Source organism: Micromonospora sp. NPDC085948 (assembly GCF_040686315.1).
In the GTDB taxonomy this organism is placed as follows: Bacteria; Actinomycetota; Actinomycetes; order Mycobacteriales; family Micromonosporaceae; genus Micromonospora.
In genome coordinates, this window is the sequence record NZ_JBFBJW010000002.1 from 494,610 (window position 1) to 550,122 (window position 55,513).

The window sequence follows — 55,513 nt, forward strand, 5'->3', positions numbered from 1 at the left end:
AGCCCCGCAGTCGCGATCGAAGGCGGTCCAGTGAGCTTTGGGCAGGTGTTGCTGGTTGCCGTGCTGGCGGTGCCGGCGCTGGGCGCGGTCGCGGTGGCGGCGACGCCCCGGGACCGGGCGGCCCGGCTGGTCGGGACTGTCGCGGCGGCGTTGACCCTGCTGGCCGCGGTGCCGCTGGTGTTCGATCGGCGGGGCTGGTTCGCCTGGTCGGCCGACGCCCCGGCGGTGCGTCCGTGGCACCACCTGGACCTGCCCTGGGTGCCCGGTCTGGAGTTGCGCTTCCACCTCGGCGTCGACGGCATCTCCTGGCCGCTCGTGGTGTTGACCGCGCTGCTCACGCTGCTCTGCTGCGCGTACACGATGTGGCGGGTGCCGGACGGCGGCAGCGGTCGGGCGCTCGTCGCGCTGCTGTTGGTGGTCGAGGTGGGCATCCTGGGCACCTTCCTCGCCCTGGATCTGGTGCTGTTCTTCCTCTTCTTCGAGGTCGTCCTGCTGCCGATGTACGCGATCATCGCCGGCTGGGGCGGCGCGGACCGGCGTCGGGCGGCCCGGAAGTTCGCGCTCTACACGCTCTTCGGCTCGGTGTTGCTGCTGGTCGGCGTCTACGTCGTGGTCGCGGCCACCGGCACCGCCGACCTGCTGGCGTTGACCGGCGGGGCGGGGATGTCCAGGGGCACCCAGTTGGCCGCGTTCACCCTGTTCGCGGTGGCGTTCGCGGTGAAGAGTCCGCTGTGGCCGCTGCACTCCTGGCTGCCCGACGCGCACACCCAGGCCCCCACGGTGGGCAGTGTCGTGTTGGCCGGGGTGCTGCTGAAGATGGGCACCTACGGTCTGATCCGGGTCGCGGTGGGCGTGGCGCCGGAGGGCGCGCGCTGGGCGGCGCCGGTGCTCGGCGTGTTGGCCGTCGCCGCGATCCTGGTCGGTTCGCTCGTCTGTCTGGCCCAGACCGACGTGAAACGGCTGATCGCGTACTCCAGCGTGGGGCACATGGGCTTCGTGCTGCTGGGCGTCGCCACGCTGACCACCGTCGGCATCCAGGCGGCGTTGATCGGCAACGTCGCGCACGGGGTGATCACCGGACTGCTGTTCTTCCTGGCCGGTGCGGTGAAGGACCGTACCGGCACGGGCACCCTCGCCGAGCTGTCCGGGCTGCGGGAGACCGCGCCCCGGCTGGCGGGCCTGCTGGCGTTCGCGGCGATCGCGTCGCTGGGCCTGCCCGGGCTGGCCGGCTTCTGGGGCGAGGCGTTCGCGGTGATCGCCGCCGTCCAGGTGGGCGGCCCGCTCTGGACCACCCTCGGGGTGCTGGCGGCGGTCGGTGCGGCACTCACCGCCGCGTACTTCCTGCGCCTTTTGCGCCAGGTCACCCACAATCGGCCGAGTGTCGCCGTCGGTCGGGTCGGCCCTGGCCTGGCCGGTGCGGAGCTGACCGCGTGGGTGCCGCTGGTGCTGCTCGCGTTGGCGATCGGCCTGGCCCCGACGCTGGTCCTCGGCGTCGCCGAGGCTCCCGTCGACGCCCTGATCGAGGTGGTCAAACCATGACCGGCGTGCAGAGCGTGGACAGCGTCGCGCTGTTGCCGGCCTACCTGGCCGCCGGCACCGCCGTACTCGTGCTCGTCACCGACCTGCTCCTGGCCCGGCCTCGGGCCACCATCGCGGTGGCGGCGCTCGGCGCGCTCGGCACCGCCGTCGGCGCCGCACTGGTCGGCGCGGGCGGGGAGCGACGGACGTTCTGTGTCGGCGCCGACTGCTCCTGGATCTTCGGCGGGCGGGCCGCGCTGGTCGGCGTGGTGGTGGCGCTGCTCACCCTGGGTGTGCTGGGACTGTCCGTGCCGGCGCTGCGGGCCGGGCGGTCGCCGGTGGGGGAGTACTGCTTCCTGCTGGCCTGCTCGATGACCGGTGGCGTGGTGCTCGGCGCGGCGGGCGACCTGATCACGTTGATCGTGGCCCTGGAGACGCTGACCCTGCCGCTGTACGTGCTTGTCGGCCTACGTCGGGGCAGCCTCGCCAGCGCCGAGGCGGCACTGACCTTCTTCGTGGTCAGCGTGGTCGCGACCACCATCACGCTGCTCGGTGCGGCGCTGCTGTACGCGGTGACCGGCGGGCTGCACCTGGATCGGCTCGGCGCGCTGCTCGCCGAGCGGTCGGAGCTGCGGGACCTGCCGCTGACCACCGCGGCGGTGGCGTTGCTGCTCGTCGGGTTGGCGTTCAAGGTGGCGGCGGTGCCGTTCCACGCCTGGGCGCCGGCCACCTACGACGGGGCGCCGCTGCCGGTGGCCGCGTACCTGTCCACGGCGTCGAAGCTGGGTGGCCTCGTCGCGCTGCTCGCCGTGGTGCAGCGGGCACTCCCACCGGAGCAGACCGGCCCGGTGCTCGCCCTGCTCGCGGTGCTCACCATGACCGTCGGCAACCTGGTCGCGCTGCGCCAGCGGCGTACCGTCCGGCTGCTCGCCTGGTCATCCGTCGCGCAGGCCGGCTACATCCTCGCCCCGCTGGGGGCGTTGGCGCTGGCCGCGGGCCGCACCGACGAGGCACGGTCCGCCGCGTACGCCGCCGCGGTGGCGTACGCCGTCTTCTTCGTGGTGTTGGAGCTGGCCGCGTTCGCCGGGGTGACCGCGTTGCGGCCGGCCGGTGCGGACGGCGGCACGCTTGACGACCTGCGCGGAGCGGCGCGCCGGCACCCGTGGCGGGCTGCGGCGCTCGGTCTCGCGCTGGTGGGCCTGGCCGGCCTGCCGCCGGGGCTGGCCGGCCTGTTCGCGAAGGTGACAGTGGTGCGGGCGCTGCTCGACGGTGGGGCGGCGTGGTTGGCGCTGGTGGTGGCGCTGAACGCGGTGATCGGGCTGGCTTATTACCTGCGGGTGACCGCCGCCCTCTGGACGCCCACGCTCCGCTCCGCCCCGAATGGCGGCGGCACTGCCGCCGTACCCCTGGTGGGTGTGGTGGCCGTGGTGCTGGCGGTGACGACGGTGGCCGCCGTGGTGCTGGGCTTCGCCCCGCAGTTGGTGCTCGACGTCGCGCGCCGCTGACCTGCGAAGGTCGGTCTCAGTGAACTCTCAGCGTTGAGACGGATGGTTGGCGGGTACCGGGTTGTTGCACCGGTCAGCGGATCCCGGCGATCCGTGCACCGAAGGAGAGATCGTGCACCACAACCGTCTGAAGACCGCCGCACTGCTCGGCCTGCTCTCCGCGCTGATCCTCGCGGTGGGCTACGGGTTCGGTGGCAGTGGCGGCCTGGTCATCGCCGTCCTCATCTCACTTGTCATGAACGGCGTCACCTACTTCTACTCCGACAAGCTCGCACTGCGCTCGATGGGCGCGCAACCGGTCACCGAGGCACAGTTCCCCGAGTTGTACCGGATGGTGCGGGAGTTGGCGACCGACGCCCGGCAGCCGATGCCGCGCCTGTACGTCAGTCCGACCGCGCAGCCCAACGCGTTCGCCACGGGTCGTAACCCGCAGCACGCGGCCGTCTGCGTGACCCAGGGCATCACCGAGATCCTCGACTACCGCGAGCTGCGTGGTGTGATCGGGCACGAACTGTCCCACGTCTACAACCGGGACATCCTGATCTCCAGCGTTGCGGCCGGTCTGGCCAGCATCATCACCCTGCTGGCGAACCTCGCCTTCTTCATCCCGCTGGGCGGCGGGGACGACGAGGACCGTCCGAACCCGGCCGTGCTGCTGCTCACCCTGATCCTCGGCCCGATCGCGGCGACCGTGATCCAGTTGGCGATCAGCCGGAGTCGCGAGTTCCAGGCGGACGCCTCGGGCGCCGAGTTGAGCCGTGACCCGCTGGCCCTGGCCAGCGCGCTCCGCAAGATCGACGCGGTGGCCCGACGTCGGCCGCTGCCGGCCCAGGGCCAGCTCACCAGCACCGCGCACCTGATGATCGCCAACCCGTTCCGGGGTGGCGGCATGGCCGCGCTCTTCTCCACCCACCCGAAGATGGAGGACCGCGTCGCACGGCTGGAGCAGATGGCCGCCAACGCGGGACCGGTGCAGTTCCAACGCTGACCCGCTGATTCACCGCCTCCGCCCGTACCCGCCAACAGCGGACACGGGCGGAGTGCTGTATTTCGGTTGTCTGCCGGCACGGCGGTCGCGTTAGGGTCGTAACGGCTCACGCTCATTACATCTCTGGAGGTTTCCGGTGGCCGCGCTGCGTCAGTACCTGGGTGTCTGGCGGATCCCCGGCGCCCCGATGCTGCTGATCCTCGGCATCGTCGGGCGGCTCGGGATCGGCATGACCCCGCTGGCGCTGCTGCTGGTGGTCGAACAGGTGACCGGGCGGTACGCGCTGGCTGCCATCGCCGGCGGGATCTACGCAGTCGCCGGCGCCGCCCTCAGCCCGGTGGCCGGGCGGATCGCCGACCGGGTCGGCCCCAGCCCCGTCCTGCTGGTCACCGCCGTGGCTCACCCGCTGGCGCTCATCGGGCTGCTGCTGGCCAGCCGCTCGGGCGACGACGCGCTCCCCGCCATCTACCTCGCCGCAGGCGTGGCCGGCGCCACCTACCCGCCGCTCACCGCCGCCATCCGTGGCGCCTGGAACGACCTCACCGGCCCCGGATCCGGCCGCTACCCCCTGCGCAACACCGCGCTCGCCGCCGAGACCTCACTGTTCGAAATCGTCTTCGTGCTCGGCCCGCTGCTCGTCGCCGGCTTCGTGCTCGTCGCCGACGCGGCGGCCGCGCTGATCGGAGCGGCAGTGGTCACCCTGGTCGGCACCACCGCCGTGGCCCTCGGCCGAGTGATGCGCGGTTGGCGTCCGCACCCGCGCGAACACCACGCCCGAGGGCTCGGCCCGCTGCGGGTCGCCGGCTTCCCCGCCCTGCTGGTCTGCGTGGCCGGCCTGGGCATCGCCTTCGGCGCCGCCGGGGTGATCGTCCCGGCGTACGCGAGCGGCCACACCACCGGCGACCCGGAGAGCCTGGCCGGGCTTCTCCTGGCCGTGTGGGGAATCGGCAGCGCCATCGGCGGATTCTGGTTCGGCGTCCGCAAGCCGGCGAAGAACATGACCCGGCAGTTCGCCCTGCTGCTCGCCGCGCTGGCCGCCACCTTCGCCGTGTTCGCGGTCATGCCCACCCCGCTGGCGCTGGGCGTCGCCCTGATCGTCGGCGGAGCGACAATCGCACCCGCGCTGACCCTGGAGAACACCCTGGTCGGCCGGATCGCCCCGGCCGGCATGCTGAACGAGGCGTACACCTGGGTGGTCACCGTCGCGGTCGCGGCGAGCGCGGCCGGCGGCTCGGTGGCCGGCCTGATCGTGGATCACGCCGGTGGCGTCCGGTGGGCGTTCCTGTTCGCCGGGGCGGCCGTCGCCGTCGGGGCCGCGGTCGCCGCCCTGCCCGCCGGACCCATCGCCCGCGCCGAAACCACAGCGGTACGCGCCGAAGAACTCGTCCCGGTCTGACGGCTCGACGTTCGGTAGTCAGGCTCCGGTGGCCCTCCGGCGGTGTTTCCGCGCGTAGATCAGGGCAGCCAGACCAAGAACCGCCAGAGCGCCAGCGACCCATGATGCGGTCTGAAACCTCTGCTCGAACGCGAGGGCTTCCGCGTTCTCCTGCTGGATGACCTCGGGCGTCGGGTCCTGATCAGGCAGGGTGATCCCGTAATTCCAGAACGTAAGGCAGGGAAGCAGACACGAAGCCAGTAACAGGAGGACTCCGACGACCGTCAGCAAACGCGCACGGGACACCTCGAGAGGCTCTCACAGCCCTGATCGTCACGCCGTTCCGGCGGCCTCGGAAACCGCATCGGTCGACACCCCGCTTGGGTCGGAGCCGGCGGGTCGACGAGGACCAGGTCCAGGCCGTCGCAGGTCGATCGTGCGTGACCAACGACGACCACGTGTGACGACGTCTGCCCAGGTGGCAAGGCGTGGTCGGCCCCAATGACCAGGCCGGCCGAGCCTTCCTTACCGGTAGTTGTCGAACTGGAGGGCGACGCCGAAATCCTCACCCTTGAGCAGCGCGATGACGGCCTGGAGGTCGTCCCTCTTCTTGCCGGTGACGCGCAGCTGGTCGCCCTGGATCTGCGCCTGCACGCCCTTGGGGCCCTCATCGCGGATCTTCTTGCTGATGGCCTTGGCCTTGTCCTGCTCGATGCCCTCGACAACCTTGCAGTCGATCTTGAAGATCTTGCCGGACTGGCGCGGCTCGCCGGCGTCCAGCGCCTTCAGCGAGATGTTCCGCTTGATGAGCTTCTCCTTGAAAACGTCCAGTACGGCACGAACACGCTCCTCGGTCTCCGCCTGAAGGCCGATCGCCTCCTTGCTGGACCAGGAGATCTCCGCCCCGGTGCCGCGGAAGTCGAACCGAGTCGTGAGCTCCTTCGCCGCCTGCCGGACGGCGTTGTCGACCTCCTGGTGGTCAACCTTGCTCACAATGTCAAACGACGGGTTCGCTGCCATGTTTCTGCTCCTGCTGTCCGGCGGTCTGGGCCTGCAGTCGGCCACCGACCAGCGGCACGACCCCCTGACCGTACCCGGTTGCGTCGGCACCGGGGGGAGCCGCTATCCTTGCTTCCGCCGCCGCGTTACGACGCGGTGGGGTGCCCTGGCGGGTTGCCCGAGCGGCCAATGGGAGCGGACTGTAAATCCGTCGCGAAAGCTTCAGAGGTTCGAATCCTCTACCCGCCACCAGGGAGCGGCAAGGCCCCTGACCTGCGAAAACGCAAGTCAGGGGCCTTTGCTGTCTCCTGCTGTTGTTGACTCGCCCGCCTGCCTATCTGACTGACGCTGCGGTGTCGGGCCAGAATGTCCGAGTGATCGTCAGAGGGGCGTTGCCCTACGCGACGCCGTCGGCGCTGGGCCTGGTCTCAGTCCTCCTGGCGGTTCTCAAGTGACGGAGTTGGTGGCGCAGGGCAGACGCTCGGCGCAGCGTGAGGTGATTCCCCCGGTTCTGGCTGGGATCGCAATGGGGATGGTGGCCTTCATCGCCGACCTCGTGCCGGAAACCGTGGGTAGGTTTCTCGTGCCAGCCTTCAGCTCGGGATTCGCCTGGGGCATCGTGGCCCTCGTCGTGAGCTACTACGCCCCGACCTTGAGGTCCGCCCTCGTCGCTGGGGTGGGCACCCTCGCCCTGGCAACCCTGACCTACTACGGCCTCATCGCCTCACTGGGCCGGCAGTGGCTCAGCGGTTCAGCGCCACCACCGGACGGGCTCGGCTCCGTCGTGCGCGCGTCGGCCTTCTGGGTGGCTGGTTCATTGTTTGGCGGATTGGTGCTTGGCTACCTCGCCCACGTCTTCAGGGCGGGCACCACCCGCAACGCCGGCATCGCTCTCGGCGTAGCGCTCGGGCTGCTTGCCGGGGAAGCGGCCTACACCGTCCTGCGCATCGCGTTCGTCTGGGTCGGTCCCATGGATTCTTTCGTCTGGACGAGGCTGGGGACGGCAGCGGTGCAACTTCTTCTTGCGGCTGTAGCCGCGCTCGTTGCGATACGGCTCCGCCGGCCACCGGTCTCACGGCGGGTCTTCTTGATGGCCGTCGCGGTGTCGACGGTGGCGAGCATCGCGAATTGGCATCTCATCGAGTCGGTTCGGATGACGCTGTAGCCGCGAGCGGCGTCCTGAGAGCAACGTGTTATCCGCGGGCAGATGGTGGGCGGCTCTCCCTCGGCGCAGCTCGCCCGTCCGGCTTTCGTACCGCCTGCCGCGATCGCGCCTTGCGGACTGCGTCTGTCTCGAAACTGGTCGTCGGGGCGTCGGCCGATCGGGCCAGGCCTGGCCGCTGCGGCGTCCTCAGCGACCCGTTTCTACCTCGTCAGTAGCATCGCCTGATGCCGACTGAGATCGTCTTCGAGACTCATTCCTGGAGCGAGGACAACGACCGAGGTCTTGCTACCGGGTGGCTGCCGGGCCGGTTGTCGTCCCGGGGAAGGGCGCTGGCAGCCGACCTCGGCCAGCGTAGGAGAGGCGACGGCATCGAGGCGGTATTCACCTCGGACCTGCGTAGGGCTGTGGAGACGGCCGACATAGCCCTCGCGGGAACCACCATCCCCCTGCTGCACGATTGGCGCCTGCGGGAGTGTGACTACGGGGAACTTAACGGTCTCCCGGCCGCCGACCTGCATGCGCGGCGCAGCCGGTATCTCGACCATCCCTACCCCGGGGGTGAGAGCTGGCGACAGGCCGTGCACCGGGTCGGTCGGTTTCTCGACGATCTGTCGCTGCGATGGGCGGGCCGGCGAGTTTTGGTGATCGGGCACGTTGCCACTCGGTGGGGCCTCGACCATTGGATCAATGGGGTCCGGCTGGAGGACCTGGTCGACGCTGACTTCGCCTGGTGTGAGGGCTGGGAGTACCGGATGGAAGAACATCAAGGTCCGCGAAACAGGCGTTAGCGGGCCGAGGGCGCCCGGCCTCCAAGGCCAAGACCAAAAACCTCAACCTCTGGTACGCACACAGCCGCGCGTACGTCGGGATGAAGTGGCCCTGGGCGGCGGCACAGACGCGCTGCGCCGTTGGCTAGGACGGGTGACACGCCGGCCGGGTCCCTGGCGCATTCCACGAGCGGTGATGCTCCGTGTGCCGAGCGATGAGTTCCACCTTGACCGATACGTTGATGATCTGCTTATGTTGATGACATGACTAAGCCGCCCGCACCGATGCGTGAACCCACATATTTCATCCTCGCCGCGTTGCAGGACGAGCCGCTACACGGCTACGCCATCGTCAAGCGCGCACTGGAGTTGTCCGACGGGCGAGTGCGGTTGACGACCGGCACGCTGTACGCCGCGCTGGACCGGCTCACCGGTGAGGAGATGGTGCGGGTGGCCGAGGAGACGGTGGTCAACGGTCGTGCCCGTCGCACGTATGAGCTGACCGAACGCGGGTTGTCCGCACTGCACGGGGAGGCTGCGCGGCTGATCGCGGCGGCTCGGGTCGTTCGAGACCGTTCCGTACGGTCGACGGTCGCGACGGTCCGGACGGCGCCGGCATGACCGGCCTGGAGCGCCGCTACCGGTGGCTGCTGCGCGCGTACCCTCGGGCCTACCGGCAGTACCGCGCCGACGAGATGCTGGAAACGCTGCTGGTCGCGGGTGAGACGGACCGGAGGCACCCGAGGCTCCGGGAGTCCCTCGCACTCGTGCTGGGTGGTCTGCGGGTCCGCTCCGGTGTGGACCGGCTCGGCTCCCGGGAGACCCTGCGACACTCGGCGCTGCGATTGACCGCGCTGTCCCTGCTCGTGTGCGGCGTTGCGCTCGCGGCTCTGCCTCTTCTCTGGCGCTTGTGGATGCTGGTGCAGGGTGGTTCCGCCAGCAACGAGCATGAGGGGAGCCTGGTCACGCCCTCATTGTTGCTTCTCGCCCTGGCCGCAGCGGCCTGGGCTCGTTACGGTCTCGCGCTCGCCATGACGATCGGCGCCTTCGGCGCGGAGATCTGGTACGCCGTGGCGAATGAGCCGTGGTATCTGCAGCCGTGGGCGGGACTCGACACGCTGCTGGGGGTCCGGACGGGTCTCTACCTGCCCATGCAACCCTCGATGTGGGCGTGCGCGCTGGCCGCACTGACGATGGTGCCGCTGCTTCGGGCGCGCCAGTCACGGGCGGCGCGGCCATGGATCTGGCTTGTCGTCGTGGCAATGACCATCACTGTCGTGACGCCCAATCCGCTCAATGGCTGGGTCGACCAGTTGACCCTGCCGGTCATCGTGGCCGCGGGGCTGGTGGCGGCTCTGGTGGGCGCGGCGCTCGATGTGCGGATATCGATCGCTGCCAGCGCAGTCCTCCTGGCGCTACTCCTGCCCATGGTTGCCGACAAGCAAAACCATTGGGTGCTTTACGGTCTGGAGGAGTTCGGACCGCGAGACTTCCTTCTCGGAGCCGTGCTCGGAGTCTTGGCAATCAACATCGCGGTCAGCCGATTGGCCGCCCGCCGGCAAGTCGCCCTGTGAGCAGCGTGGCATCCGATCGCGGAACGCAGGAGGGGCGGGCCGACGGGAGAGTGAGCCATAAGCTGGCGCGATGGTGGCGGAGCGTGGAGTGATCGACCTGGACGACCACGATCGCCAGCCGGCGGCGTACGACCCGGACCGCCTCATGCCCAGGTCGAAGGTGGTTGTCTGGCTGGCCGCTGTCTTCCTGGTCGGCGCTCTGCTTGGTGGTGTCGGTGTGAACGAGCTGCGAGCCTCGCAGGCAGAGCGGGAACGTGCCGCTTCGGTCTCACTCGTGGCCCTCCCTGCGTCTGCCGGAGGCGGAGGCTTGGACGTCGAGGGCGTCCTGCGGTTGGAGGGGCAGCTCGCGGTGATCAACACTGGTCCGGCGCCGATCACGGTCGTTGCGGTCACCGGGCAACGACCCGGCGCTGAGGTGCATGGCACCGGCGGGTCTGTGGTGTTACGTCCCGGTGGCACCGGCTGGGTCGAGGTCAAGCTCCGCTTCGAATGCGCGACCGCGTTCGGCAGCGAGCCGTTGTCGGTGCGATTGTCGGTCGAGGCCGCCGACCGGCAGGCGAGAGAGGTCACCTATTCCGTCGCTCTGGCCGGAAGCGTCTGGCACCTCAATGCGGAACGGCCGTGCGAGTACCTCGCGCGCGAGGGTTCAGCGCGCCAGCAGGAGGACAGCCCCGGCAGCTAGGCCACGGGAGTCCGTCCGACGGCGCCTGAATTGTCGTTTCGGTCCGCTCGCGGTTGGCCCGCTGCGAGACTGGCTGCTGCCCGCTCCGCCGGAGCGCCGGCACCGGTCGTCCCAACCCGGCAGGTGGAGAGCATGTCCGACAACGAGATCCGTCCCTTCCGGCTCGACACGCCGGAGGAAGCAATCGCGGACCTGCGCCGCCGGATCGCGGCCACCCGCTGGCCGACCCGGGAGTTGGCCACCGATCGCTCCCAGGGCGTGCAGTTGGCGACGGTCCAGGAGTTGGCCCGCTACTGGACGACGGAGTACGACTGGCGCGCGTTCGAGACGAAGCTGAACGCCTTACCGCAGTACACCACCCACATCGACGGCGTTGAGATCCACTTCATTCACGTGCGGTCGCAGCACGAGGATGCTCTGCCGATGATCATTACGCACGGCTGGCCGGGCTCGGTCGTGGAGCTGCTCGGGGTCATCGGTCCGCTCACCGATCCGACCGCACACGGCGGTCAGGCCGAGGACGCCTTCCACCTCGTCCTGCCGTCGCTGCCGGGTTACGGCTTCTCGGGCGAGCCAGCCGAGCTGGGCTGGGAGAACGGACGCATCGCGCGGGCGTGGGCGGAGCTGATGAACCGCCTCGGTTACGCGCGCTACGTCGCGCAGGGTGGCGATGTGGGTGCCGCCGTCACGGACGCCATGGGCCGCCAGGCGCCTGCGGGGCTGCTCGGCATCCACGTCAACCTGCTGGCCGGTGCCATTGGCATCCAGGACCAACTGCCGGCGGAGTCCGCGCAGGAACGTGCCGCGCACGACGCGCTCAACCTGTTCACGATGGATGGATTCGGTTACTTCCTGGAGCAGACCACCCGGCCGCAGACGATCGGCTACTCCCTGCTGGACTCACCCATCGGGCTGGCGGCCTGGATGTTCGACCACGACACCGACAGCTACTACAAGATCTCCCGAGCGCTCGTCGATGGCGAACCCGTAGGCGGTCTTACCCGGGACACGATCGTCGACAACGTCACGCTGTACTGGCTGACCGGCACCGGTGCCTCGTCCGCGCGGTGGTACTGGGAGTTCGGACGGTTCTTGGCGGCGACCGCCGCGGCCGGCCAGGCTCCGCCGCCGGTCACGGTTCCGGTCGGCTTCACCACCTTCCCCGGCGAGATCTGGCCTGCCCCGCGCAGCTGGGCGGAGACGGTCTACCCCGGCCTCGCGTACTTCAACGAGGCCGATCGTGGCGGCCACTTCGCCGCGTGGGAGGAGCCGGAGACGTTCGCCGTGGAGCTGCGGGCCGCGTTCCGGCCGCTGCGCGAGTCCTGAGCCCCAACCGGCACGCTCATTAGATAGATGACAGTGACCTGTTGCCGCGACGTAGCGACGAGTAGTGTGCGTACGGATGGAGGGGCGACAGTTCAATTCAACTGTTACGTCTAGTAGGTGCGCTTTCTCTACTAGGTCGTTTCTTGGGCATTCCCACCTGGGTTGATCAGCAGATGGTCTGGCCGGACGTTGTGCCGACCCGGCCGAGCGGGTCGGCTCGCGGGTCGGTTGGCCCGATCGCGGGTGGGGAGCTTTCCTGGCGGACGTCGCTGTGGCACCATCGTGGAATCTCCATCCCCGCACAGCCCCCTTGCCGACAGGAGTTCCAAATGTCTGGTCGAAAGTTTGGCCGGCTGCGCACGGCGTCGATCGTCCTCGCCGCGCTGGCCGTTGGTGTCCTTGGCGCTCAACTCGGCAGTGGCTTCCAGTCCCAGCTGATCGAGTGGGGTGCCCCCGCCGGCCACAGCGTTTCGGTTTCGAGTGGAGCGTCAAGCGTCGCTCGGTGACCCCGGTGCGGCGGCGACGTGCCCGATGACAGGGCGGTGCGGTGTCACCTAAGGCTGTCCGACGTCGTACGACAGAGCACGCCTGGCTGATCACGGCTCCCCTCGCCGCGATCGCCCTGGTGGGATCGTTGGTTCTCGCGCTGACGGTGCCGATCCACCTGGAGGATTGGCCGAAGGCTCTTGCGTTGCTGGTGGTGATGGTTGCCGCCGGGATACCAACGCTCAGCTTCGTCGTCCGCCGTCAGGCGGTGGTCGTGACCCTTCTCGAGATTCCACTCATTCTCGCCCTCTTCTGGCTGTCGCCGCTGCTCATGGTCGTCGTCGCCACGGCGGCCGAGCTCTTCACCCAGATTCATCGCGGCTACGCGCCGCCGAAGTTCTGGTTCAACGTCGCCCGGGCGGCGGCTGGATTCTCCGTCGCCGGGCTGGTGTTGGCCGCCATGCCGCCGCACGAGGGGGTGGGCCCGTCCACGTGGGGCGCGGTCTTCGCCGCTGTCGCCGCCAACGCGTTGATCAGCCTGGTCGCCGTGGTCGGCGTTATCACCCTCCTGCAAGGCTGGCAGGGCACCAGGGAGACGGCGAGTACGGCCGTCCAGGTCCTGCTGACCACGGCGTTGAACGTCGCGGTCGGGATGATCATCCTGATCGCCCTGGCGACGACGTTCTGGTCGATCCTGCTGCTGCTGGCCCTGGCGGTGGCCGGCGTCCTGCTCTACCGCTCGTACTCGCAGTTCATTCGGCAGCACCGCACCCTGGGCGACATGTACGAGTTGACCCGGGCAATGAGCGAGGCGGGTCAGGAGGGCAACCTGACGGACGCGCTGCTCGGCCGGCTCCGATCTCTCATGCAGGCGGAGTACGCCACGCTGTGGCTTCCGGCGCAGGGCCGGCACCCGGAGGTCCTGCTCACCGCACGCCTCGACGACCGGGGTCTGCTCGACGTCGCCCCGACCCCGCCGGTGATCCGGGAGAAGACGCGTAAGTCGGGTCGGACGGTCGCTCTCGGTCGGGCCTTCGGCGGTGACCCGACGCTGCGGTCCGCGCTCGCCGACTCCAAGGTCAAGGACGTCATCGCGGTGCCCCTGCGTTCCGGGCAGGCGGTGATCGGCACGCTGGAGGTGGCCAACCGGCTCAGCGACGTGGGCCACTTCGCTCCGGCTGACATCCCCATCTTCGAGACCGTGGCGGCGCATGCCGCCGTCGCCCTGGAGAATTCGCGGCTGGTCGACAGGCTCCGGCACGACGCGTACCACGACGCGCTGACCCGGCTGCCCAACCGCCGGCGGATCACCGGCGCGCTCGCGGAGTCGTTCACGATCGCCGCCCCCGGCGAGGTGGTGGCACTGCTGCTCTTCGACGTGGACGGGCTGCGCCAGGTCAACGAGTCCCTGGGGCACGCGGCGGGGGACAAGGTCCTCGCCGAGGTCGCCAGCCGGTTGCGGGCCAGCGCACCGTCGTCGGCCCTGGTCGGCCGCGCGGGTGGGGACGAGTTCCTGGTGACGCTGCGGTTGGAGAGCGCGGAGGCGGCGCTCGAGTTGGCGGCGCAACTACGCGACCAGATTCGTGACGAGATGGTCTTCGACGCGCTCACCCTCGACGTCAACACCGCCGTCGGGGTGGCCGTGCACCCCGATCACGGCAGCGACGCGGCGACTCTGCTGCTCCGGGTCGACCTCGCGGCCACGGCGGCCAAGTCGGTGCCGGGCAGCGTGCAACTGTTCAACCCGGCGCTGGAGTCCCGATCGTTGCGCCGGCTGGGTCTGGCGGGCGATCTGCGCCGCGCACTGGATCAGGACGAGCTGGAGGTCTACTTCCAGCCCAAGGTGACGCTGCGGGATCGGCGTCTGGTGGGTGTCGAGTGCCTGGCGCGCTGGGAGGACCCGACGCACGGCACGGTCGCTCCCGAGGACTTCGTGGCGGTGGCCGAGCACACCGGCCAGTTGAGCAGGCTCACCGAGGTGGTCCTCCGCGAGGGGCTGCGCCGCAGCCGGGACTGGGCGTTGGCCGATCAGCCGCTGCCGATCGCGGTCAACATCGCCGCTCGTACGCTCACCGACCAGCACTTCCCGGACCGGGTCCAGGAGTTGCTGACCGAGTACGGGGTGCCGGCGCAGCGGCTGACCCTGGAGATCACCGAGGCGGGAGTGTTGGACGGCACCGATCGGCCCATTCCGACCCTGCAACGGCTGCGCGACCTGGGTGTCCGGCTGTCGGTCGACGACTTCGGCACGGGCGACTCCTCGCTGGCACACCTGCGCCGGCTGCCGGTGCACGAGGTGAAGGTGGACCGCTCCTTCGTCCAGGGCATGGCGACCGACCCGGGGGACCTGGCCATCGTCAACGCCGTGGTGACCCTCTCCCAACAGTTCGGCCTGGCGGTGGTCGCCGAGGGCGTGGAGAGTGAGCTGACCCTGGAGCTTCTCCAGGACATCGGCTGTGAGATCGGGCAGGGCTTCCTGTTCAGCCGGCCGCTGCCGTACGAGCGGCTGGCCGCCTGGTTCGGCGCTCAGGTCGAGCCGGAATCGATCTCCAACGGGGAGCTGCCGCGCCTTCGCGTGGTGCCCTGAGCAGGGCGAAGACGATCACCGGGGATCCGATTTCACCTGTCGAGCCGGGCCGTGTACTCTTACTTCTGCGCGCCCCACGGGGAGTTCGCGCAGGCCCCCTTAGCTCAGTCGGCAGAGCGTCTCCATGGTAAGGAGAAGGTCTACGGTTCGATTCCGTAAGGGGGCTCGAGGGTTCAGCTGGACCCATCGCAGCGGTGTAGCTCAGATGGTAGAGCAAGCGGCTCATAATCGCTGTGTCGCCGGTTCAAGTCCGGCCACCGCTACTCTCGTCTTCCGGGCTCGTTGCCGGTGGTCGTAAGAAATGGGCGCTTCCGGCGCCCACTTTGCATGTCCGCGCTGTCAGCGTCTAGGCTGGCGCGTCGTAGTTGTTTCCGTTAGCGAGGAAGGCACTCCGCCGTGGCGAAGGCTACCGATGTCCGGCCGAAGATCACTTTGGCGTGTGTGGAGTGCAAGGAGCGCAACTACATCACGCGCAAGAACCGGCGCAACGACCCCGACCGCATCGAGCTGAAGAAGTTCTGCCCGCGCGACGGTCGGCACACGGTCCACCGCGAGACCCGCTGACCGCTGGCCGGCCTCAGCCGGCCGCTGTCGAAGCTTTCCAATCGCCGATCTGACCGGTTTGGCGCGGCTCCGCCGCCGCCTACCGATCAGGTCGGCGATTGGGCTTTCCGTGTAGGTTCGCGGCATGTCCCTGGACCCTTCCTTCGTCGGCCGGACCTATCCGCCGACCGCCCCCTATCAGGTGGGCCGAGAAAAGATCCGCGAATTCGCCAGCGCCATCGGCGCCACCGACCCGGCCCACCACGACCCGGCTGCCGCGCGGGCGCTGGGCCACCCCGACGTGGTGGCCCCGCCGACCTTTCCGGTGATCGTGACGATGGCCGCGAGCAGCCAGATCATCGAGGACCCGGCCCTGGGTGTCGACTACAGCCGCCTGGTACACGGCGACCAGCGGTTCGCGTACACCCGGCCGGTGGTCGCCGGCGACGAGCTGGTCTGCGTCAACACCATCGAGGACGTCAGCACCAGGGGTGGGCACGGCTTCCTGACCACGCGCACCGACGTGAGCACCGTCGGCGGGGACCCCGTGGTCGCGGTCTGGGCCAGGTATGTCATTCGCGGGGAGGAGTGAGATGGAGTTGCCAGCACAGACGTTTCAGGTGACCCGTGCGGACCTGGTCCGCTACGCCGGCGCCTCGGGCGACTTCAACCCGATCCACTGGAGCGACCGGGTGGCCACCAAGGTGGGTCTGCCCGGGGTGATCGCCCACGGCATGTTCACCATGGCGCTGGTCGGTCGGGCGGTCACCGAGTGGGCCGGGTCTCCGGACGCGGTGGCCGAGTACGGCGTGCGTTTCACCCGGCCGGTGGTGGTCCCCGACGACGACCAGGGGACCGAGATCGAGGTCACCGCGCGGGTCCGTGAGGTGACCGAGGACGGTCTCACCCGACTCGAGGTGACCGCCACCTGCCTGGGCGAGAAGGTGCTGGCACAGGCGCGGGCAACCATCCGGACGGCGCGCTGAACCGAGCCCGCCACGCGTGGCAGAGAGACCGGTTGGGAAAGTCGGGCGGGTACCCGTACACTGGTCCGCCGTGGGGCAAGTGACCCCTGCTCGGTCGTCTGTGGCCGCGTGGGGCGAGTGTTGCCACATAGGGGTGTAGCTCAATTGGCAGAGCAGCGGTCTCCAAAACCGCAGGCTGCAGGTTCAAGTCCTGTCACCCCTGCGCCTCAGGCCTGACCGTTCCCGTGGGTCGCGCCGCCAGCCTGGCGGCGTCCGGCCCGTGGTGGTGGAATCGGCGGGGTGGTTCCGAGGCAATCGGGCCCTCCGGATGATCCACCGGCCGCGGCCCGTCGCGGGACGGTTGGGTCCGGCCGGCGTGACCAGCGCCGCGTACGCCACTCGGCGTGCGACCCCAGATTCCGCGACGGAGGGCGAAGTGGCCGACAACAAGCGGCGCGGCGAGGACGCCGGCGACGATCGTCTGGACGACGATGTCGTCGACGAGGTTGCCGACGACGACGCCTCCAGCGCGGACGAGCCGGTTTCCCGGGGAGGCACCGCCACGCGGTCCCGTGCCCGGGCGGAGTCGGCGGACAGCCGGCCGACCACGCGGTCGGAAACGGGTCGGGTGGGCGTGTTCGGTCGCATCGCCCGGTTCTTCCGCGAGGTCGTAGCCGAACTGCGTAAGGTCATCTGGCCGACCCGCAAGGAGTTGCTGACCTACACCGCCGTGGTGGTGGCGTTCGTCGCGGTGATGCTGACGATCGTGGGTGTGCTGGACTTCGGCTTCGCCAAGGTCGTGTTGTTTGTCTTTGGCAACTCGGACTGACCGGCTGCCTCCAGCCGATAGTGATGGAAGTGAGCGAGCGTGCCTGAGTACGACGAGACCGCCGGACCCGTGGACGAGCAGTCCGCGGTCGCGACGGCGGCTGGTGACGAGTCGGTTGAGGCCGCCAGCGAGCCGGAGTTCCCCACGACCGAGCCCGCGCCGGACGAGGATTTCGACCCCGTCGCCGAGTTGAGGCAGAAGCTGCGCTACGCGCCGGGTGACTGGTACGTCGTGCACTCGTACGCCGGGTACGAGAACAAGGTCAAGACCAACCTCGAGACCCGGATCACGAGCCTCGACATGGAGGACTTCATCTACCAGGTCGAGGTGCCGACTCGGGAAGAGGTCGAGGTCAAGAACGGCAAGCGTTCGCAGATCCAGGCCAAGGTCTTCCCGGGCTACATCCTGGTCCGGATGGAGTTGACCGCCGAGTCGTACTCGTGTGTCCGGAACACCCCGGGTGTGACCGGCTTCGTCGGTGCGACCGACCGGGCCGACCGGCCGGCTCCGCTCTCGCTCGACGAGGTGCTGAAGTGGCTGGCGCCGGCCGTCGAGACCGAGCAGAAGAAGTCGAAGCCGGAGATCAAGGTCCTCGACTTCGAGGTGGGCGACTCCGTCACCGTCACCGACGGCGCGTTCGCGTCGCTGCCGGCCACGATCAGCGAGATCAACGCCGACCAGCAGAAGCTCAAGGTGCTGGTGTCGATCTTCGGTCGCGAGACGCCGGTGGAGCTCAACTTCAACCAGGTCGCCAAGATCTGATTGGTCGTCGGCGGCGGGTCCGACCCGCCGCCGACGGCGGCGTACGCCCTCCCGCTCGACCTCGGCGGACGAGTGGGCTGCGGCCTGCGCTACTCTTGAATGTCGCCGCTGTCGCACCGCGCTGACCGTGCGCGTTCCGAGGGCGGCGACAGCCGCATTTTCCCAGCTCCAAGCCCCAGGAAGTGACATGCCTCCGAAGAAGAAGCTCGTCAAGACGTTCACGCTTCAGTTGCCGGCGGGCCAGGCCACGCCGGCGCCGCCGGTCGGCCCCGCGCTGGGCCAGCACGGCGTGAACATCATGGAGTTCTGCAAGTCCTACAACTCGCAGACCGAGTCCCAGCGGGGCGACATCGTTCCCGCCGAGATCAGCGTGTACGAGGACCGGTCCTTCACGTTCGTGCTGAAGACCCCGCCCGCTGCCCGGCTGCTGATCAAGGCTGCCGGTGTGCAGAAGGGTTCGGGTGTTCCGCAGTCCGAGAAGGTCGGCTCGGTCAGCCGCGCCCAGCTGCGTGAGATCGCCGAGAAGAAGATGGCCGACCTCAACGCCAACGACCTGGCCCAGGCCGAGAAGATCATCGCCGGCACCGCCCGGTCGATGGGTATCACCGTCAACGACTGACGTCGGCCCAGGCCGTCGATCCGACCGTGGGAGGGCCCGCGCCGAGCGGCCCGCCAGAGACCACAGGAGTAATCAGCAATGCAGCGCAGCAAGAGCTACCGCAAGGCCGCCGATGTCATCGACCGGTCGAAGCTCTACACCCCCGCCGAGGCCGTGAAGCTGGCCAAGGAGACCACCAACGTCAAGTTCGACGCCACGGTCGAGGTCGCCATGCGCCTCGGCGTCGACCCCCGCAAGGCGGACCAGATGGTCCGCGGTGTGGTCAACCTGCCGCACGGCACCGGTAAGACCGCCCGCGTGATCGTGTTCGCCAGCGGCGCGAAGGCCGAAGAGGCCGCTGCCGCGGGTGCGGACGAGGTGGGCACCGACGAGTTGGTCGCCCGGATCCAGGGTGGTTGGCTCGACTTCGACGCGGCTATCGCCACGCCGGACCAGATGGCCAAGATCGGCCGGATCGCGCGGATCCTGGGCCCGCGCGGTCTCATGCCGAACCCGAAGACCGGCACGGTGACCATGGACGTCACCAAGGCGGTGCAGGACATCAAGGGCGGCAAGATCACCTTCCGGGTGGACAAGCACTCCAACCTGCACCTGATCATCGGTAAGGCCTCCTTCACGGAGAGCCAGCTGGTAGAGAACTACGCTGCGGTGCTCGACGAGGTGCTGCGTGCCAAGCCGTCCGCGGCCAAGGGCAAGTACCTCCGCAAGGTCATCGTGACCTCCACGATGGGCCCGGGTGTTCCGGTCGACCCCAACCTGGTCAAGAACCTCACCGGAGACCCCGCCGAGGGCTGAGCGACAATCTGCTCCACCGGGGCGCCGCCACGATCGTGGCGGCGCCCCTTGGCGTCCAGGGCCTGTTTCATGAGGGCGGTCGAGCCGAGGCGGAGGCCGGGCGGCGGTCCGGCAAGGCGCGGTTTCGTCCGGATACCGGTGTTGTATCCGGACGAAACCGCAACGCCGCCGGTCGTCGTCCGGGCCCGCCGCAGGCCGGCCAGTCCTTATGAAACAGGCCCTAAGGTGTGGCACCCTCTATCCCTATGCGGCTGGAGAACGTCTGGTTGCGGTACCACAGGCGTGGGCCGTGGGTGCTGCACGGCGTGGACGTGCGGATCGGTCCGGGTGAGGTGGCTGTCGTTCTGGGTCGCAACGGGGCCGGCAAGTCGACACTGCTCCAGGTGGCCGCGGGGGTGCTCCGGCCCGACCGGGGCCGGGTCACCGACCGTCCGGCACGGGTGGGCTGGGTGCCGGAGCGCTTTCCCGCCGACCAGCCGTTCACCGTGACCCGCTACCTGACCGGGATGGCCCGCGCGGCGGGCCTGGGCGCGGCGGCGGCCGACGAGGCGGTGGCCTCCTGGACCGACCGGCTCGGGTTGTCCGCCTTCCGTTCGGTCCGCCTGCCGGAGCTGTCCAAGGGCACCGCGCAGAAGGTGGGCCTCGCCCAGGCGATGCTGCGTCCACCGGGCCTGCTGGTGCTCGACGAGCCGTGGGAGGGGCTGGACGCCGCCACCCGCGAGCTGGTTCCCGAGCTGATCGCCGAGGTGCTCGCCGCCGATGGTGCCGTGCTGGTCAGCGACCACCGCGGCGAGACGGTCCGGCTGCCGACCGCGCGCCGCTGGTCGGTGGCCGATGGGACACTGACCGAGGAGACGTCGTCGGCGGACGAGGCGTTCTCGGTGGTCGAGGTCGCGGTGCCGACCGCGCGGGTCGCCGGCACCGTCGCCCGGATGCGCGCCGAGGGCCACCACATTCTTCGGGTACGCGCCGACGCCTCCACCCCCGCACCGCAGGCTCGTCCCGCATCGACCGCCCCGACCCGCCCGGACGGTGCGCCGGCAGCCGAACAGCCCACGGCCGCCGAGGGCGTCCACACGGTCGAGCAGGCAGCGGAGGAGGCCCGGTGATCGCCCTGGTACGGATGCGGCTGGCCGGCCTCCTGCGGACCGGTCGGGCGTTGGCGCCGCTGCTCGCCGGCCTCATCGTGCTCGGCACGCTCTACGGCGGCGGCCGAGCCCAGCCAGCGGAGGCGTACGGCGTCTCGGCCGTGGTGCTCTTCCCGGTGCTCGCCTGGCAGACCAAGATCCTGCTGGACGTCGAGCCGGACGTGCAGCGCCGGCTGGCCCAGGTGACCGTCGGGGTGGCCCGCGAGCGGCTTGCCGGGCTCCTCGCCGCGGGCGTGGCGGCGCTGCCAACGGTGGCCGTCGCGCTGCTCTTTCCGTGGCTGGTCGGCGGGGTCACCGGCCCGGTGGAGCCGGGGGACCGGTCGATCCCGGTCGGGATCGCGCTGGGGCTGTGGGCGCACCTGCTCGCCGTACCCGCCGCTGTCGCCCTCGGTGCGCTGGCCAGCCGCGCGTCGGTGGGCGGTGCCGCGTACGGCGTCGCGGTGCTGACCCTCGGCGGTGTCGGCGCGGTGGTGTTCGGCCTGAGCGATTCGGTGGCGCCCTGGTTGGCACCGCCGATCATGGCCGCCGCCCGCGCCACCGCGAGCCACGCCACGGCGCTCACCCTGCTGGGGCTGACCGGGTGGGCGCTGGCCTGGAGCGCCGCGGTCGTCGGCGGCTACCTGTGGCGGCGGCGGGCTCACGGCTGACCGGCGCCGGCGTCGGTGACGTGGCTCACCAGGCGCGATTTGGTGCTGGTGGCCGGGGCGCGTAGTCTTCAACCGTCATCCGTGCTCTCATGGATGAGGAACCACCCAAAGACCGCTGGTCACCGTGCTCCGGCACGGTCGAAGGTCCCGCGACAACGGGCGACCCGCGTAGGGCGGCAAGCGTAACTCGGCAGTGAGACATGGTCCGCCGACTGTGTTGATCCACCGGCCCTCGCCCCGTGCGCCCTGCGCCGGGGCTTTTTCGTTGTCGTGCTGCCTCCGCCCCCGTTCCGGCTTCGGCTGTGACGGGGACCAGCCTCGAGTAACGAGAGAGGAGGGACATGGCGGACAAGCCGATTCGGGCCGACAAGGCCACGGCCGTCGCTGAGCTGACCGAGAGCTTCCGCAGCTCGGGCGCCACCGTGCTGACCGAGTACCGCGGTCTGACGGTTTCCCAGCTCACCCAGCTTCGGCGCTCGCTCGGCGCCGAGACCAGCTACACGGTCGCGAAGAACACGCTGGCGAAGCGTGCTGCGACGGACGCGGGCATCACCGGCCTCGACGAGCTGTTCACCGGTCCTACCGCGCTGACTTTCGTTTCGGGCGACGTCGTCGAGGCGGCGAAGGGGCTTCGCGACTTCGCGAAGGCCAACCCGAAGCTCGTCATCAAGGGCGGTGTCTTCGAGGGCAAGGCCATTTCCGCGGCCGAGGTCACGAAGCTTGCCGACCTGGAGTCCCGCGAGGTGCTGCTGGCCAAGCTGGCCGGCGCGATGAAGGGCAACCTGAGCAAGGCCGCGGCCCTGTTCCAGGCTCCGCTGTCGAAGACCGCACGTCTGGCGGCCGCACTGCAGGACAAGCGCGAGAAGGAGGGCGCCGAGGCGGCCTGAGGCCCCCACGGCGCACCAGTTCTTACTTAACAGAATCAGGAAAGGACGCCAGATATGGCGAAGCTCAGCACCGACGAGCTGCTCGACGCGTTCAAGGAGATGACGCTGATCGAGCTCTCTGAGTTCGTGAAGCAGTTCGAGGAGACCTTCGAGGTCACCGCCGCGGCTCCGGTCGCGATCGCCCAGGGTGGTGGCGGCGGCGCCGCTGCTGCCCCGGTCGAGGAGGAGAAGGACGAGTTCGACGTCATCCTCGAGGCTGACGGCGGCAAGAAGATCCAGGTCATCAAGGTCGTGCGTGAGCTGACCGGCCTGGGCCTCAAGGAGGCCAAGGACGCGGTCGAGTCCGCGCCGAAGGCCATCCTGGAGAAGGTCAACAAGGAGACCGCCGACAAGGCGAAGGCCAAGCTCGAGGGTGAGGGCGCCAAGGTCACCCTCAAGTGACCTGAGCTCCACCTGCGCGTACCTGGCTCGTGAGCCGGGACACGATCGCGTCGCGGCGGGCGGTGATCCGACACGGATCGCCGCCCGCCGTGTTTGTGGTTCCGGAGCCGACCTGCCCCTGAGCTGGGCACCGATGGCCGCACCTGTCGATCCGGACGCGCCTGGCGGGTCGCCCTCCAGTGGGAAAGAAGAGCCGACCCGGATACCGGCCCTTGACGCGGCCCCGGGCTGCCAGGCACGCTGGCACCAGCAAGACACCGCGCTTGCGACGGCCACGACGTGGGTATGACAGCGGCGGCACCATCGGCCGCGTCGACCTGAGCGGCCCAGTGGGGACGTTGCGTTCTGAGCGGCCCGGCAGACCCCGGTTTACGGGGGCCGAGGCACGTTCCGCAAACGACCTGCGGGGTGGGCTGGACAGCGGTTAGCCTCTCGGCTACACTGCTAGTTTGCGCTGCCTTCCGACTTGACCCCTGCTCGGAAATGTCCGTTTACGGATATTTCTGGTGGGGTCATTGGAGTGCACGCGTACCAGCCGTTCTGCAGCACCGGTCCTCGGAAGGACGCATCTTGGCAGCTTCCCGCCCTGCGAAGACCAGTCGTACGTCGAGCGCATTCGCTCCCCGCCGAGTTTCATTCGGCAGGATCACCGAACACCTCGAGGTCCCCAACCTCCTTGCCATTCAAAACGAGTCCTTCGACTGGCTCGTGGGCAACGAGGCTTGGCAGGGCCGGTCGGCGGACGACCCGCACGCACGCTCGGGTCTCGCGGAGATCCTTGAAGAGATCAGTCCCATTGAGGACTTCTCCGGCACCATGTCGCTCTCCTTCTCGGCGCCGCGCTTCGACGAGGTCAAGGCCTCGATCGAGGAGTGCAAGGAGAAGGACCTGACCTACTGCGCTCCGCTCTTCGTGACCGCGGAGTTCACCAACAACACCACTGGCGAGATCAAGAGCCAGACGGTGTTCATGGGTGACTTCCCGATGATGACGCCCAAGGGCACCTTCGTCATCAACGGCACCGAGCGTGTCGTGGTCAGCCAGCTCGTCCGGTCCCCGGGCGTGTACTTCGACAAGCAGCCGGACAAGACCTCCGACCGCGACCTCTCCAGCGTCAAGGTCATCCCGAGTCGGGGTGCCTGGCTGGAGTTTGACATCGACAAGCGCGACACGGTCGGCGTACGCATCGACCGCAAGCGTCGGCAGGCCGTCACCGTCCTGCTCAAGGCCATCGGCTGGTCGGCCGAGCGGATCCGTGAGAAGTTCGGCTGGTCCGAGCTGCTGATGACCACGCTCGAGAAGGACCACATCGCCGGCCAGGACGAGGCCCTGCTCGACATCTACCGCAAGCTGCGCCCTGGCGAGCCGCCGACGCGCGAGAACGCCCAGACCCTGCTCGACAACCTCTTCTTCAACCCGAAGAGGTACGACGTCGCCAAGGTCGGGCGCTACAAGTTCAACAAGAAGCTCGAAGTCGCCGTGCCGATCACCACCGGCACGCTGACCGAGGACGACATCGTCGCCACCGTGGAATACCTCTGCCGGCTGCACGCCGGTGAGGACGGCTACGAGGCCGACGACATCGACCACTTCGGCAACCGGCGCCTGCGTACCGTGGGTGAGCTGATCCAGAACCAGGTCCGGGTCGGCCTGTCCCGGATGGAGCGGGTCGTCCGCGAGCGGATGACCACGCAGGACGTCGAGGCGATCACCCCGCAGACCCTGATCAACATCCGCCCGGTGGTGGCGGCGATCAAGGAGTTCTTCGGGACGTCTCAGCTGTCCCAGTTCATGGACCAGACCAACCCGCTGGCGGGTCTCACCCACCGGCGCCGGCTGAGCGCGCTCGGCCCGGGTGGTCTGTCCCGGGAGCGGGCCGGCTTCGAGGTCCGCGACGTGCACCCGTCCCACTACGGCCGGATGTGCCCGATCGAGACGCCGGAAGGCCCGAACATCGGCCTGATCGGCGCGCTGTCCACCTTCGCCCGGGTCAACCCGTTCGGCTTCATCGAGACGCCGTACCGGAAGGTCGTCGAGGGTCGGGTCACCGACCAGATCGACTACCTGACCGCGGACGAGGAGGACCGGTTCGTCAAGGCCCAGGCCAACGCGCGCCTGAAGGCTGACGGCACGTTCGCCGAGGACCGGGTGCTCTGCCGTCGTAAGGGCGGCGAGACCGAGGACGTCATCCCCGGTGCCGTCGACTACATGGACGTCTCGCCCCGGCAGATGACCTCGGTCGCGACCGCCATGATCCCGTTCCTCGAGCACGACGACGCCAACCGGGCACTGATGGGCGCGAACATGCAGCGCCAGGCGGTGCCGCTGGTCAAGGCCGAGGCGCCGCTCGTGGGTACGGGCATGGAGTACCGGGCCGCGGTCGACGCTGGCGACGTGGTTGTCGCCGAGGTCGGCGGTGTGATCGAGGATCTCTGCGCCGACTACGTCACCATCCACCAGGATGACGGCCACCGCCGGACGTACCTGCTGCACAAGTTCCGCCGCTCCAACGCCGGCTCCTGCGTCAACCAGAAGCCGGTCGTCTTCGAGGGCGACCGCGTCGAGGCCGGTCAGGTCATCGCCGACGGTCCGTGCACCGACGAGGGCGAGATGGCACTCGGACGCAACCTGCTGGTGGCGTTCATGTGCTGGGAGGGTCACAACTACGAGGACGCGATCATCCTGTCGCAGCGCCTCGTGCAGCAGGACGTGCTCACCTCGATCCACATCGAGGAGCACGAGGTCGACGCTCGGGACACCAAGCTCGGCCCGGAGGAGATCACCCGCGACATCCCGAACGTCAGCGAGGAAATGCTCGCCGACCTCGACGAGCGCGGCATCATCCGGATCGGTGCCGAGGTCGTTCCCGGCGACATCCTGGTCGGCAAGGTCACGCCCAAGGGTGAGACCGAGCTGACCCCGGAGGAGCGCCTGCTCCGCGCGATCTTCGGTGAGAAGGCGCGTGAGGTTCGGGACACCTCGCTGAAGGTGCCGCACGGCGAGACCGGCACGGTCATCGGTGTGCGCACGTTCTCCCGCGAGGACGGCGACGAGCTGCCGCCGGGTGTCAACGAGCTGGTCCGGGTCTACGTCGCCCAGAAGCGCAAGATCCAGGACGGCGACAAGCTCGCCGGCCGGCACGGCAACAAGGGTGTCATCTCGAAGATCCTGCCGATCGAGGACATGCCGTTCCTGGAGGACGGCACCCCGGTCGACATCGTGCTCAACCCGCTCGGTGTGCCGAGCCGGATGAACATCGGCCAGGTGCTGGAGACCCACCTCGGTTGGGTCGCCAAGACCGGTTGGAAGGTCGAGGGCGACGACACCGACTGGAAGCGTCAGCTCCGCTCGATCGACGCGCACGAGTCCGAGGGGGACACCAATGTGGCCACCCCGGTCTTCGACGGTGCCCGCGAGGAGGAGATCTCCGGTCTGCTCGAGTCGACCCTGCCCAACCGGGACGGCAAGCAGCTGATCGGCCGTACCGGCAAGGCGCAGCTGTTCGACGGTCGTTCCGGCGAGCCGCTGCCGGACCCGATCGCGGTCGGTTACGTCTACATCCTGAAGCTCAACCACCTGGTCGACGACAAGATCCACGCTCGTTCGACCGGTCCGTACTCGATGATCACGCAGCAGCCGCTGGGTGGTAAGGCGCAGTTCGGTGGTCAGCGTTTCGGTGAGATGGAGTGCTGGGCGATGCAGGCGTACGGCGCCGCGTACGCCCTGCAGGAGCTGCTCACGATCAAGTCCGACGACGTTCTCGGCCGGGTGAAGGTCTACGAGGCCATCGTCAAGGGCGAGAACATCCCGGAGCCGGGCATCCCGGAGTCGTTCAAGGTGCTGCTCAAGGAGCTGCAGTCGCTGTGCCTCAACGTTGAGGTGCTGTCCAGCGACGGTGTGGCCCTGGAAATGCGCGAGACCGACGACGAGGTGTTCCGGGCCGCTGAGGAGCTGGGCATCGACCTGTCCCGGCGCGAGCCGAGCTCGGTCGAAGAGGTCTGAGGTGAGTGGTCGGGGGCCGGCTCGCCGGCTCCCGACCCCACCCGAGAATTAGCAGTACAGACGACGACATAGGGGACATAGTGCTCGACGTCAACTTCTTCGACGAGCTGCGCATTGGTCTCGCCACCGCCGACGACATCCGTCAGTGGTCGCACGGCGAGGTCAAGAAGCCTGAGACGATCAACTACCGCACCCTGAAGCCGGAAAAGGACGGGCTCTTCTGCGAGAAGATCTTCGGTCCGCAGCGGGACTGGGAGTGCTACTGCGGTAAGTACAAGCGCGTCCGGTTCAAGGGCATCATCTGTGAGCGCTGCGGCGTCGAGGTGACTCGCTCCAAGGTCCGTCGTGAGCGGATGGGGCACATCGAGCTCGCCGCTCCGGTGACCCACATCTGGTACTTCAAGGGCGTGCCGAGCCGGCTGGGCTACCTGCTGGACCTCGCCCCCAAGGACCTCGAAAAGATCATCTACTTCGCCTCGTACGTCGTGACGAGCGTGGACGCGGAGTCGCGTCACCGTGACCTCTCGACGATCGAGAACGAGATCCTGGCCGAGAAGCGGCAGTCCGAGAACAGCCGCGACTCGGAGATCGAGAAGCGGGCCGCCAAGCTCGAGGCCGACCTGGCCGAGCTGGAGGCCGAGGGTGCCAAGGCGGACGTCCGGCGCAAGGTCAAGGAGGGCGGAGAGCGCGAGATGCGCCAGATCCGCGACCGGGCCCAGCGCGAGATCGACCGCCTGGACGAGGTGCTGGACACCTTCCGCAAGCTGGAGCCGAAGCAGCTGGTCACCGACGAGCTGCTCTACCGCGAGCTGCGCGACCGGTTCGGTGAGTACTTCACCGGTTCCATGGGCGCGGAGGCGATCAAGGCGCTGGTCCAGAACATGGACCTCGACGCCGAGGCCGAGAGCCTGCGGGAGACCATCCGGTCCGGCAAGGGTCAGCGGAAGATCCGGGCGCTCAAGCGACTCAAGGTCGTCGCGGCGTTCCTGAACACCCGCAACTCGCCGCTCGGCATGGTGCTGGACTGCGTACCGGTCATCCCGCCGGACCTGCGCCCAATGGTGCAGCTCGACGGTGGCCGGTTCGCGACCTCGGACCTGAACGACCTGTACCGCCGCGTGATCAACCGGAACAACCGCCTCAAGCGGCTGATCGACCTCGGCGCGCCCGAGATCATCGTCAACAACGAGAAGCGGATGCTCCAGGAGGCCGTCGACGCGCTGTTCGACAACGGCCGTCGTGGTCGGCCGGTCACCGGTCCGGGTAACCGCCCGCTCAAGTCGCTGTCCGACATGCTCAAGGGCAAGCAGGGCCGGTTCCGCCAGAACCTGCTGGGCAAGCGCGTCGACTACTCCGGCCGTTCGGTCATCGTGGTCGGCCCGAAGCTCAAGCTGCACCAGTGTGGTCTGCCCAAGCAGATGGCGCTGGAGCTGTTCAAGCCGTTCGTGATGAAGCGGCTGGTCGACCTCAACCACGCACAGAACATCAAGTCCGCCAAGCGGATGGTCGAGCGTCAGCGCCCGGTCGTGTGGGATGTGCTGGAAGAGGTCATCGGCGAGCACCCGGTGCTGCTGAACCGCGCGCCGACCCTGCACCGCCTGGGCATCCAGGCCTTCGAGCCGCAGCTGGTCGAGGGCAAGGCGATCCAGATCCACCCGCTGGTCTGCACCGCGTTCAACGCCGACTTCGACGGTGACCAGATGGCGGTGCACGTGCCGCTGTCCGCCGAGGCTCAGGCCGAGGCGCGGATCCTGATGCTGTCGTCGAACAACATCCTCAAGCCGGCCGACGGCAAGCCGGTCACCATGCCGACCCAGGACATGGTCATCGGCCTGTACCACCTCACCCACCTCACCGCCGGTGAGAAGGGCGAGGGCCGGGCGTTCAGCTCGGACGCCGAGACGCGGATGGCCTTCGACAACGGCGAGTTGCACCTGCAGGCGCCTGTGAAGATCCGCCTGCGTGGCGTGGTCGGTGTCGACAACGGCGCCGGCGCCGAGGCGTGGACCGCTCCGGAGGGCTGGGTCGAGGGTGACCCGCTGACCGTGGAGACCACTCTGGGTCGGGTGCTGTTCAACGAGACGCTGCCGCAGGGCTACCGCTTCGTGAACTACGAGATCCGCAAGGGTCAGCTCTCCGCGATCGTCAACGACCTCGCCGAGCGCTTCCCCAAGGTGGCGCTGGCCGCCACCCTGGACGGGCTCAAGGAGGCCGGTTTCCACTGGGCCACCTGGTCCGGCGTGACGATCGGCATGGAGGACGTCATCGCTCCGCCGCGCAAGGCGGAGATCCTGGCGAAGTACGAGAAGGAAGCCGACCAGATCGACAAGCAGTACCAGCGTGGTCTGATGACCGCCGAGGAGCGTCGCGGCGAGCTCATCACGATCTGGACCAAGGCGACCAACGAGGTCGCCAAGGAGATGGACACCGCGCTGCCGCAGGAGAACCCACTGTGGAAGATGATCAACTCGGGTGCTCGCGGTAACCTGCTGCAGCTCCGGCAGATCGCCGCGATCCGCGGTCTGGTGGCCAACCCGAAGGGCGAGATCATCCCGCGGCCGATCAAGGCCAGCTACCGGGAGGGTCTGTCCGTGCTGGAGTACTTCATCTCCACGCACGGTGCCCGTAAGGGTCTCGCCGACACCGCGCTGCGGACCGCCGACTCGGGTTACCTGACCCGTCGTCTGGTGGACGTCTCGCAGGACGTCATCATCCGCGAGGAGGACTGCGGCACCGACCGGGCGATCCCGATGCAGATCGGCGAGAAGCTCGACGGCAAGCTCGTCGTCCACACCCACGCCGAGACCAGCGTGCACGCCCGGACCCTGGCCGACGACATCAAGGGGCCGGACGGCACCGTGGTCGCCGAGCGCGGTCAGGACATCAACTCCATCGGGGTCGACAAGATCGTCGCCGCTGGCGTGGAGACGGTCCGGGTGCGCAGCGTGCTCACCTGTGAGTCGAAGCTGGGCGTCTGCGCGGCCTGCTACGGCCGGTCGCTGCCGACCGGCAAGTCGGTCGACATCGGCGAGGCGGTCGGCATCATCGCCGCCCAGTCCATCGGTGAGCCCGGTACGCAGCTGACGATGCGTACCTTCCACACCGGTGGTGTCGCTGGTGAGGACATCACCCAGGGTCTGCCCCGTGTGCAGGAAATCTTCGAGGCTCGGGTCCCGAAGGGTAAGGCGCCCATCGCCGACACCCCGGGTCGGATCCGGATCGAGGACGGCGAGCGCTCGCGGAAGATCATCGTGGTGCCGGACGACGGCAGCGAAGAGATCGTCTACGACAAGATCTCGAAGCGGGTCAAGCTCCGTACCCACGACGGCGGTCACGTCGCGGTCGGCGAGAAGCTGACCGAGGGCACCATCGACCCGCACGAGCTTCTGCGGATCATGGGTCCGCGGGCGGTCCAGGTCCACCTGACCAGTGAGGTCCAGGAGGTCTACCGCTCGCAGGGTGTGCTCATCCACGACAAGCACATCGAGATCATCATCCGCCAGATGCTCAAGCGGGTGACGGTCATCGACTCCGGCTCGACCGAGTTCCTGCCGGGTGTGCTCGTCGACCGGGCGCTGTTCGAGTCGGAGAACCGCCGGCTCGTCTCGGAGGGCGGCGAGCCCGCCGCCGGTCGTCCGGTGCTCATGGGTATCACCAAGGCCTCGCTGGCCACCGACTCCTGGCTCTCGGCGGCCTCCTTCCAGGAGACCACCCGGGTGCTGACCGACGCTGCGATCAACTCGCGCAGCGACTCGCTGGTCGGCCTCAAGGAGAACGTGATCATCGGAAAGCTCATCCCGGCCGGTACGGGCATCAGCAAGTACCGCAACGTCCGGGTCGAGCCGACCGAGGAGGCCAAGGCCAAGGTCTACTCGATGACCGGGTACCCGGAGACCGACTACGGCTTCGGGCCGGCCAGCGGGCAGGCCGTGCCGCTGGACGACTTCGACTTCGGGTCGTACCGCTAAGCACCAGTCACACGACGAGGCCCCCGGTGAAAGCCGGGGGCCTCGTCGTGTCCGTGCCCACCCACCCCTGGGCCGAGTTCGGCATGATGGGGGGATGACGACCGCACCCGGGCAGGTGTCCGTCGCGCAGCAGGGCCTGCGCCACCCGTTGGACCCGGATCCGGCCCGCGCCACGAAGGCTCGGGCGGTTTTCGCTCTCGGGCTGCTCGGCCTGCTGACCGGGCTGTTCATCGGCGGGGTGGTGCCGGCGACGGTGGCACTGCAACTGGCGCGGCAGGCGCGACGTGAGGCGTACTCCTCGGGGGGTTTCCTGACCGGCGGCAGCTGGCTGCGGCGGGGGGAGCGGATGGCCTGGACCGGCCTGGTGCTGGTCGCCGTCAGCGTGGTGGCCGTGGTGGTGATCGGCGTGGTGCGGTTGGCCGGTGCGCCGTTCGGTCACGACTACCCGGCGAACATGGACTGAGCCGCCGCGCCCGGCGTTGGCGCCGGCACCCCCGGCGGTAGCCTGGCCGGTGTCCGCCGCGCGGCGGTGGCGGCCTTGTCGACAGGAGGACCTCGTGACGGATCCGGCGCGGCCCCCTGCCGACGAGCCGGCCGGCCAGCCGGCGTCGTCCGAGCTGACGCCGTCCGAGGCCACCCAACCGGCCCCGAGCGGCCAGCCGCAGCCACCCGCGCCCACGCCGGGTTGGGCGACGCCGACCTCCGCCGCGCCGCAGCCCGGCTGGGGTCCGACCAGTCCGCCCGACGCCGGCCAGCCGTACCCGGTCGCCGGGGTGCCCACCCCGGCACCGCCGGGTTGGGGTCCGCCGCAGCCTGGGGCTGCCGTGCCCTACGGGTGGGGTCCGCCGCAGTCTGGTGTGCCGGCGGGTTGGGGTCCGCCGCAGTCTGGGCCGGGTTGGGGTCCGCCGTCGTCCGGTATGTCGGGTTGGGGTCCGCCGTCGCCCGGTTCCACACCCGGTTGGCCCGGAATGCCGGGTCATCCGGTTCCGCCACCCACCGACGCCCAGCACCTGCCGCCGAAACGGGTGGAGGCGGTGCCGGGCACCCCGTTCGGGGTCGTACACCTGGAGGTGGCCCCGGTCACGTCGGGACTGGCCATCGGATCCCTGGTGGCCGGCATCGCGTCGATCCTGGTGTCGTTGCTGGTGATCTGCTTCGGAGTGGCCTTCGCGAACGATGGCGGGGCCTGGGCTTCCGGAGCGTTCGCCGCCCTCGGGTTGCTGGCCGGCGTGGGAGCGGTCGTCATCGGTCTGCTCGGCCGGCGGCAGATCCGTCGTCCGGCCGCGCCCCCTGCGGTCCGGTTCACCGGGCGGGGGCTTGCGGTGGCCGGAATCAGTTGTGGCGCGGCGGGGGCACTGCTCAGCCTCCTGGGTCTCGGCCTCGCGCTGCTGCTCACCCTGACCTGAGGCTGGTCTCGGCGCTCGACCCGTTTCTGCCCGCTTGCCGCTGCCCGGCCCGGGGCCGACGGGTGGTCCCGCGGGGGAGCCGGTACACTTGTGTCTGTAGGTGCCCATCGCGGGCGACGGGGCAGGACGAGATTCGGCCGGCGGGTGTACGACAGTCGCCGGACCCTTCCGTTTTGACCTGGGCGGTTGTGGTAGGTACTCTTTCCCCTTGTGCCCGGGCATGCCCGGGCAACTCGTGCGTGCGCTGTTTCCGGATCCCGGACGGCGGCACGACAAGCCAAGGATCCGGGGCGGGGCGACCCGCGCGCCGGTGACACAAACCCGATCGCACGCGCAAGCGTCCGCAACGGGACCGCGGAGAGGCGACACGCCCGACCGCGGGTGCCGGGGCCTCCGTCAGGTGGCCCAGGTCGGAATGTAGGAGAGCCGGTCAGCAGGCCGGCTAACGAGCAGACGGCGCGGCCGCGAATGCGGCCGAAGGGAGCGGAGAAACCCGGTGCCCACGATCCAGCAGCTGGTCCGAAAGGGCCGCCAGGCGAAGACGACCAAGACCAAGACCCCGGCGCTGAAGGGTTCCCCTCAGCGGCGCGGCGTGTGCACCCGCGTGTACACCACCACCCCGAAGAAGCCGAACTCGGCGCTGCGCAAGGTCGCTCGCGTGAAGCTCAGCAGCCAGATCGAGGTGACGGCCTACATCCCGGGCGTCGGTCACAACCTCCAGGAGCACTCGATCGTGCTCGTGCGTGGTGGCCGGGTGAAGGACCTCCCCGGCGTGCGTTACAAGATCGTTCGCGGTTCGCTGGACACCCAGGGTGTCCGCAACCGCAAGCAGGCGCGCAGCCGTTACGGCGCGAAGAAGGAGAAGAGCTGACATGCCGCGTAAGGGACCCGCTCCGCGGCGGCCACTGGTCGCTGACCCGGTGTACAACTCGCCGCTGGTCACCCAGCTGGTGAACAAGATCCTGCTGCGCGGCAAGCGTCAGCTCGCCGAGACCATCGTGTACGCGGCCCTCGAGGGCTGCCGCGAGAAGTCCGGCACCGACCCGGTCGTCACCCTCAAGCGGGCGATGGACAACGTCAAGCCGACCCTCGAGGTGCGTAGCCGTCGTGTCGGTGGCGCCACCTACCAGGTGCCGGTCGAGGTCCGCCCGACCCGGGCGACCACCCTGGGCCTGCGCTGGCTGGTCACCTACTCTCGCGCGCGGCGTGAGAAGACCATGGTCGAGCGGCTGATGAACGAGCTGCTGGACGCGAGCAACGGCCTCGGTGCCGCCGTCAAGCGGCGCGAGGACACGCACAAGATGGCCGAGTCGAACAAGGCCTTCGCGCACTACCGCTGGTAACACCCTGGTTCCGGCGCCTCCGGGCGCCGGAACCGCCACCAGTTGTGTCGAGACGACGATAAGTAGGGATTGAAGTGGCCGCCGCAGACGCGCTCGCCAAGGTACGCAACATCGGCATCATGGCGCACATCGATGCCGGTAAGACCACGACCACCGAGCGGATCCTGTTCTACACCGGCATCACGTACAAGATCGGTGAGGTCCACGAGGGCGCTGCCGTCATGGACTGGATGGAGCAGGAGCAGGAGCGTGGTATCACCATCACCTCCGCTGCTACCAAGTGTGAGTGGAAAGACCACACGATCCAGATCATCGACACGCCCGGCCACGTCGACTTCACGGTCGAGGTCGAGCGGTCGTTGCGGGTCCTGGATGGTGCCGTCGCGGTCTACGACGGTGTCGCCGGCGTGGAACCGCAGACGGAGAACGTCTGGCGGCAGGCCGACAAGTACAACGTCCCGCGGATGTGCTTCGTCAACAAGCTCGACCGGACCGGCGCCGACTTCTTCCGCTGCGTGCAGATGATGATCGACCGGTTGAACGCCACCCCGCTGGTGCTCCAGATCCCGATCGGGCTCGAGGGTGACCACATCGGTGTCGTCGACCTGATCGGCATGCGCGCGCTCACCTGGCGTGGGGAGACCCAGAAGGGTGAGGACTACGCGGTCGAGGAGATCCCGGCCGAGCTGGCCGACTCCGCTGCCGAGTGGCGCGAGAAGCTGATGGAGACCCTGGCCGACGTCGACGACTCGGTGATGGAGAAGTACCTGGAAGGCGAGGAGGTCTCCGTCGAGGAGATCAAGGCCGCCATTCGGCGTGCCACCATCGCCGGCAAGGCCAACCCGGTGCTCTGCGGCTCGGCGTTCAAGAACAAGGGCGTTCAGCCCATGCTCGACGCCGTTGTCGACTTCCTGCCGTCGCCGCTCGACGTTCCGGCGATCGAGGGTACGGCCACCGACGGTGAGACCCCGTTGCTGCGGAAGCCGTCCAACTCGGAGCCCTTCTCCGGCCTGGCGTTCAAGATCCAGACGGACAAGCACCTCGGTAAGCTCACCTACGTGCGGGTCTACTCCGGCACGCTCGATTCCGGTTCCCAGGTGGTCAACTCCACCAAGGACCGCAAGGAGCGCATCGGCAAGATCTACCAGATGCACGCCAACAAGCGCGAAGAGCGTCCGTCGGCGCAGGCCGGCGACATCATCGCCGTGCAGGGTCTCAAGCAGACCACCACCGGCGACACGCTCTCCGACCCGGCGAACCCGGTGATCCTGGAGTCGATGACCTTCCCGGAGCCGGTCATCTCGGTGGCGATCGAGCCGAAGACCAAGTCCGACCAGGAGAAGCTGGGCACCGCCATCCAGCGCCTGGCCGAGGAGGACCCGACCTTCCGCGTCCAGCTGGACGAGGAGACCGGTCAGACGGTCATCTCCGGCATGGGTGAGCTGCACCTGGACATCCTGGTCGACCGGATGCGCCGCGAGTTCAACGTCGAGGCCAACGTCGGCAAGCCGCAGGTGGCGTACCGCGAGACCATCCGCCGCAAGGTGGACAAGGTCGAGTACACCCACAAGAAGCAGACCGGTGGTTCCGGCCAGTACGCCCGCGTGATCGTGAGCGTCGAGCCGCTGCCGCTGGACAACGACTCGCCGACCTACGAGTTCGCCAACGCCGTCAGCGGCGGCCGGATCCCCCGGGAGTTCATCCCGTCGGTGGACGCCGGTGCGCAGGACGCGCTGCAGTACGGCATCCTGGCGGGCTTCCCGCTGGTCGGCGTGAAGCTGACCCTGCTGGACGGCCAGTACCACGAGGTCGACTCGTCGGAAATGGCATTCAAGATCGCCGGCTCGATGGTGATGAAGGACGCGGCCCGCAAGGCCGATCCCGCGTTGCTCGAGCCGATGATGGCCGTTGAAGTCACCACTCCTGAGGAGAACATGGGTGACGTCATCGGTGACCTCAACTCCCGCCGCGGCATCATCCAGGCGATGGAGGAGCGCAGTGGCGCCCGCATCGTCAAGGCTCTGGTGCCGTTGTCGGAGATGTTCGGCTACGTCGGCGACCTGCGGTCGAAGACCCAGGGCCGGGCTAGCTACAGCATGCAGTTCGACTCCTACGCCGAGGTTCCGCAGAGCGTCGCGAGGGAGATCATCGCCAAGGCAACGGGGGAGTAACGCCCTGAGCAGGTGATTCGTGGTTGGTCGCGGGTAGGTTCGCCCGCCCGCGGCCACCACGATCGGATCGCGTGAGACCGGGCCTGTAGGCTTCATCGCCGCAGAACCCACAAAGGCTCTCCGACCGTCAGGTCGGAAAGGCTGTCGACAGAGTCCTAAGCGCCGACCGGCGCGCCGGGCGTACGAACCAAGAAGTCCACAGGAGGACACCAGTGGCGAAGGCTAAGTTCGAGCGGACTAAGCCGCACGTCAACATCGGCACCATTGGTCACATCGACCACGGTAAGACGACGCTGACGGCGGCCATCACCAAGGTCCTGCACGACCAGTTCCCGGACCTGAACCCCTACACGCCGTTCGACGAGATCGACAAGGCGCCGGAGGAGAAGGCCCGCGGCATCACGATCTCGATCGCGCACGTCGAGTACCAGACCGAGGCGCGGCACTACGCGCACGTCGACTGCCCCGGCCACGCGGACTACATCAAGAACATGATCACCGGTGCCGCGCAGATGGACGGCGCGATCCTGGTGGTCGCGGCGACCGACGGCCCGATGCCGCAGACCCGCGAGCACGTGCTGCTGGCCCGTCAGGTTGGCGTGCCGTACATCGTCGTGGCGCTCAACAAGAGCGACATGGTCGATGACGAGGAGCTCCTGGAGCTCGTCGAGCTCGAGGTTCGTGAGCTGCTCTCCTCGCAGGAGTACCCGGGTGACGACCTGCCGGTCGTTCGGGTTTCGGCGCTGAAGGCCCTCGAGGGTGACCCCGAGTGGACCGGCAAGCTGCTGGACCTGATGACCGCTGTCGACACCTCGATCCCGCAGCCGGAGCGCGAGGTCGACATGCCGTTCCTGATGCCGGTTGAGGACGTCTTCACGATCACCGGTCGTGGCACCGTCGTCACCGGTCGCGTGGAGCGCGGCGTTCTCCTGCCGAACGAGGATGTTGAGCTCGTCGGTATCAAGGAGAAGAGCTTCAAGACCAAGGTCACCGCGATCGAGATGTTCCGGAAGACCCTGGACGACGCTCGCGCAGGCGAGAACGTCGGCCTGCTGCTGCGTGGCACCAAGCGCGACGAGGTCGAGCGCGGCATGGTCGTCGTGAAGCCGGGCTCGAACACCCCGCACACGGAGTTCGAGGCGACGGTCTACATCCTCTCCAAGGAGGAGGGTGGCCGCCACACCCCGTTCTTCCAGAACTACCGTCCGCAGTTCTACTTCCGGACCACGGACGTCACCGGTGTCGTCACCCTTCCCGAGGGCACCGAGATGGTCATGCCGGGCGACAACACGTCCATGTCGGTGAAGCTGATCCAGCCCATCGCCATGGAGGAGAACCTCAAGTTCGCGATCCGCGAGGGTGGCCGTACCGTCGGCGCCGGGTTCGTCACCAAGATCATCAAGTGAACTAGGTAACCCCGATTAGACCCGCCGCCAGTCGTGCGGCATACTAGTCAGGTTGCGTAACGACAGTTCGTCGCCTGTGTTCGGCTTTCGCTGAACCTCCGGGTGGCGAGTCAGTCGAGCGTAGGGTGGTTGGCGGCCCAGTCGCCAACCACCCTCGCACGGCGTTCAGGTCGCGGTAATGCGATCGGCGCCTTGACCCACCGCGCGGTCAGCACCACTCCGGAACCACGGGGCGGAGCCCGGCCCGAGGGCGCGACACGCCCGACCGCGGGGGTCGGCGAAGTGGGCCTGTGCCAGCCGGCACAGGCGCCCGCAACACAGCGGCATCGAGAGAAGGAACAGAAGCCACCATGGCGGGACAGAAGATCCGCATCCGGCTCAAGGCCTATGACCACGAGGTCGTCGACTCCTCGGCTCGGAAGATCGTCGAGACGGTGACGCGCACCGGGGCGCAGGTCGCGGGCCCGGTGCCGCTGCCCACGGAGATCAACCGTTTCTGCGTTATCCGCTCGCCGCACAAGTACAAGGACTCGCGCGAGCACTTCGAGATGCGCACGCACAAGCGGCTGATCGACATCATCGACCCGACCCCGAAGACGGTCGACTCGCTCATGCGCCTCGACCTGCCGGCTGGCGTCGACATCGAGATCAAGCTGTAGGGACCGGACAAATGGACAGGCAAGTCAAGGGGATCCTGGGCGCCAAGCTCGGCATGACCCAGGTCTGGGACAACAACCGTGTTGTTCCCGTGACCGTGGTCGAGGCCGGCCCGTGCGTCATCAGCCAGGTTCGTAGCGCCGAGAAGGACGGTTACTCCGCGGTCCAGCTGGCCTACGGCACCATCGACCCGCGCAAGGTCAAGAAGCCGATCAGCGGGCACTACGCCAAGGCGGACGTGGCGCCGCGCCGGCACATCGTCGAGCTGCGCACCACGGACGCCGGGGAATACTCGCTCGGCCAGGAAGTCACGGTCGAGGAGTTCCCGGCCGGCGTCACCATCGACGTCACCGGCAAGACCAAGGGCAAGGGCTTCGCCGGCGCGATGAAGCGGCACGGCTTCCACGGTCTGGGCAGCAGCCACGGTGTCGAGCGCAAGCACCGCTCGCCCGGTTCCATCGGCGCCTGCGCCACCCCGGGTCGTGTCTTCAAGGGCACCCGGATGGCCGGCCGGATGGGTGGCGTTCGCTACACCGTGCAGAACCTGACCGTCCAGGCGGTCGACACCGAGAACAACCTCCTGCTCGTCCGGGGTGCCATTCCTGGCCCCAAGGGCGCGCTGGTTCTGGTCCGTACCGCGGCCAAGATCAAGGTGAAGAAGGGCGGTGCGGCCAAGTGACCACCGTTGACGTGCGCACCGTCGAAGGCACCACCAGCAGCTCCGTCGAGCTGCCGGCGGACATCTTCGACGTGCAGGCCAACGTCGCGCTGATGCACCAGGTCGTGGTGGCCCAGCTCGCGGCGGCCCGACAGGGCACGCACAAGACCAAGACCCGCGCCGAGGTTGCTGGTGGCGGCAAGAAGCCGTACAAGCAGAAGGGCACCGGTCGCGCCCGGCAGGGCTCGATCCGCGCGCCGCAGTTCGCCGGCGGTGGCGTCGTGCACGGTCCCGTGCCGCGCGACTACAGCCAGCGGACCCCGAAGAAGATGAAGGCCGCCGCTCTGCGGGGTGCCCTCTCCGACCGGGCCCGCGCCGGGCAGGTGCACGTCGTCGAGGCGTTCGTCTCGGGCGAGAAGCCGTCGACCAAGGCCGCTCTGGCCACGCTGACCAAGCTCACCGAGGCCCGTCGGGTCCTGGTCGTGCTGAGCAGCACCGACGAGCTGAACTGGGTGTCGCTGCGCAACGAGCCGCGCGTGCACCTGATCGAGTCCGGCCAGCTGAACACGTACGACGTGCTGGTGGCCGACGACGTGGTCTTCACCAAGGACGCCCTGGACGAGTTCCTGGGCGTGCCCGCCGAGACCACCGAGGAGGGTGGCAAGTGAGCACGATCGCCGACCCGCGCGACATCATCGTGGCGCCGGTCGTCTCGGAGAAGAGCTACAGCGAGCTGAACCGGAACTGGTACACCTTCCTGGTGCACCCGGACGCGAACAAGACCGAGATCAAGATCGCTATCCAGCAGATCTTCAACGTCCGCGTCCTGACGGTCAACACGCTCAACCGCCAGGGTAAGCGCAAGCGCACCAAGACCGGCTTCGGTCAGCGCAAGGCGACCAAGCGGGCGATCGTGAAGCTGGCTGACGGTGACCGCATCGAGGCCTTCGGCGGCCCGGTCAGCTGAGGGGTGTAGACAATGGCTATCCGTAAGTACAAGCCGACGACGCCGGGCCGACGTGGCTCGAGTGTCGCTGACTTCGCCGAGATCACCCGGTCCACGCCGGAGAAGTCGCTGCTGGTTCCGCTGCCGAAGAAGGGCGGGCGTAACGCCCACGGCCGGATCACCACGCGGCACCACGGCGGCGGTCACAAGCGCCAGTACCGTCTGATCGACTTCAAGCGGGTCGACAAGGACGGCGTGCCGGCGAAGGTCGCTCACATCGAGTACGACCCGAACCGCACGGCGCGCATCGCGCTGCTGCACTACGCCGACGGCGAGAAGCGGTACATCATCGCGCCGAAGGACCTGAAGCAGGGCGACCGCGTCGAGTCCGGACCGGGCGCCGACATCAAGCCGGGTAACAACCTGCCGCTGCGCAACATCCCGGTCGGTACCACGGTCCACAACGTGGAGCTGCGTCCGGGTGGCGGGGCCAAGCTGGCCCGGTCCGCCGGCGTCGGTATCCAGCTGCTCGGCCGCGAGGGCGCGTACGCGACCCTGCGTATGCCGTCCGGCGAGATCCGGCGGGTGGACGTTCGCTGCCGCGCAAGCGTCGGCGAGATCGGCAACGCCGACCAGTCGAACATCAACTGGGGCAAGGCCGGCCGGATGCGGTGGAAGGGCAAGCGCCCGACCGTCCGTGGTGTCGCCATGAACCCGGTCGACCACCCGCACGGTGGTGGTGAGGGTAAGACCTCCGGTGGTCGCCACCCGGTCAACCCGCAGGGTAAGCCCGAGGGCCGCACCCGCCGTAAGGGCCAGCCGAGTGACCGGCTGATCGTCCGCCGCCGCTACGCCACGCGTAAGCGCGGCTGAGGGAGATAAGACATGCCTCGCAGCCTGAAGAAGGGCCCGTTCGTCGACGACCACCTGCTCAAGAAGGTGGAAGTACAGAACGACAAGGGCTCCAAGAACGTGATCAAGACCTGGTCGCGGCGTTCGACGATCATCCCCGAGATGCTGGGGCACACGATCGCCGTTCATGACGGACGCAAGCACGTCCCGGTGTTCGTGACCGAGGCGATGGTCGGGCACAAGCTCGGCGAGTTCGCGCTGACCCGCACGTTCAAGGGTCACGAGAAGGACGACCGGAAGAGCCGTCGGCGCTGACGCCGCGGGCATACGGATAGAGGGAACAAGGGGTTACAGCGATGCCAGGAAAGGGCGACGCTCCGGTGCTTCCGGGCGCGCGGGCGGTTGCGCGGCACGTGCGCATCTCGCCGATGAAGGCGCGCCGGGTGGTCAACCTCGTCCGCGGCCTGCCCGCGAAGGAGGCGCTCACGGTGCTGCAGTTCGCGCCGCAGGCTGCGAGCGAGCAGGTGTACAAGGTGCTCGCTAGCGCGATCGCCAACGCGGAGAACAACGAGCGGCTGGACCCCGACGCGCTGCTCGTCAGCGAGGCCTTCGTGGATGAGGGCCCGACGATGAAGCGGTTCCAGCCGCGGGCGCAGGGTCGGGCGTACCGAATCCGCAAGCGCACCTGCCACATCACCGTGGCGGTCGAAGCGGTCGCGCCGGCAGCGCCGAGGAAGGCCGCGGCGAAGAAGGCCGCCCCGGCCACGGAGGCCGCACCGGCCGAAGCGCAGAGCAAGACGGAGGACGCCGAGTAATGGGTCAGAAGGTTCACCCCACTGGGTTCCGGCTCGGCATCTCGACCGACTGGAAGTCCCGCTGGTTCGCGGACAAGCTCTACAAGGACTACATCGGCGAAGATGTCAAGATTCGCCGGATGATGTCCAAGGGCCTCGAGCGTGCCGGCATTTCCAAGGTCGACATCGAGCGCACCCGCGACCGGGTTCGGGTCGACATCCACACCGCCCGGCCGGGCATCGTCATCGGCCGTAAGGGTGCGGAGGCCGACCGGATCCGCGGCGAGCTTGAGAAGCTCACCGGCAAGCAGGTTCAGCTGAACATCATCGAGGTGAAGAACCCCGAGTCGGACGCTCAGCTGGTCGCGCAGGGCGTGGCCGAGCAGCTGTCCAGCCGGGTCAGCTTCCGTCGGGCGATGCGCAAGGCCATGCAGTCGGCGATGAAGAACCCGGTCTGCAAGGGCATCCGGGTTCAGGTCTCGGGCCGCCTCGGCGGCGCCGAGATGAGCCGGACCGAGTTCTACCGTGAGGGCCGGGTTCCGCTGCACACGCTGCGGGCCAACATCGAGTACGGCTTCTTCGAGGCCCGTACCACGTTCGGCCGGATCGGTGTGAAGGTCTGGATCTACAAGGGCGACGCCGTCCCGGGCCGGGAGGCTCCGGCCGAGGCCGGTCCGTCCCGCCCGCGTCGTGGTGAGCGTGGCGACCGTCCCGAGCGTCCGCGTCGTGGCCGGTCGGGTTCGTCCGGCACCACGGCCGGTGGCACCGAGGCCGGGCGGGCTGCTGCGACCACCATCGCGCAGCAGGCCGAGACGCCGAGCGGCGAGCCGGTGGACAGCGCAGCTGTCGCCGCCGCGGCTGCTCCGGCAGAAACGCAGCAGGAGGGCTGACAGATGCTGATGCCGCGCAAGCCCCCGAAGGGCTTCCGCAAGCCGCACCACCCGGACCGCAGTGGCGCGTCCAAGGGTGGTAACCGGGTGGTGTTCGGCGAGTTCGGGATCCAGGCTCTCGAGCCGGCGTACGTGACGAACCGGCAGATCGAGTCGGCACGTATCGCGATGACTCGCCACATCAAGCGTGGTGGCAAGGTCTGGATCACGATCTTCCCGGACCAGGCCCTCACCAAGAAGCCTGCCGAGACCCGGATGGGTTCCGGTAAGGGTTCGCCCGAGTGGTGGGTTGCCAACGTCAAGCCGGGGCGGGTTCTCTTCGAGATGTCCTTCCCCAACGAGCAGACCGCGCGAGAGGCCATGCGTCGCGCGATCCACAAGCTCCCGATGAAGTGCCGCATTGTTACGCGCGAAGTGGGTGAATCCTGATGGCAGCGGGCGTTAAGGCGACCGAGCTGCGTGAGCTCTCCGAAGAGGAGCTGGTCACGAAGCTGCGGGAGGCCAAGGCGGAGCTGTTCAACCTCCGCGTGCAGGCCGCAACCGGGCAGCTGGACAACAACCGGCGGTTGCAGGTCATCCGTCGGGAGATCGCCCGGATCTACACGATCATGCGTGAGCGCGAGCTGGGGCTCTCGGCCGCGCCGACTGAGGTGACTGCATCATGACCGAAGAGACCGCCACCGCCGCCGCGCGGTCGCGCCGCAAGGTCCGCGAGGGCCTGGTGATCAGCGACAAGATGGACAAGACCGTCGTCGTCGAGGTCGAGGACCGGGTTCGGCACGCGCTGTACGGCAAGATCATGCGCCGTACGGCCAAGCTGAAGGTGCACGACGAGCAGAACGCCGCTGGCACCGGTGACCGGGTTCTCATCATGGAGACCCGGCCGCTGAGCGCCACCAAGCGTTGGCGGATCGTGGAGATCCTGGAAAAGGCCAAGTAGCGAAGGCTCGAGCTCGCCCGGCGTTGCGTCGGGCGTAGGTTCCGCCAGGCTCCGGCCGCTACGGCGGCCGGAGAACCGGCAGACATAGGAGATAGACGTGATTCAGCAGGAGTCGCGACTGCGCGTCGCCGACAACTCGGGTGCTCGGGAGATCCTGTGCATCCGGGTTCTCGGTGGCTCGGGTCGGCGCTACGCGAGCATCGGCGACGTCATCGTGGCCACGGTCAAGGACGCGATCCCGGGTGCCGGTGTGAAGAAGGGCGACGTCGTCAAGGCGGTCGTCGTTCGCACGGCCAAGGAGAGGCGTCGGCCGGACGGCTCGTACATCCGCTTCGACGAGAACGCCGCCGTCATCATCAAGGACGGCGGGGACCCGCGTGGTACCCGCATCTTCGGCCCGGTGGGCCGGGAGCTGCGGGACAAGCGGTTCATGAAGATTATTTCCCTCGCGCCGGAGGTGTTGTGACCGTGAAGGTCAAGAAGGGCGACACGGTCGTCGTCATCGCCGGCAAGGACAAGGGTGCCAAGGGCAAGGTCATTCAGGCCTACCCGCGGCAGGACAAGGTCCTGGTCGAGGGCGTGAACCGGGTCAAGAAGCACACCCGCATCAGCACCACCCAGCGTGGCGCCAAGACCGGCGGCATCGTCACTCAGGAGGCCCCGATCCACGTCTCGAACGTGCAGGTCCTGGACTCCGACGGCAAGCCGACCCGCGTCGGTTACCGGATCGACGACAACGGCCAGAAGGTCCGCATCGCGCGCAGCACCGGTAAGGACCTGTGATGACCACGGCTACCGAAAAGACCCTGCCGCGCCTCAAGGAGCGGTACCGCAACGAGATCGTGGCCCAGCTGCGCGAGCAGCACAGCTACGGCAACCCCATGCAGGTGCCGCGGCTGGTCAAGATCGTCGTCAACATGGGTGTCGGCGAGGCTGCTCGCGACGCCAAGCTGATCGACGGCGCGGTCCGCGACCTCGCCACGATCACCGGCCAGAAGCCGCAGGTGCGGCGGGCGACCAAGTCCATCGCGCAGTTCAAGCTGCGTGAGGGCATGCCGATCGGTGCGAAGGTGACCCTTCGCGGCGACCGGATGTGGGAGTTCCTGGACCGGCTGCTGTCCATCTCGCTGCCGCGTATCCGCGACTTCCGCGGTCTGGACGGGCGCAAGCTGGACGGGCACGGCAACTACACGTTCGGTCTGACCGAGCAGTCGGTGTTCCACGAGATCGACCAGGACCGGATCGATCGCCAGCGGGGCATGGACATCACGGTGGTCACGACCGCCACGACCGACGACGAGGGCCGGGCGCTGCTCAAGCTCCTGGGCTTCCCGTTCAAGGAGAACTGAGATGGCCAAGAAGGCGCTGATCATCAAGGCGGCCGCGAAGCCGAAGTTCTCGGTTCGCGCGTACACCCGCTGCCAGCGGTGCGGGCGTCCGAAGGCGGTCTACCGCAAGTTCGGGCTCTGCCGGGTCTGCATCCGGGAGATGGCTCACCGTGGTGAGCTGCCGGGCGTGTCCAAGGCTTCCTGGTAAGGGCGACCGCGTCCCGGCCGTCGGCCGGGAACTCCTGCACCGATTAGGTATTGCTCTTCGCCGTAGGCCCGGGGCTGATGCCCCGGGAACCCCGGCGAGAAAGGCTGACGAAATCCATGACGATGACCGACCCGATCGCAGACATGCTCACGCGTCTGCGTAACGCCAACCAGGCGTACCACGATCAGGTGAAGATGCCCTACTCCAAGATCAAGGCGAACATCGCCGAGGTCTTGAAGGCCGAGGGTTACATCGCCACCTGGTCGGTCGAGGAGCCCGAGGAGGGTGCCGTCGGCAAGCGACTGGTCGTCGAGCTGAAGTACGGCCAGAACCGCGAGCGGAGCCTGGCCGGCATCAAGCGCGTGTCCAAGCCCGGTCTCCGGGTGTACGCCAAGTCGGACGGGCTCCCGCGGGTGCTCGGTGGGCTGGGCGTGGCGATCATTTCGACGTCCCAGGGGCTGCTGACCGACCGGCAGGCCCGCAAGCGGAGTGTTGGCGGGGAAGTCCTCGCCTTCGTCTGGTAACGGGAGACTGGTAGAAATGTCGCGAATTGGACGTAAGTCGATCCCGGTACCGGCCGGCGTCGACATCACGATCGACGGGCAGACCGTCAAGGTCAAGGGCCCCAAGGGCCAGCTTGAGCACACCCTCGCCGAGCCGATCACGGTCGAGCGGGCCGAGGATGGGCAGCTGAACGTCAACCGGCCGAACGACGAGCGCAAGGCCAAGGAGCTCCACGGCCTGAGCCGTACGCTGGTTGCCAACATGATCGTCGGGGTCACCGAGGGCTACCGCAAGAGCCTGGAGATCGCCGGCACCGGTTACCGGGTCACCGCCAAGGGTTCGGACCTCGAGTTCGCGCTCGGGTTCTCGCACCCGGTGGTCGTCCCCGCCCCGGCGGGCATCACCTTCACGGTGGAGCGGCCGACCCTGTTCCACGTGGCTGGCATCGACAAGCAGCAGGTCGGTGAGGTCGCCGCCAACATCCGGAAGATCCGCCCGCCGGAGCCCTACAAGGGCAAGGGCGTGAAGTACCAGGGCGAGGTCATCCGCCGCAAGGCCGGAAAGGCAGGTAAGAAGTGAGCGCCACGCTGCTCAAGCGCCGCCGCGGTGTCGCCGCCAAGCGCGCCGTTGGGCGTGCGCGTCGGCACTTCCGCGTCCGCAAGAACGTCAGCGGTACGTCCGAGCGTCCGCGCCTGGTCGTCACCCGTTCGCTGCGGCACATGGTCGCCCAGATCGTCGACGACACCAAGGGACACACCCTGGCGTCGGCGTCGACCCTGGACGCCTCGCTGCGCGGTACGGAGGGCGACAAGAGCGCCCTCGCCGGCAAGGTGGGCGCACTGCTCGCCGAGCGGGCCAAGGCCGCCGGCGTCTCCAAGGTCGTCTTCGACCGCGGCGGCAACCGGTACGCGGGGCGAGTCGCCGCGCTTGCCGACGCCGCCCGCGAAGCCGGGCTCGAGTTCTAACAACCCCGTCACGAGAGATAAGGAAGGCTGCTGATGCCAGGTCAACAGCGCCGTGGCGGCGGGTCCGGTGGCAACGAGGGTGGTCGCCGCGACAACCGCCGTGAGGGCGGCCGCGGAAACGCGCCCGTCGAGAAGACCCCGCACCTTGAGCGGGTCGTCGCGATCAACCGCGTCGCCAAGGTCGTGAAGGGTGGTCGTCGCTTCAGCTTCACCGCCCTCGTGATCGTGGGCGACGGCGACGGCACGGTCGGCGTGGGCTACGGAAAGGCCAAGGAGGTGCCCGCGGCCATCGCCAAGGGTGTCGAGGAGGCCAAGAAGCACTTCTTCAAGGTCCCGCGGATCGGTCAGTCGATCCCGCACCCGGTGACGGGTGAGGACGCCGCTGGCGTCGTGCTGCTCAAGCCGGCCTCGGCCGGTACGGGTGTCATCGCCGGTGGTCCGGTGCGCGCCGTGCTGGAGTGCGCCGGGATCCACGACGTGCTCTCGAAGAGCCTCGGCTCCTCGAACCCGATCAACATCGTGCACGCCACCGTGGCGGCCCTGAAGGGGCTTGAGTCCCCCGAGCAGGTCGCGGCGCGTCGTGGTCTGCCGGTGGAGGACGTCGCGCCGGCCGCCATGCTGGCGTCGCGTGCGGGGGTGGCGCGCTGATGGCACGTCTGAAGGTCACCCAGCTCCGGTCCGGTATCGGGACCAAGCACAACCAGCGTGAGTCGCTGCGTTCGCTCGGTCTCAAGCGGATCAACGACGTGGTGGTCAAGGAGGACCGGCCCGAGATCCGCGGCATGATCTTCACTGTGAGCCACCTCGTGAAGGTCGAGGAGGTCGAGTAATGACGATCAAGGTTCACCACCTGCGCCCGGCGCCCGGATCCAAGACCGCGAAGACCCGTGTGGGTCGCGGTGAGGGTTCCAAGGGCAAGACGGCCGGTCGCGGTACCAAGGGTTCCAAGGCCCGGAAGAACATCTCGGCGGCGTTCGAGGGTGGGCAGATGCCCATCCACATGCGCCTTCCGAAGATGAAGGGCTTCAAGAACAAGTTCAAGGTGGTCTTCCAGGTGGTCAACCTGGACCGACTCGCTGAGCTGTTCCCGAACGGTGGCCAGGTTGGCCCGCTGGAGCTGGTTGAGTCCGGTGCGGTCCGCAAGGGTCACCCGGTCAAGGTCCTCGGCACCGGGGACCTCGGCGGAGTGGCGCTCCAGGTGACCGCGCACGCGTTCAGTGCGTCGGCCAAGGAGAAGATCGCCGCCGCCGGTGGCTCCGCCACCGAGCTGTAAGGCGTACAACCCATGGCGCCCGTCCAGTTGTGAGCAACTGGCGGGCGCCATGGTCTGCCTGGGGTCTCAAGTGCCCGGTAACATCGGAATCGATTTATGTAGTCGGGCGCATCTGCCCGGACCGGGGTCGGACTGTTAGAGTCCCATCCCAGCCATGGATTGCGGGCACTCGCCCGTGATCCACCCCCACCCGCCAGGGATCACCGGCGGCCCGCCTCGCGCAGGAGGAAGAAGTTGCTGTCCGCCTTTCTCAGTGCGTTCCGTACGCCTGACCTGCGCAAGAAGCTGCTGTTCACAGTAGGCATCATCGCGGTCTACCGGCTGGGTGCGACGCTCCCCAGCCCGGGCGTCTCGTACGGCAACGTGCAGAAGTGCCTCGACTCCATCTCGGGTGACACGACGGGCCCGCTGAATCTGCTCAACCTCTTCTCCGGCGGAGCGCTGCTACAGCTCTCGGTCTTCGCGCTGGGCATCATGCCCTACATCACCGCGTCGATCATCCTGCAGCTGCTGACCGTCGTGATCCCACGGCTGGAGCAGCTCCGCAAGGAGGGCCAGGCCGGTCAGGCGAAGATCACGCAGTACACCCGCTACCTGACCCTCGGTCTCGGCGTGCTGCAGGCCTCGGCGTTCGTGGCGCTGGCCCGCTCGGGCCAGCTGTTCCAGAACCGCTGCGACCAGTTCCCGATCATCCCGACCGGCACCGGCATCCCGGACTGGCTGACCCTGACGATCCTGGTGATCACCATGACCGCCGGCACCGGCATGGTCATGTGGCTCGGCGAGCTGATCACCGACCGGGGCGTCGGCAACGGCATGTCCGTCCTGATCTTCACCTCGATCGCGGCCCGGCTGCCCGGCGAGGGCTGGCAGATCAAGACCAGCCAGGGTTGGGGCAAGTTCGCCCTCGTCATCGCGCTGGTCCTGGTGGTCATCACCGCGGTCACCTTCATCGAGCAGGCGCAGCGCCGGATCCCCGTGCAGTACGCCAAGCGGATGATCGGCCGGCGGATGTACGGCGGCACCTCGACCTACATCCCGTTGAAGGTCAACCAGGCGGGTGTGATCCCGGTCATCTTCGGCTCGTCCCTGCTCTACCTGCCGCAGCTGGCCCTTCAGTTCTTCGACCAGAACGATCCGGGCAAGGTCCAGGCGTGGATCCAGAACAACCTGGTCGCCCCGAACAGCCCGATCTACATCTCGGTCTACTTCCTGCTGATCATCTTCTTCACGTACTTCTACGTCTCGATCACGTTCAACCCGACCGAGGTCGCGGACAACATGAAGAAGTACGGCGGGTTCGTGCCGGGCATCCGGCCGGGCAAGCCGACGGCCGACTACCTGGACTTCATCCTCAGCCGGATCACCCTGCCGGGCGCGCTCTACCTCGGCATCATCTCGATCCTGCCGAACTTCTTCTTCATCTGGCTGGACAGCCAGCAGTACCAGAACTTCCCGTTCGGTGGCACCGCTGTGCTCATCATGGTCGGCGTCGGTCTGGAGACCGTGAAGCAGATCGAGAGCCAACTCATGCAGCGGAACTACGAAGGGTTCCTGCGGTAGATGAGACTCGTTCTGGTTGGCCCGCCGGGTGCGGGTAAGGGCACGCAGGCTGAGTTCGTCGCTGCGCACCTGTCGGTACCCAAGATCTCGACCGGAGACATCTTCCGTTCGAACGTCACCCAGGGCACGCCGCTCGGCGTCGAGGCGAAGCGCTACATGGACGCAGGCGAGCTGGTTCCGGACGAGGTAACCATCAACATGGTCCGGGACCGGCTGGCCGAGCCCGATGCCAGCGAGGGCTTCCTGCTCGACGGCTTCCCGCGGACCACTCCGCAGGCGGCCGCCCTGGACAAGCTCCTCGCCGACCTGGGCACCGCGCTGGATCTGGTCCTGGAGCTGGTGGTCGACGACGACGAGGTGATCCGGCGGCTCTCCGGTCGGCGTACCTGCCGGGGCTGCGGCAAGATCTGGCACGTCGAGTTCGACGCCACCACCCGTCCGGGAATCTGCGACAGGTGCGGCGCCGAGCTGTTCCAACGCGACGACGACAAGCCGGAGACGATCGCCACCCGGCTTCGTGAGTACAGCGAGAAGACCGCGCCCCTGGTCGACTACTACGGCGCTCAGGGCAAGCTGGTCGGGATCGACGCCACCGGCCCGGTGGAGGACGTCACCACCCGGGCCATCGACGCACTGCGGTCGTACGGCGGCTGAGGTCCCGCCGGACCACGGCGGATAGAGTGCGAACAGCGGGGTACGCATGACGTGCCCCGCTGTTCGGCAACGAAAGGTAATCGCTCCATGCGTCGTCCCCAGCTGGACATCCAGCTGAAGACCCCTGACCAGATCGAGAAGATGCGGGCCGCCGGGCTGGTGGTCGCCGAGGCGCTCCGCCGGATGCGGGAGGCAGTCGCCCCGGGCGTGAGCACCGCCGATCTGGACGCCATCGCCGAGTCGACCATCCGCGAGGCGGGTGGTGTGCCGTCGTTCAAGGGCTACCACGGTTTCCCGGCGTCGATCTGCTCCTCGGTCAACGAGCAGATCGTGCATGCGATCCCGTCGCCGACGCAGGTGCTCGAGGCCGGTGACCTGATCTCGATCGACTGCGGCGCGGTGCTGGACGGGTGGCACGGCGACTCCGCCATCACCGTCGGGGTCGGCGACGTCGACCCGGCGCTGTTGAAGATGGCTGAGGTCGCCGAGGACGCCATGTGGGCCGGTATCGCCGCCGCCGCCCGCGGCGCGGGCAGCGGCAAGGGCCGGCTCACCGACATCTCGCACGCCGTGGAGAGCGCCGTTCGCAAGGGCGGCCGGTACGGCATCGTCGACGGCTACGGCGGGCACGGCATCGGCACCGAGATGCACCAGGACCCGCACGTGCTCAACCACGGCCGGCCGGGCAAGGGTCCACGTCTGGTGCCGGGCATGGCGTTGGCCATCGAGCCGATGATCACGATGGCGTCCCCGCGTACGGTCGAGTTGGCCGACGGCTGGACGGTCGTCACCCGGGACGGCTCGATCGCGGCGCACGTCGAGCACTCGATGGCCCTGCTGCCGGACGGCGTGTGGGTGCTCACGGCCTTCGACGGCGGCCGCGCCCGCCTGGGCGACCTGGTGACCGCCCGCCAACCAGCAGCCTCCACCACCCCCTGAGCCCCACACCCACCCGCGCCGTCGCCACCCCACCCCGTCTCACCCCGTTGATCATGGGGTTATCGGCGCGACACGCCGCTCTCCCGGCCGGTAACCCCATGATCGACGGCGACGGCGGGCGACGGCGGCGGCGACTGGCGACCGCGCGGTTTGGTGGGGCGTGGGGGTGGCTTGGGGGTGGCATGCTTGCCGGCATGGACGGGCGCGACGGAATGCGAGCCGCGGACGCGGACCGTGCGGCGGTGGCCGAACGGCTGCGGGTCGCCCTCGACGAGGGTCGACTGGACCTGCACGAGTACGACGAGCGGTTGCAGCGGGCCTACGCGGCCCGCACGTACGCCGAGTTGGAAGCTCTGCTCACCGATCTGCCGCCGGTGACGCCGACGCAGTCGTCGGTCCTGGCGCCGGCCTCGGTCGGTGGACCGGCGGTCAGCCCGCTGGCCGGCCAGCCCGACCAGGTGCCGACCGGTGACGCCACCGCACGTTGGTTGGGTGAGGTGTGGCTGCCGTACCTGAAGGTGATCGCCATCGTGGTGGCCATCTGGGCGGTGACGTCGGTGCTCAGCAAGCAGCCGCTCTACTTCTGGCCAGGCTGGGTGGCGGGGCCCTGGGGTGCGGTGCTGGTGGTGCGTACGGTCACCGGGTTGGCCGGGGGAGAGCCCCGGCGTCAGGCGATCGAGCGGGCGCGGCGGCGGCAGCGCAAACGGGCGAAGCGGGAACGCCGGCGGGAGCTGCGTTCCGGTGAATCGGACGAACGGGACGATCCGCAGCCGGCTGGCTGACCACCGGCGACGTCGCCTCGGGCTGGGAGTGGCCGGGGTCACCGATCGACAGGCGCCCCCATGGAGATCAGCTGGCCCTCGGGTGGGGCTCAGCACCTGACCCGGCGGCGTGTTGGGTGGCCGGTTTGGCGTGCGACTGCAGGCCGGCGTACACTTTCAGATCGGCGCACAGCGTCCACTCCGGCATGCCCACCCTGCGCTTCGGTGGGAGCTGGAGCCGCGGCTGGCGCGGTCTTCTGATTCTGATCAGATTTCCGTGTAAGACGTTGTGGGCCGCCCGGAGCAATCGACGTCAGGACAGCGGAGGACATGCCGAAAAAAGACGGAGCCATTGAGATCGAGGGTCGGGTCATCGAGCCCCTGCCGAACGCCATGTTCCGGGTGGAGCTCGCGAACGGCCACAAGGTGTTGGCTCACATCAGCGGCAAGATGCGGCAGCACTACATCCGCATCCTTCCGGAGGACCGGGTCGTCGTCGAACTCTCGCCGTACGACCTGACCCGCGGGCGCATCGTCTACCGCTACAAGTAGTCCTGACGACGGCCGGGAAGTCCCGTGTCTGTCTTCGACGTCCGGTGTCGCGTAGAGCGCGTCCCTGGGCCAGATGGGAAGTAAGGCAACCGTGAAGGTCAACCCGAGCGTCAAGAGGATCTGCCAGAAGTGCCGGGTTATCCGCCGGCACGGCCGGGTCATGGTCATCTGCAGCGACCCGCGCCACAAGCAGCGCCAGGGCTGACTCAGCCGTCCGGCCGGAACACGGCCGGGTGGTGTTGGTCCAGGCAATCCGCAGCGACACACACATCACACATGCTCGTCCCAGCCGCGAGCGGTACGCCAGACGTACCTCTGCGTGGCTGACCCCCGGTCGGAGGCCGGGGCCCGCTCGGGCAGCGACCGATCCCGGTCGCCGGCGCTCACCGCGTCGGAAAGACGGGACGGCCGGTAGCGGGGTGGGACGGGTCCACACCTCCGCCACACATCACGAGGAGTACGCCCGCACATGGCACGTCTAGTCGGCGTGGATCTCCCCCGCGAAAAGCGGTTGGAGATCGCGCTCACCTACATCTTCGGGGTCGGTCGTACCCGCGCCCTGGAGACACTCGCCGCCACCGGCATCTCGCCGGACAAGCGCGCTCGGGACCTCACGGACGAGGAGCTCGTGCAGCTCCGCGACCACATCGAGGGCAACTACAAGGTTGAAGGCGACCTGCGCCGCGAGGTCGCCGCTGACATCCGCCGCAAGGTTGAGATCGGCTGCTACGCCGGCATCCGGCACCGCCGGGGCCTGCCCGTGCGTGGCCAGCGGACCAAGACCAATGCACGGACCCGCAAGGGCCCGAAGCGGACCGTCGCCGGCAAGAAGAAGCCCGGCAAGAAGTAGTTCTTGACCGGATGACGGGGTCGGCCGCCGCCGAGGCGGGTCAGGCCGCAACCCGATCCGGAAAGTCAACTAGGAGCGCACAGACTTATGCCACCGAAGGCTCGTGCCGGAGCCGCTGTAAAGAAGGTCCGGCGCAAGGAACGCAAGAACGTCGCCCACGGGCAGGCGCACATCAAGAGCACGTTCAACAACACCATCGTGTCCATCACGGACCCGACCGGTGCGGTCATCTCCTGGGCCTCCGCTGGCCAGGTGGGCTTCAAGGGCTCCCGCAAGTCGACTCCGTTCGCCGCGCAGCTGGCCGCCGAGGCTGCCGCGCGTCGCGCCATGGAGCACGGCATGCGCAAGGTCGACGTGTTCGTCAAGGGCCCCGGCTCCGGCCGGGAAACCGCCATCCGTTCGCTGCAGGCCGTGGGCCTCGAGGTCGGCCAGATCGCCGACGTCACCCCGCAGCCGCACAACGGGTGCCGTCCGCCGAAGCGTCGCCGGGTCTGAGAGGTAGAGAGAGATGGCTCGTTACACCGGTGCAGACTGCCGCCGTTGCCGGCGGGAGAAGATGAAGCTGTTCCTCAAGGGCAGCAAGTGCGATGGTCCGAAGTGCCCGTTCGAGTCCCGGCCGTTCCCGCCCGGGCAGCACGGCCGCGGTCGCACGAAGGAGACGGAGTACCTGCTCCAGCTCCGCGAGAAGCAGAAGGCCCGTCGTGTCTACGGCGTGCTGGAGAAGCAGTTCCGCGGTTACTACGAGGAAGCCGTTGGCAAGCAGGCGAAGACCGGTGAGGTCCTCCTGCAGATCCTCGAGTCGCGGCTGGACAACGTCGTTTACCGGGCCGGCTACGCCCACTCGCGGGACATGGCCCGCCAGCTGGTCAAGCACGGTCACTTCACGGTGAACGGCAAGAAGGTCGACATCCCGTCGTACCGCGTCAAGGAGCACGACATCATCGAGGTTCGGGGCAAGAGCAAGGAGCTCACCCCGTTCGTCGTCGCGCAGGCTCAGGCCGGCTCGAAGACGGTTCCGGCGTGGCTTGAGGCCATCCCGAGCCAGATGAAGGTGCTCGTGCACTCCCTCCCGGCCCGGCAGGTCATCGACACGCAGGTCCAGGAACAGCTGATCGTCGAGCTCTACTCCAAGTAGTCCGAGCTCGTTCGGTGGCCCGCCCTTCGGGGCGGGCCACCGGAACAGTTTGTGTCGTGGGCGTCAAATAGCGGGCGCCCCGGAAGAGAAGAGAAAAGATGCTCATCAGTCAGCGGCCCTCCCTCTCCGAGGAGTCGATCAACGAGACCCGGTCGCGGTTCGCCATCGAGCCGCTCGAGCCGGGCTTCGGCTACACCCTGGGTAACTCGCTGCGGCGCACGCTGCTGTCGTCGATCCCGGGCGCGGCCGTCACCTCGATCAAGATCGACGGTGTCCTGCACGAGTTCACCACGATCCCCGGTGTCAAGGAGGACGTGGTCGAGCTCGTCATGAACATCAAGGAGCTGTGCGTCAGCTCCGAGCACGACGAGCCGGTCAGCATGTACCTGCGCAAGCAGGGCCCGGGCGACGTGACCGCGGGCGACATCCAGCCGCCGGCCGGCGTCTCGGTGCACAACCCGGATCTCAAGCTCGCCACCCTCAACGGCAAGGGCCGGCTCGACATGGAGCTGACCGTCGAGCGGGGCCGGGGCTACGTGACGGCGGCGCAGAACAAGCAGTCCGGCGCCGAGATCGGCCGTATCCCGGTCGACTCGATCTACTCGCCGGTGCTGAAGGTGACCTACCGCGTCGAGGCGACCCGTGTCGAGCAGCGCACCGACTTCGACCGGCTGATCATCGACGTCGAGACCAAGCCGTCGATGGGTCCGCGTACCGCGCTGGCCTCCGCCGGTTCGACGCTTGTCGAGCTGTTCGGGCTGGCCCGGGAGCTGGACGAGACCGCCGAGGGCATCGACATCGGGCCGTCCCCGCAGGACGCCCAGCTGGCGGCGGACCTGGCCCTGCCGATCGAGGAGCTGGACCTCACCGTCCGCTCCTACAACTGCCTCAAGCGCGAGGGCATCAACTCCGTTGGTGAGCTCATCGGGCGTACCGAGGCCGACCTCCTCGACATTCGCAACTTCGGTCAGAAGTCGATCGACGAGGTCAAGATGAAGCTCGCCGGGATGGGTCTCGGGCTGAAGGACTCGGCTCCGAACTTCGACCCGGCGCACGTCGTGGACACCTTCGGCGAGGCCGACTACGACACCGACGACTACCGCGAGACCGAGCAGCTCTAGTCCGCGCTGCCGCCACAACTGAGGAGCACCAAAAATGCCCACGCCCACCAAGGGCCCCCGCCTCGGCGGCAGCCCCTCGCACGAGCGGCTGATGCTCGCCAACCTGGCGACCGCGCTGTTCCAGCACGGCAAGATCCAGACCACCGAGACGAAGGCCCGTCGGCTGCGTCCGCTGGCCGAGCAGCTCATCACCAAGGCCAAGCGCGGTGACCTCGCCTCGCGGCGGCGGGTGCTGGGTGTCGTCAAGGACAAGGACGTGGTCTACGCCCTGTTCGACCAGATCGCGCCCCGGTACTCCAACCGCCCCGGCGGTTACACCCGGATCGTGAAGACCGGTCCGCGCAAGGGTGACAACGCGCCGATGGCCATCATCGAGCTGGTGGAGGAGCTTCAGGTCGCCGAGCCCAAGGTGAACAAGAAGACCGCCTCCCGCAAGGCCGCGCAGCAGGACAAGGTCGAGGCGCTCGCCCCGGCCGAGGAGACCCCGCAGTCGGCCTCGACCGACCAGGACTCCGAGGCGCCGGTGTCGGCGTCCGGTGACACCGACGCCGCCCGCGAGGACAGCGACGAGGCCACCGAGAACAAGGCCTGATCAAGGGCAACGTCGGGCCCGGCACCCCTCACGGGGTGCCGGGCTCGATCCGTAACAGGAGGTACGAGGTGGACGAGCGGATCCGGCTGCGGCTGGACGTCTCGTACGACGGCACGGACTTCTCCGGCTGGGCCGCCCAGCCGACCCGGCGCACCGTCGCGGGTGTGCTCGTCGAGACCCTGGACCTGGTCCTCGGCGCCGGCGCGGTCACCGGGCTGACGGTGGCCGGGCGTACCGACGCGGGAGTCCACGCCACCGGGCAGGTCTGCCACCTGGATCTGCTGGTCGACGTGTGGCGGCAGCACGAGGGGCGGCTGCTGCGTCGCCTGGCCCGGCTGCTCCCCACCGACGTGCGCGTCCGGGCGATGACCGAGGTGCCCGCCGACTTCGACGCCCGTTTCTCGGCTACCTTCCGGCGCTACGAGTA

Annotated in this window: 64 protein-coding genes and 4 tRNA genes (1 of these 68 running past the window's edge); 67 read left to right on the forward strand and 1 reads right to left on the reverse strand. The window is 68.4% G+C overall.

Going from position 1 to position 55,513, the window contains the following annotated elements; all coding sequences use genetic code 11:
- Positions 1-30: 30 nt before the first annotated feature.
- The 4 genes from AB0O48_RS08085 (at position 31) to AB0O48_RS08100 (ending at position 5,407) form a co-directional block, all read left to right on the forward strand.
- Positions 31-1,539 (forward strand): NADH-quinone oxidoreductase subunit M, encoded by a 1,509-nt coding sequence (locus AB0O48_RS08085; RefSeq protein WP_365064373.1) that lies wholly within the window; start codon positions 31-33, stop codon positions 1,537-1,539.
- Positions 1,536-3,023 (forward strand): NADH-quinone oxidoreductase subunit N, encoded by a 1,488-nt coding sequence (locus tag AB0O48_RS08090; protein WP_357570897.1) that lies wholly within the window; start codon positions 1,536-1,538, stop codon positions 3,021-3,023. Before AB0O48_RS08085 ends, AB0O48_RS08090 begins: the two co-directional genes overlap by 4 nt.
- Before the next feature lie 112 nt (positions 3,024-3,135).
- On the forward strand, positions 3,136-4,011 hold the full coding sequence (gene htpX / locus AB0O48_RS08095; protein WP_357253621.1) for a zinc metalloprotease HtpX: 876 nt from the start codon (positions 3,136-3,138) through the stop codon (positions 4,009-4,011).
- A gap of 136 nt (positions 4,012-4,147) precedes the next feature.
- Positions 4,148-5,407, forward strand: coding sequence for an MFS transporter (locus AB0O48_RS08100; RefSeq protein ID WP_365063992.1), 1,260 nt, complete (start codon positions 4,148-4,150; stop codon positions 5,405-5,407).
- A gap of 504 nt (positions 5,408-5,911) precedes the next feature.
- Here the strand turns inward: AB0O48_RS08100 and AB0O48_RS08105 are convergent.
- Positions 5,912-6,406: a YajQ family cyclic di-GMP-binding protein gene (locus tag AB0O48_RS08105; protein WP_357253617.1), complete on the reverse strand. Its 495-nt coding sequence runs from the start codon at positions 6,404-6,406 to the stop codon at positions 5,912-5,914.
- Positions 6,407-6,553: 147 nt separating this feature from the next.
- On the opposite strand from AB0O48_RS08105, the gene AB0O48_RS08110 reads away from it, so the two are divergent.
- The 63 genes from AB0O48_RS08110 to truA all read left to right on the forward strand — a co-directional run.
- Positions 6,554-6,637, forward strand: a tRNA-Tyr gene (locus AB0O48_RS08110).
- A gap of 199 nt (positions 6,638-6,836) precedes the next feature.
- Positions 6,837-7,550: a DUF6518 family protein gene (locus AB0O48_RS08115; RefSeq protein WP_357253615.1), complete on the forward strand. Its 714-nt coding sequence runs from the start codon at positions 6,837-6,839 to the stop codon at positions 7,548-7,550.
- Between the two features lie 224 nt (positions 7,551-7,774).
- Positions 7,775-8,338, forward strand: coding sequence for a histidine phosphatase family protein (locus AB0O48_RS08120; protein ID WP_365063997.1), 564 nt, complete (start codon positions 7,775-7,777; stop codon positions 8,336-8,338).
- A gap of 243 nt (positions 8,339-8,581) precedes the next feature.
- A complete protein-coding gene (locus AB0O48_RS08125) occupies positions 8,582-8,938 on the forward strand; it encodes a PadR family transcriptional regulator (protein WP_365064000.1) in 357 nt (118 codons plus the stop codon).
- On the forward strand, positions 8,935-9,891 hold the full coding sequence (locus AB0O48_RS08130; protein ID WP_365064003.1) for a hypothetical protein: 957 nt from the start codon (positions 8,935-8,937) through the stop codon (positions 9,889-9,891). The genes AB0O48_RS08125 and AB0O48_RS08130 overlap by 4 nt, the downstream gene beginning before the upstream one ends.
- An 88-nt stretch (positions 9,892-9,979) precedes the next feature.
- Complete coding sequence (locus tag AB0O48_RS08135; RefSeq protein WP_365064006.1) at positions 9,980-10,573, forward strand: hypothetical protein; 594 nt, start codon at positions 9,980-9,982, stop codon at positions 10,571-10,573.
- A 132-nt stretch (positions 10,574-10,705) separates the two neighbouring features.
- Positions 10,706-11,899, forward strand: coding sequence for an epoxide hydrolase (locus AB0O48_RS08140; protein WP_365064008.1), 1,194 nt, complete (start codon positions 10,706-10,708; stop codon positions 11,897-11,899).
- A 547-nt stretch (positions 11,900-12,446) separates the two neighbouring features.
- Positions 12,447-14,972: a bifunctional diguanylate cyclase/phosphodiesterase gene (locus AB0O48_RS08145; RefSeq protein WP_357253602.1), complete on the forward strand. Its 2,526-nt coding sequence runs from the start codon at positions 12,447-12,449 to the stop codon at positions 14,970-14,972.
- Positions 14,973-15,065: 93 nt separating this feature from the next.
- A tRNA-Thr gene (locus AB0O48_RS08150) sits at positions 15,066-15,138 on the forward strand.
- Between the two features lie 24 nt (positions 15,139-15,162).
- Positions 15,163-15,235, forward strand: a tRNA-Met gene (locus AB0O48_RS08155).
- 133 nt (positions 15,236-15,368) lie between these two features.
- Entirely contained in the window at positions 15,369-15,536 is a 168-nt protein-coding gene (rpmG, locus tag AB0O48_RS08160) for a 50S ribosomal protein L33 (protein ID WP_007073056.1), read from the forward strand.
- Positions 15,537-15,660: 124 nt separating this feature from the next.
- Positions 15,661-16,107 carry a MaoC family dehydratase N-terminal domain-containing protein gene (locus tag AB0O48_RS08165; protein WP_357253600.1) on the forward strand — a complete coding sequence of 149 codons (447 nt, stop codon included), beginning with the start codon at positions 15,661-15,663 and terminating at the stop codon, positions 16,105-16,107.
- A 1-nt stretch (position 16,108) separates the two neighbouring features.
- Positions 16,109-16,501 (forward strand): MaoC family dehydratase, encoded by a 393-nt coding sequence (locus AB0O48_RS08170; RefSeq protein ID WP_357253598.1) that lies wholly within the window; start codon positions 16,109-16,111, stop codon positions 16,499-16,501.
- Positions 16,502-16,630: 129 nt separating this feature from the next.
- Positions 16,631-16,703: transfer RNA gene (locus AB0O48_RS08175), tRNA-Trp, on the forward strand.
- A gap of 213 nt (positions 16,704-16,916) precedes the next feature.
- The gene (gene secE, locus AB0O48_RS08180) at positions 16,917-17,309 is read left to right on the forward strand and encodes a preprotein translocase subunit SecE (RefSeq protein ID WP_357253596.1); all 393 of its coding nucleotides are present in this window, start codon (positions 16,917-16,919) and stop codon (positions 17,307-17,309) included.
- A 39-nt stretch (positions 17,310-17,348) separates the two neighbouring features.
- Entirely contained in the window at positions 17,349-18,071 is a 723-nt protein-coding gene (nusG, locus tag AB0O48_RS08185) for a transcription termination/antitermination protein NusG (RefSeq protein ID WP_357253594.1), read from the forward strand.
- A 187-nt stretch (positions 18,072-18,258) separates the two neighbouring features.
- The gene (gene rplK / locus AB0O48_RS08190) at positions 18,259-18,690 is read left to right on the forward strand and encodes a 50S ribosomal protein L11 (RefSeq protein WP_088950247.1); all 432 of its coding nucleotides are present in this window, start codon (positions 18,259-18,261) and stop codon (positions 18,688-18,690) included.
- A gap of 78 nt (positions 18,691-18,768) precedes the next feature.
- Complete coding sequence (rplA, locus tag AB0O48_RS08195; RefSeq protein ID WP_357253592.1) at positions 18,769-19,485, forward strand: 50S ribosomal protein L1; 717 nt, start codon at positions 18,769-18,771, stop codon at positions 19,483-19,485.
- Positions 19,486-19,730: 245 nt separating this feature from the next.
- Positions 19,731-20,594, forward strand: coding sequence for an ATP-binding cassette domain-containing protein (locus tag AB0O48_RS08200; protein ID WP_357253590.1), 864 nt, complete (start codon positions 19,731-19,733; stop codon positions 20,592-20,594).
- Positions 20,591-21,280, forward strand: coding sequence for a hypothetical protein (locus tag AB0O48_RS08205; protein ID WP_357253588.1), 690 nt, complete (start codon positions 20,591-20,593; stop codon positions 21,278-21,280). Before AB0O48_RS08200 ends, AB0O48_RS08205 begins: the two co-directional genes overlap by 4 nt.
- Positions 21,281-21,621: 341 nt before the next feature.
- Positions 21,622-22,167 (forward strand): 50S ribosomal protein L10, encoded by a 546-nt coding sequence (gene rplJ / locus AB0O48_RS08210; RefSeq protein WP_238645346.1) that lies wholly within the window; start codon positions 21,622-21,624, stop codon positions 22,165-22,167.
- Between the two features lie 54 nt (positions 22,168-22,221).
- Complete coding sequence (gene rplL / locus AB0O48_RS08215; protein ID WP_357253585.1) at positions 22,222-22,608, forward strand: 50S ribosomal protein L7/L12; 387 nt, start codon at positions 22,222-22,224, stop codon at positions 22,606-22,608.
- 570 nt (positions 22,609-23,178) lie between these two features.
- Entirely contained in the window at positions 23,179-26,610 is a 3,432-nt protein-coding gene (locus tag AB0O48_RS08220) for a DNA-directed RNA polymerase subunit beta (protein ID WP_357253583.1), read from the forward strand.
- Positions 26,611-26,690: 80 nt separating this feature from the next.
- Entirely contained in the window at positions 26,691-30,578 is a 3,888-nt protein-coding gene (locus tag AB0O48_RS08225; protein WP_357253581.1) for a DNA-directed RNA polymerase subunit beta', read from the forward strand.
- A 94-nt stretch (positions 30,579-30,672) separates the two neighbouring features.
- A complete protein-coding gene (locus tag AB0O48_RS08230; RefSeq protein ID WP_357253579.1) occupies positions 30,673-31,041 on the forward strand; it encodes a hypothetical protein in 369 nt (122 codons plus the stop codon).
- Between the two features lie 571 nt (positions 31,042-31,612).
- Positions 31,613-31,984, forward strand: coding sequence for a hypothetical protein (locus AB0O48_RS08235; RefSeq protein ID WP_357253708.1), 372 nt, complete (start codon positions 31,613-31,615; stop codon positions 31,982-31,984).
- A gap of 496 nt (positions 31,985-32,480) precedes the next feature.
- The gene (rpsL, locus tag AB0O48_RS08240) at positions 32,481-32,855 is read left to right on the forward strand and encodes a 30S ribosomal protein S12 (protein WP_007465318.1); all 375 of its coding nucleotides are present in this window, start codon (positions 32,481-32,483) and stop codon (positions 32,853-32,855) included.
- 1 nt (position 32,856) lies between these two features.
- Positions 32,857-33,327: a 30S ribosomal protein S7 gene (gene rpsG, locus AB0O48_RS08245; protein WP_030489583.1), complete on the forward strand. Its 471-nt coding sequence runs from the start codon at positions 32,857-32,859 to the stop codon at positions 33,325-33,327.
- 74 nt (positions 33,328-33,401) lie between these two features.
- Positions 33,402-35,498, forward strand: coding sequence for an elongation factor G (fusA, locus tag AB0O48_RS08250; RefSeq protein ID WP_357253577.1), 2,097 nt, complete (start codon positions 33,402-33,404; stop codon positions 35,496-35,498).
- Positions 35,499-35,710: 212 nt separating this feature from the next.
- Complete coding sequence (gene tuf / locus AB0O48_RS08255) at positions 35,711-36,904, forward strand: elongation factor Tu (RefSeq protein ID WP_357253575.1); 1,194 nt, start codon at positions 35,711-35,713, stop codon at positions 36,902-36,904.
- A 350-nt stretch (positions 36,905-37,254) separates the two neighbouring features.
- Entirely contained in the window at positions 37,255-37,563 is a 309-nt protein-coding gene (rpsJ, locus tag AB0O48_RS08260; protein WP_007073037.1) for a 30S ribosomal protein S10, read from the forward strand.
- Positions 37,564-37,574: 11 nt separating this feature from the next.
- Positions 37,575-38,240, forward strand: coding sequence for a 50S ribosomal protein L3 (rplC, locus tag AB0O48_RS08265; RefSeq protein WP_184178725.1), 666 nt, complete (start codon positions 37,575-37,577; stop codon positions 38,238-38,240).
- The gene (rplD, locus tag AB0O48_RS08270; protein WP_110563096.1) at positions 38,237-38,887 is read left to right on the forward strand and encodes a 50S ribosomal protein L4; all 651 of its coding nucleotides are present in this window, start codon (positions 38,237-38,239) and stop codon (positions 38,885-38,887) included. Before rplC ends, rplD begins: the two co-directional genes overlap by 4 nt.
- Positions 38,884-39,186 carry a 50S ribosomal protein L23 gene (rplW, locus tag AB0O48_RS08275; RefSeq protein WP_007465304.1) on the forward strand — a complete coding sequence of 101 codons (303 nt, stop codon included), beginning with the start codon at positions 38,884-38,886 and terminating at the stop codon, positions 39,184-39,186. Before rplD ends, rplW begins: the two co-directional genes overlap by 4 nt.
- A 12-nt stretch (positions 39,187-39,198) precedes the next feature.
- On the forward strand, positions 39,199-40,038 hold the full coding sequence (gene rplB / locus AB0O48_RS08280) for a 50S ribosomal protein L2 (protein ID WP_357253573.1): 840 nt from the start codon (positions 39,199-39,201) through the stop codon (positions 40,036-40,038).
- Between the two features lie 12 nt (positions 40,039-40,050).
- Entirely contained in the window at positions 40,051-40,332 is a 282-nt protein-coding gene (gene rpsS / locus AB0O48_RS08285; protein ID WP_007465299.1) for a 30S ribosomal protein S19, read from the forward strand.
- A 41-nt stretch (positions 40,333-40,373) separates the two neighbouring features.
- Positions 40,374-40,832 carry a 50S ribosomal protein L22 gene (rplV, locus tag AB0O48_RS08290; RefSeq protein WP_007465297.1) on the forward strand — a complete coding sequence of 153 codons (459 nt, stop codon included), beginning with the start codon at positions 40,374-40,376 and terminating at the stop codon, positions 40,830-40,832.
- Complete coding sequence (gene rpsC / locus AB0O48_RS08295) at positions 40,832-41,701, forward strand: 30S ribosomal protein S3 (protein WP_007465294.1); 870 nt, start codon at positions 40,832-40,834, stop codon at positions 41,699-41,701. The genes rplV and rpsC overlap by 1 nt, the downstream gene beginning before the upstream one ends.
- 3 nt (positions 41,702-41,704) lie before the next feature.
- Entirely contained in the window at positions 41,705-42,130 is a 426-nt protein-coding gene (gene rplP / locus AB0O48_RS08300) for a 50S ribosomal protein L16 (RefSeq protein WP_053653940.1), read from the forward strand.
- Entirely contained in the window at positions 42,130-42,366 is a 237-nt protein-coding gene (rpmC, locus tag AB0O48_RS08305; RefSeq protein ID WP_007465283.1) for a 50S ribosomal protein L29, read from the forward strand. The genes rplP and rpmC overlap by 1 nt, the downstream gene beginning before the upstream one ends.
- Positions 42,363-42,641, forward strand: coding sequence for a 30S ribosomal protein S17 (gene rpsQ / locus AB0O48_RS08310; protein WP_030489590.1), 279 nt, complete (start codon positions 42,363-42,365; stop codon positions 42,639-42,641). Before rpmC ends, rpsQ begins: the two co-directional genes overlap by 4 nt.
- A gap of 97 nt (positions 42,642-42,738) precedes the next feature.
- Positions 42,739-43,107: a 50S ribosomal protein L14 gene (gene rplN / locus AB0O48_RS08315; protein ID WP_357253571.1), complete on the forward strand. Its 369-nt coding sequence runs from the start codon at positions 42,739-42,741 to the stop codon at positions 43,105-43,107.
- Positions 43,104-43,424 carry a 50S ribosomal protein L24 gene (gene rplX, locus AB0O48_RS08320; protein WP_172899047.1) on the forward strand — a complete coding sequence of 107 codons (321 nt, stop codon included), beginning with the start codon at positions 43,104-43,106 and terminating at the stop codon, positions 43,422-43,424. The genes rplN and rplX overlap by 4 nt, the downstream gene beginning before the upstream one ends.
- The gene (rplE, locus tag AB0O48_RS08325; RefSeq protein WP_354944330.1) at positions 43,424-43,990 is read left to right on the forward strand and encodes a 50S ribosomal protein L5; all 567 of its coding nucleotides are present in this window, start codon (positions 43,424-43,426) and stop codon (positions 43,988-43,990) included. Before rplX ends, rplE begins: the two co-directional genes overlap by 1 nt.
- Position 43,991: 1 nt before the next feature.
- Positions 43,992-44,177 (forward strand): type Z 30S ribosomal protein S14, encoded by a 186-nt coding sequence (locus tag AB0O48_RS08330; protein WP_007465272.1) that lies wholly within the window; start codon positions 43,992-43,994, stop codon positions 44,175-44,177.
- Between the two features lie 116 nt (positions 44,178-44,293).
- Complete coding sequence (gene rpsH, locus AB0O48_RS08335; RefSeq protein ID WP_007465270.1) at positions 44,294-44,701, forward strand: 30S ribosomal protein S8; 408 nt, start codon at positions 44,294-44,296, stop codon at positions 44,699-44,701.
- Positions 44,702-44,717: 16 nt separating this feature from the next.
- Positions 44,718-45,260, forward strand: coding sequence for a 50S ribosomal protein L6 (rplF, locus tag AB0O48_RS08340; RefSeq protein ID WP_266246314.1), 543 nt, complete (start codon positions 44,718-44,720; stop codon positions 45,258-45,260).
- Positions 45,257-45,646, forward strand: a complete 390-nt coding sequence (gene rplR / locus AB0O48_RS08345) for a 50S ribosomal protein L18 (protein WP_357080808.1) — start codon at positions 45,257-45,259, stop codon at positions 45,644-45,646. The genes rplF and rplR overlap by 4 nt, the downstream gene beginning before the upstream one ends.
- Positions 45,647-45,679: 33 nt before the next feature.
- Positions 45,680-46,294, forward strand: coding sequence for a 30S ribosomal protein S5 (gene rpsE / locus AB0O48_RS08350; RefSeq protein ID WP_007465263.1), 615 nt, complete (start codon positions 45,680-45,682; stop codon positions 46,292-46,294).
- Positions 46,294-46,476, forward strand: coding sequence for a 50S ribosomal protein L30 (gene rpmD / locus AB0O48_RS08355; RefSeq protein WP_007465262.1), 183 nt, complete (start codon positions 46,294-46,296; stop codon positions 46,474-46,476). The genes rpsE and rpmD overlap by 1 nt, the downstream gene beginning before the upstream one ends.
- Complete coding sequence (gene rplO, locus AB0O48_RS08360; protein ID WP_357253568.1) at positions 46,476-46,919, forward strand: 50S ribosomal protein L15; 444 nt, start codon at positions 46,476-46,478, stop codon at positions 46,917-46,919. Before rpmD ends, rplO begins: the two co-directional genes overlap by 1 nt.
- Before the next feature lie 234 nt (positions 46,920-47,153).
- A complete protein-coding gene (gene secY, locus AB0O48_RS08365) occupies positions 47,154-48,482 on the forward strand; it encodes a preprotein translocase subunit SecY (RefSeq protein WP_357253566.1) in 1,329 nt (442 codons plus the stop codon).
- Positions 48,483-49,136 (forward strand): adenylate kinase, encoded by a 654-nt coding sequence (locus AB0O48_RS08370; protein ID WP_007465256.1) that lies wholly within the window; start codon positions 48,483-48,485, stop codon positions 49,134-49,136.
- An 87-nt stretch (positions 49,137-49,223) separates the two neighbouring features.
- The gene (gene map / locus AB0O48_RS08375) at positions 49,224-50,075 is read left to right on the forward strand and encodes a type I methionyl aminopeptidase (protein ID WP_357570905.1); all 852 of its coding nucleotides are present in this window, start codon (positions 49,224-49,226) and stop codon (positions 50,073-50,075) included.
- 194 nt (positions 50,076-50,269) lie between these two features.
- Entirely contained in the window at positions 50,270-50,857 is a 588-nt protein-coding gene (locus AB0O48_RS08380; protein ID WP_365064039.1) for a DUF1707 domain-containing protein, read from the forward strand.
- Between the two features lie 309 nt (positions 50,858-51,166).
- The gene (infA, locus tag AB0O48_RS08385; protein WP_007073013.1) at positions 51,167-51,388 is read left to right on the forward strand and encodes a translation initiation factor IF-1; all 222 of its coding nucleotides are present in this window, start codon (positions 51,167-51,169) and stop codon (positions 51,386-51,388) included.
- Between the two features lie 91 nt (positions 51,389-51,479).
- Complete coding sequence (rpmJ, locus tag AB0O48_RS08390; RefSeq protein ID WP_357253706.1) at positions 51,480-51,593, forward strand: 50S ribosomal protein L36; 114 nt, start codon at positions 51,480-51,482, stop codon at positions 51,591-51,593.
- 264 nt (positions 51,594-51,857) lie between these two features.
- A complete protein-coding gene (gene rpsM, locus AB0O48_RS08395; RefSeq protein ID WP_030329917.1) occupies positions 51,858-52,238 on the forward strand; it encodes a 30S ribosomal protein S13 in 381 nt (126 codons plus the stop codon).
- A gap of 87 nt (positions 52,239-52,325) precedes the next feature.
- Complete coding sequence (gene rpsK, locus AB0O48_RS08400; protein WP_030329919.1) at positions 52,326-52,733, forward strand: 30S ribosomal protein S11; 408 nt, start codon at positions 52,326-52,328, stop codon at positions 52,731-52,733.
- A gap of 13 nt (positions 52,734-52,746) precedes the next feature.
- Complete coding sequence (gene rpsD / locus AB0O48_RS08405) at positions 52,747-53,373, forward strand: 30S ribosomal protein S4 (protein ID WP_007465229.1); 627 nt, start codon at positions 52,747-52,749, stop codon at positions 53,371-53,373.
- A gap of 98 nt (positions 53,374-53,471) precedes the next feature.
- Positions 53,472-54,494, forward strand: a complete 1,023-nt coding sequence (locus AB0O48_RS08410; protein WP_007465227.1) for a DNA-directed RNA polymerase subunit alpha — start codon at positions 53,472-53,474, stop codon at positions 54,492-54,494.
- Positions 54,495-54,528: 34 nt separating this feature from the next.
- Positions 54,529-55,086, forward strand: coding sequence for a 50S ribosomal protein L17 (rplQ, locus tag AB0O48_RS08415; protein ID WP_357253560.1), 558 nt, complete (start codon positions 54,529-54,531; stop codon positions 55,084-55,086).
- Between the two features lie 68 nt (positions 55,087-55,154).
- Positions 55,155-55,513 carry the start of a tRNA pseudouridine(38-40) synthase TruA gene (truA, locus tag AB0O48_RS08420; RefSeq protein WP_365064045.1) on the forward strand. Its footprint extends 472 nt past the window's final position, so 359 of the gene's 831 nt are visible here — the first part of the coding sequence; the start codon lies at positions 55,155-55,157; its stop codon lies beyond the right edge, outside the window.

Bases quoted from the DNA above. Each gene is read 5' to 3' on its own strand.
- rpsS (WP_007465299.1), top strand. From the start codon at position 40,051: ATGCCTCGCAGCCTGAAGAAGGGCCCGTTCGTCGACGACCACCTGCTC.
- AB0O48_RS08230 (WP_357253579.1), top strand. From the start codon at position 30,673: ATGACGACCGCACCCGGGCAGGTGTCCGTCGCGCAGCAGGGCCTGCGC.
- rpsJ (WP_007073037.1), top strand. From the start codon at position 37,255: ATGGCGGGACAGAAGATCCGCATCCGGCTCAAGGCCTATGACCACGAG.
- rplO (WP_357253568.1), top strand. From the start codon at position 46,476: ATGACGATCAAGGTTCACCACCTGCGCCCGGCGCCCGGATCCAAGACC.
- rplC (WP_184178725.1), top strand. From the start codon at position 37,575: ATGGACAGGCAAGTCAAGGGGATCCTGGGCGCCAAGCTCGGCATGACC.
- rpsD (WP_007465229.1), top strand. From the start codon at position 52,747: ATGGCTCGTTACACCGGTGCAGACTGCCGCCGTTGCCGGCGGGAGAAG.
- AB0O48_RS08125 (WP_365064000.1), top strand. From the start codon at position 8,582: ATGACTAAGCCGCCCGCACCGATGCGTGAACCCACATATTTCATCCTC.
- infA (WP_007073013.1), top strand. From the start codon at position 51,167: ATGCCGAAAAAAGACGGAGCCATTGAGATCGAGGGTCGGGTCATCGAG.
- rpmD (WP_007465262.1), top strand. From the start codon at position 46,294: ATGGCACGTCTGAAGGTCACCCAGCTCCGGTCCGGTATCGGGACCAAG.
- AB0O48_RS08130 (WP_365064003.1), top strand. From the start codon at position 8,935: ATGACCGGCCTGGAGCGCCGCTACCGGTGGCTGCTGCGCGCGTACCCT.
- AB0O48_RS08120 (WP_365063997.1), top strand. From the start codon at position 7,775: ATGCCGACTGAGATCGTCTTCGAGACTCATTCCTGGAGCGAGGACAAC.
- rpsE (WP_007465263.1), top strand. From the start codon at position 45,680: ATGCCAGGTCAACAGCGCCGTGGCGGCGGGTCCGGTGGCAACGAGGGT.
- rplL (WP_357253585.1), top strand. From the start codon at position 22,222: ATGGCGAAGCTCAGCACCGACGAGCTGCTCGACGCGTTCAAGGAGATG.
- rpsH (WP_007465270.1), top strand. From the start codon at position 44,294: ATGACGATGACCGACCCGATCGCAGACATGCTCACGCGTCTGCGTAAC.
- rpsM (WP_030329917.1), top strand. From the start codon at position 51,858: ATGGCACGTCTAGTCGGCGTGGATCTCCCCCGCGAAAAGCGGTTGGAG.
- AB0O48_RS08410 (WP_007465227.1), top strand. From the start codon at position 53,472: ATGCTCATCAGTCAGCGGCCCTCCCTCTCCGAGGAGTCGATCAACGAG.
- AB0O48_RS08140 (WP_365064008.1), top strand. From the start codon at position 10,706: ATGTCCGACAACGAGATCCGTCCCTTCCGGCTCGACACGCCGGAGGAA.
- rpmC (WP_007465283.1), top strand. From the start codon at position 42,130: ATGGCAGCGGGCGTTAAGGCGACCGAGCTGCGTGAGCTCTCCGAAGAG.
- rpsQ (WP_030489590.1), top strand. From the start codon at position 42,363: ATGACCGAAGAGACCGCCACCGCCGCCGCGCGGTCGCGCCGCAAGGTC.
- rpsK (WP_030329919.1), top strand. From the start codon at position 52,326: ATGCCACCGAAGGCTCGTGCCGGAGCCGCTGTAAAGAAGGTCCGGCGC.
- AB0O48_RS08200 (WP_357253590.1), top strand. From the start codon at position 19,731: ATGCGGCTGGAGAACGTCTGGTTGCGGTACCACAGGCGTGGGCCGTGG.
- AB0O48_RS08370 (WP_007465256.1), top strand. From the start codon at position 48,483: ATGAGACTCGTTCTGGTTGGCCCGCCGGGTGCGGGTAAGGGCACGCAG.
- AB0O48_RS08105 (WP_357253617.1), bottom strand. From the start codon at position 6,406: ATGGCAGCGAACCCGTCGTTTGACATTGTGAGCAAGGTTGACCACCAG.
- rplB (WP_357253573.1), top strand. From the start codon at position 39,199: ATGGCTATCCGTAAGTACAAGCCGACGACGCCGGGCCGACGTGGCTCG.
- AB0O48_RS08380 (WP_365064039.1), top strand. From the start codon at position 50,270: ATGGACGGGCGCGACGGAATGCGAGCCGCGGACGCGGACCGTGCGGCG.
- AB0O48_RS08330 (WP_007465272.1), top strand. From the start codon at position 43,992: ATGGCCAAGAAGGCGCTGATCATCAAGGCGGCCGCGAAGCCGAAGTTC.
- rplQ (WP_357253560.1), top strand. From the start codon at position 54,529: ATGCCCACGCCCACCAAGGGCCCCCGCCTCGGCGGCAGCCCCTCGCAC.
- rplE (WP_354944330.1), top strand. From the start codon at position 43,424: ATGACCACGGCTACCGAAAAGACCCTGCCGCGCCTCAAGGAGCGGTAC.
- rplA (WP_357253592.1), top strand. From the start codon at position 18,769: ATGCAGCGCAGCAAGAGCTACCGCAAGGCCGCCGATGTCATCGACCGG.
- map (WP_357570905.1), top strand. From the start codon at position 49,224: ATGCGTCGTCCCCAGCTGGACATCCAGCTGAAGACCCCTGACCAGATC.
- rplV (WP_007465297.1), top strand. From the start codon at position 40,374: ATGCCAGGAAAGGGCGACGCTCCGGTGCTTCCGGGCGCGCGGGCGGTT.
- rpsG (WP_030489583.1), top strand. From the start codon at position 32,857: ATGCCGCGTAAGGGACCCGCTCCGCGGCGGCCACTGGTCGCTGACCCG.
- AB0O48_RS08165 (WP_357253600.1), top strand. From the start codon at position 15,661: ATGTCCCTGGACCCTTCCTTCGTCGGCCGGACCTATCCGCCGACCGCC.
- rplJ (WP_238645346.1), top strand. From the start codon at position 21,622: ATGGCGGACAAGCCGATTCGGGCCGACAAGGCCACGGCCGTCGCTGAG.
- rpsC (WP_007465294.1), top strand. From the start codon at position 40,832: ATGGGTCAGAAGGTTCACCCCACTGGGTTCCGGCTCGGCATCTCGACC.
- rplK (WP_088950247.1), top strand. From the start codon at position 18,259: ATGCCTCCGAAGAAGAAGCTCGTCAAGACGTTCACGCTTCAGTTGCCG.
- AB0O48_RS08090 (WP_357570897.1), top strand. From the start codon at position 1,536: ATGACCGGCGTGCAGAGCGTGGACAGCGTCGCGCTGTTGCCGGCCTAC.
- rplP (WP_053653940.1), top strand. From the start codon at position 41,705: ATGCTGATGCCGCGCAAGCCCCCGAAGGGCTTCCGCAAGCCGCACCAC.
- AB0O48_RS08170 (WP_357253598.1), top strand. From the start codon at position 16,109: ATGGAGTTGCCAGCACAGACGTTTCAGGTGACCCGTGCGGACCTGGTC.
- rplF (WP_266246314.1), top strand. From the start codon at position 44,718: ATGTCGCGAATTGGACGTAAGTCGATCCCGGTACCGGCCGGCGTCGAC.